Source organism: Streptomyces sp. NBC_01549, from assembly GCF_026339955.1.
Taxonomy (GTDB): domain Bacteria; phylum Actinomycetota; class Actinomycetes; order Streptomycetales; family Streptomycetaceae; genus Streptomyces.
In genome coordinates this window covers 1-57,319 of sequence record NZ_JAPEPW010000005.1, presented here as the reverse complement: position 1 = coordinate 57,319, position 57,319 = coordinate 1, and the positions used below count along the sequence as shown (strand labels likewise).

Annotated in this window: 53 protein-coding genes and 2 pseudogenes (1 of these 55 cut by a window edge); 12 read left to right on the top strand and 43 right to left on the bottom strand. The window is 70.5% G+C overall.

Annotated features, from left to right (window positions below):
• From OG819_RS55090 to OG819_RS55070, 5 genes are all read right to left on the bottom strand, one after another.
• Positions 1-1,224, bottom strand: the 5' portion of a protein-coding gene (locus tag OG819_RS55090; protein ID WP_323139491.1) for a bacterial transcriptional activator domain-containing protein. Its footprint begins 108 nt before the window's first position; 1,224 of the gene's 1,332 nt are visible here — the first part of the coding sequence; its start codon is at positions 1,222-1,224; its stop codon lies beyond the left edge, outside the window.
• Between the two features lie 26 nt (positions 1,225-1,250).
• Positions 1,251-2,099 carry a hypothetical protein gene (locus OG819_RS55085; protein ID WP_266657587.1) on the bottom strand — a complete coding sequence of 283 codons (849 nt, stop codon included), beginning with the start codon at positions 2,097-2,099 and terminating at the stop codon, positions 1,251-1,253.
• A gap of 170 nt (positions 2,100-2,269) precedes the next feature.
• Positions 2,270-4,915: a hypothetical protein gene (locus OG819_RS55080; protein WP_266657585.1), complete on the bottom strand. Its 2,646-nt coding sequence runs from the start codon at positions 4,913-4,915 to the stop codon at positions 2,270-2,272.
• 683 nt (positions 4,916-5,598) lie between these two features.
• Complete coding sequence (locus tag OG819_RS55075) at positions 5,599-7,830, bottom strand: hypothetical protein (RefSeq protein WP_266657583.1); 2,232 nt, start codon at positions 7,828-7,830, stop codon at positions 5,599-5,601.
• Between the two features lie 2 nt (positions 7,831-7,832).
• Positions 7,833-8,159 (bottom strand): hypothetical protein, encoded by a 327-nt coding sequence (locus OG819_RS55070; protein ID WP_266657581.1) that lies wholly within the window; start codon positions 8,157-8,159, stop codon positions 7,833-7,835.
• A 322-nt stretch (positions 8,160-8,481) separates the two neighbouring features.
• Between OG819_RS55070 and OG819_RS55065 the strand changes: the two genes are divergently transcribed.
• From OG819_RS55065 to OG819_RS55055, 3 genes are all read left to right on the top strand, one after another.
• Positions 8,482-9,324, top strand: a complete 843-nt coding sequence (locus OG819_RS55065; RefSeq protein ID WP_266657579.1) for an IS5 family transposase — start codon at positions 8,482-8,484, stop codon at positions 9,322-9,324.
• A gap of 116 nt (positions 9,325-9,440) precedes the next feature.
• Positions 9,441-11,264 carry a DUF2637 domain-containing protein gene (locus OG819_RS55060; protein WP_266657930.1) on the top strand — a complete coding sequence of 608 codons (1,824 nt, stop codon included), beginning with the start codon at positions 9,441-9,443 and terminating at the stop codon, positions 11,262-11,264.
• A gap of 177 nt (positions 11,265-11,441) precedes the next feature.
• Positions 11,442-11,882 (top strand): hypothetical protein, encoded by a 441-nt coding sequence (locus OG819_RS55055; protein WP_266657577.1) that lies wholly within the window; start codon positions 11,442-11,444, stop codon positions 11,880-11,882.
• Positions 11,883-11,902: 20 nt separating this feature from the next.
• Here the strand turns inward: OG819_RS55055 and OG819_RS55050 are convergent, their stop codons facing one another.
• The 25 genes from OG819_RS55050 to OG819_RS54930 form a co-directional block, all read right to left on the bottom strand.
• Positions 11,903-15,382: a LysM peptidoglycan-binding domain-containing protein gene (locus OG819_RS55050; protein WP_266657575.1), complete on the bottom strand. Its 3,480-nt coding sequence runs from the start codon at positions 15,380-15,382 to the stop codon at positions 11,903-11,905.
• Positions 15,382-15,834, bottom strand: a complete 453-nt coding sequence (locus OG819_RS55045) for a TadE/TadG family type IV pilus assembly protein (RefSeq protein WP_266657573.1) — start codon at positions 15,832-15,834, stop codon at positions 15,382-15,384. Before OG819_RS55045 ends, OG819_RS55050 begins: the two co-directional genes overlap by 1 nt.
• The gene (locus OG819_RS55040; protein WP_266657571.1) at positions 15,834-16,277 is read right to left on the bottom strand and encodes a TadE/TadG family type IV pilus assembly protein; all 444 of its coding nucleotides are present in this window, start codon (positions 16,275-16,277) and stop codon (positions 15,834-15,836) included. Before OG819_RS55040 ends, OG819_RS55045 begins: the two co-directional genes overlap by 1 nt.
• Before the next feature lie 14 nt (positions 16,278-16,291).
• Positions 16,292-16,717: a TadE/TadG family type IV pilus assembly protein gene (locus OG819_RS55035; RefSeq protein WP_266657569.1), complete on the bottom strand. Its 426-nt coding sequence runs from the start codon at positions 16,715-16,717 to the stop codon at positions 16,292-16,294.
• Complete coding sequence (locus OG819_RS58995; protein WP_323139490.1) at positions 16,717-17,037, bottom strand: hypothetical protein; 321 nt, start codon at positions 17,035-17,037, stop codon at positions 16,717-16,719. Before OG819_RS58995 ends, OG819_RS55035 begins: the two co-directional genes overlap by 1 nt.
• 39 nt (positions 17,038-17,076) lie before the next feature.
• The gene (locus tag OG819_RS55025; RefSeq protein ID WP_266657567.1) at positions 17,077-17,961 is read right to left on the bottom strand and encodes a type II secretion system F family protein; all 885 of its coding nucleotides are present in this window, start codon (positions 17,959-17,961) and stop codon (positions 17,077-17,079) included.
• Positions 17,958-18,911 (bottom strand): type II secretion system F family protein, encoded by a 954-nt coding sequence (locus tag OG819_RS55020; RefSeq protein ID WP_266657565.1) that lies wholly within the window; start codon positions 18,909-18,911, stop codon positions 17,958-17,960. The genes OG819_RS55025 and OG819_RS55020 overlap by 4 nt, the downstream gene beginning before the upstream one ends.
• Positions 18,908-20,395: a CpaF/VirB11 family protein gene (locus tag OG819_RS55015; protein WP_266657563.1), complete on the bottom strand. Its 1,488-nt coding sequence runs from the start codon at positions 20,393-20,395 to the stop codon at positions 18,908-18,910. Before OG819_RS55015 ends, OG819_RS55020 begins: the two co-directional genes overlap by 4 nt.
• Positions 20,385-21,194 (bottom strand): hypothetical protein, encoded by an 810-nt coding sequence (locus OG819_RS55010; RefSeq protein WP_266657561.1) that lies wholly within the window; start codon positions 21,192-21,194, stop codon positions 20,385-20,387. Before OG819_RS55010 ends, OG819_RS55015 begins: the two co-directional genes overlap by 11 nt.
• Positions 21,194-21,838 carry an SAF domain-containing protein gene (locus OG819_RS55005; protein ID WP_266657926.1) on the bottom strand — a complete coding sequence of 215 codons (645 nt, stop codon included), beginning with the start codon at positions 21,836-21,838 and terminating at the stop codon, positions 21,194-21,196. The genes OG819_RS55010 and OG819_RS55005 overlap by 1 nt, the downstream gene beginning before the upstream one ends.
• 81 nt (positions 21,839-21,919) lie before the next feature.
• A complete protein-coding gene (locus tag OG819_RS55000) occupies positions 21,920-22,807 on the bottom strand; it encodes an ATP/GTP-binding protein (protein WP_266657559.1) in 888 nt (295 codons plus the stop codon).
• The gene (locus OG819_RS54995; RefSeq protein WP_266657557.1) at positions 22,765-23,364 is read right to left on the bottom strand and encodes a hypothetical protein; all 600 of its coding nucleotides are present in this window, start codon (positions 23,362-23,364) and stop codon (positions 22,765-22,767) included. The genes OG819_RS55000 and OG819_RS54995 overlap by 43 nt, the downstream gene beginning before the upstream one ends.
• Positions 23,365-23,609: 245 nt before the next feature.
• On the bottom strand, positions 23,610-24,296 hold the full coding sequence (locus OG819_RS54990) for an OmpA family protein (protein ID WP_266657555.1): 687 nt from the start codon (positions 24,294-24,296) through the stop codon (positions 23,610-23,612).
• A gap of 13 nt (positions 24,297-24,309) precedes the next feature.
• Complete coding sequence (locus OG819_RS54985) at positions 24,310-24,879, bottom strand: hypothetical protein (protein WP_266657553.1); 570 nt, start codon at positions 24,877-24,879, stop codon at positions 24,310-24,312.
• 99 nt (positions 24,880-24,978) lie between these two features.
• Complete coding sequence (locus OG819_RS54980; protein WP_266657551.1) at positions 24,979-25,206, bottom strand: hypothetical protein; 228 nt, start codon at positions 25,204-25,206, stop codon at positions 24,979-24,981.
• A 150-nt stretch (positions 25,207-25,356) separates the two neighbouring features.
• Positions 25,357-26,271 carry a replication-relaxation family protein gene (locus OG819_RS54975; RefSeq protein ID WP_266657549.1) on the bottom strand — a complete coding sequence of 305 codons (915 nt, stop codon included), beginning with the start codon at positions 26,269-26,271 and terminating at the stop codon, positions 25,357-25,359.
• Positions 26,262-28,892 (bottom strand): ATP/GTP-binding protein, encoded by a 2,631-nt coding sequence (locus OG819_RS54970; protein ID WP_266657547.1) that lies wholly within the window; start codon positions 28,890-28,892, stop codon positions 26,262-26,264. Before OG819_RS54970 ends, OG819_RS54975 begins: the two co-directional genes overlap by 10 nt.
• On the bottom strand, positions 28,868-29,512 hold the full coding sequence (locus OG819_RS54965; protein ID WP_266657545.1) for a hypothetical protein: 645 nt from the start codon (positions 29,510-29,512) through the stop codon (positions 28,868-28,870). The genes OG819_RS54970 and OG819_RS54965 overlap by 25 nt, the downstream gene beginning before the upstream one ends.
• Positions 29,509-30,606 carry a bifunctional lytic transglycosylase/C40 family peptidase gene (locus tag OG819_RS54960; RefSeq protein WP_266657543.1) on the bottom strand — a complete coding sequence of 366 codons (1,098 nt, stop codon included), beginning with the start codon at positions 30,604-30,606 and terminating at the stop codon, positions 29,509-29,511. The genes OG819_RS54965 and OG819_RS54960 overlap by 4 nt, the downstream gene beginning before the upstream one ends.
• A gap of 50 nt (positions 30,607-30,656) precedes the next feature.
• The gene (locus OG819_RS54955) at positions 30,657-33,389 is read right to left on the bottom strand and encodes a hypothetical protein (RefSeq protein ID WP_266657541.1); all 2,733 of its coding nucleotides are present in this window, start codon (positions 33,387-33,389) and stop codon (positions 30,657-30,659) included.
• 1 nt (position 33,390) lies between these two features.
• Positions 33,391-33,744 (bottom strand): hypothetical protein, encoded by a 354-nt coding sequence (locus OG819_RS54950; RefSeq protein WP_266657539.1) that lies wholly within the window; start codon positions 33,742-33,744, stop codon positions 33,391-33,393.
• Positions 33,741-36,428 (bottom strand): ATP-binding protein, encoded by a 2,688-nt coding sequence (locus OG819_RS54945; protein WP_266657537.1) that lies wholly within the window; start codon positions 36,426-36,428, stop codon positions 33,741-33,743. Before OG819_RS54945 ends, OG819_RS54950 begins: the two co-directional genes overlap by 4 nt.
• Complete coding sequence (locus OG819_RS54940) at positions 36,425-37,003, bottom strand: hypothetical protein (protein WP_266657535.1); 579 nt, start codon at positions 37,001-37,003, stop codon at positions 36,425-36,427. The genes OG819_RS54945 and OG819_RS54940 overlap by 4 nt, the downstream gene beginning before the upstream one ends.
• On the bottom strand, positions 37,000-37,341 hold the full coding sequence (locus OG819_RS54935; RefSeq protein WP_266657533.1) for a hypothetical protein: 342 nt from the start codon (positions 37,339-37,341) through the stop codon (positions 37,000-37,002). Before OG819_RS54935 ends, OG819_RS54940 begins: the two co-directional genes overlap by 4 nt.
• A complete protein-coding gene (locus OG819_RS54930; protein WP_266657531.1) occupies positions 37,338-38,270 on the bottom strand; it encodes a conjugal transfer protein in 933 nt (310 codons plus the stop codon). Before OG819_RS54930 ends, OG819_RS54935 begins: the two co-directional genes overlap by 4 nt.
• Positions 38,271-38,975: 705 nt before the next feature.
• Here OG819_RS54930 and OG819_RS54925 point away from each other — a divergent pair.
• Both OG819_RS54925 and OG819_RS54920 read left to right on the top strand, forming a co-directional pair.
• A complete protein-coding gene (locus tag OG819_RS54925; protein ID WP_266657529.1) occupies positions 38,976-40,409 on the top strand; it encodes a hypothetical protein in 1,434 nt (477 codons plus the stop codon).
• Positions 40,406-41,866: a hypothetical protein gene (locus OG819_RS54920; protein ID WP_266657527.1), complete on the top strand. Its 1,461-nt coding sequence runs from the start codon at positions 40,406-40,408 to the stop codon at positions 41,864-41,866. The genes OG819_RS54925 and OG819_RS54920 overlap by 4 nt, the downstream gene beginning before the upstream one ends.
• A 200-nt stretch (positions 41,867-42,066) precedes the next feature.
• Here the strand turns inward: OG819_RS54920 and OG819_RS54915 are convergent, their stop codons facing one another.
• From OG819_RS54915 to OG819_RS54885, 7 genes are all read right to left on the bottom strand, one after another.
• On the bottom strand, positions 42,067-42,804 hold the full coding sequence (locus OG819_RS54915) for a hypothetical protein (RefSeq protein WP_266657525.1): 738 nt from the start codon (positions 42,802-42,804) through the stop codon (positions 42,067-42,069).
• Positions 42,805-42,928: 124 nt separating this feature from the next.
• Positions 42,929-44,257, bottom strand: a complete 1,329-nt coding sequence (locus OG819_RS54910) for a DNA cytosine methyltransferase (RefSeq protein ID WP_266657523.1) — start codon at positions 44,255-44,257, stop codon at positions 42,929-42,931.
• Between the two features lie 201 nt (positions 44,258-44,458).
• Entirely contained in the window at positions 44,459-44,719 is a 261-nt protein-coding gene (locus tag OG819_RS54905) for a hypothetical protein (RefSeq protein ID WP_266657521.1), read from the bottom strand.
• Positions 44,716-45,675, bottom strand: coding sequence for a hypothetical protein (locus OG819_RS54900; RefSeq protein ID WP_266657519.1), 960 nt, complete (start codon positions 45,673-45,675; stop codon positions 44,716-44,718). Before OG819_RS54900 ends, OG819_RS54905 begins: the two co-directional genes overlap by 4 nt.
• Positions 45,676-45,927: 252 nt before the next feature.
• Positions 45,928-46,446 (bottom strand): hypothetical protein, encoded by a 519-nt coding sequence (locus OG819_RS54895; RefSeq protein ID WP_266657517.1) that lies wholly within the window; start codon positions 46,444-46,446, stop codon positions 45,928-45,930.
• Positions 46,447-46,651: 205 nt separating this feature from the next.
• Positions 46,652-46,837 (bottom strand): hypothetical protein, encoded by a 186-nt coding sequence (locus tag OG819_RS54890; protein ID WP_266657515.1) that lies wholly within the window; start codon positions 46,835-46,837, stop codon positions 46,652-46,654.
• A gap of 596 nt (positions 46,838-47,433) precedes the next feature.
• Positions 47,434-48,114, bottom strand: a complete 681-nt coding sequence (locus OG819_RS54885; RefSeq protein WP_266650501.1) for a TetR/AcrR family transcriptional regulator — start codon at positions 48,112-48,114, stop codon at positions 47,434-47,436.
• 124 nt (positions 48,115-48,238) lie between these two features.
• Here OG819_RS54885 and OG819_RS54880 point away from each other — a divergent pair, with 124 nt between their 5' ends.
• From OG819_RS54880 to OG819_RS54855, 6 genes and pseudogenes are all read left to right on the top strand, one after another.
• A complete protein-coding gene (locus tag OG819_RS54880; RefSeq protein ID WP_266657513.1) occupies positions 48,239-48,892 on the top strand; it encodes an NAD(P)H-binding protein in 654 nt (217 codons plus the stop codon).
• A 120-nt stretch (positions 48,893-49,012) separates the two neighbouring features.
• Positions 49,013-49,696 (top strand): SDR family NAD(P)-dependent oxidoreductase, encoded by a 684-nt coding sequence (locus tag OG819_RS54875; RefSeq protein WP_266650507.1) that lies wholly within the window; start codon positions 49,013-49,015, stop codon positions 49,694-49,696.
• Positions 49,697-49,873: 177 nt separating this feature from the next.
• A pseudogene (locus OG819_RS54870) lies at positions 49,874-50,026 on the top strand (short-chain dehydrogenase); the annotation flags it as partial.
• Positions 50,027-50,235: 209 nt separating this feature from the next.
• Positions 50,236-51,150, top strand: coding sequence for an aldo/keto reductase (locus OG819_RS54865; protein ID WP_266650509.1), 915 nt, complete (start codon positions 50,236-50,238; stop codon positions 51,148-51,150).
• 36 nt (positions 51,151-51,186) lie between these two features.
• A pseudogene (locus OG819_RS54860) lies at positions 51,187-51,324 on the top strand (hypothetical protein); the annotation flags it as partial.
• A 271-nt stretch (positions 51,325-51,595) separates the two neighbouring features.
• Positions 51,596-51,730: a hypothetical protein gene (locus OG819_RS54855; protein WP_266650511.1), complete on the top strand. Its 135-nt coding sequence runs from the start codon at positions 51,596-51,598 to the stop codon at positions 51,728-51,730.
• A 47-nt stretch (positions 51,731-51,777) separates the two neighbouring features.
• Here OG819_RS54855 and OG819_RS54850 read toward each other — a convergent pair whose 3' ends face one another.
• The 6 genes from OG819_RS54850 to OG819_RS54825 form a co-directional block, all read right to left on the bottom strand.
• The gene (locus OG819_RS54850) at positions 51,778-52,242 is read right to left on the bottom strand and encodes a TetR/AcrR family transcriptional regulator (protein WP_266650513.1); all 465 of its coding nucleotides are present in this window, start codon (positions 52,240-52,242) and stop codon (positions 51,778-51,780) included.
• A gap of 96 nt (positions 52,243-52,338) precedes the next feature.
• Positions 52,339-53,049, bottom strand: a complete 711-nt coding sequence (locus OG819_RS54845; RefSeq protein ID WP_266650515.1) for an SDR family NAD(P)-dependent oxidoreductase — start codon at positions 53,047-53,049, stop codon at positions 52,339-52,341.
• A 128-nt stretch (positions 53,050-53,177) separates the two neighbouring features.
• Entirely contained in the window at positions 53,178-53,945 is a 768-nt protein-coding gene (locus OG819_RS54840; protein WP_266650517.1) for an SDR family NAD(P)-dependent oxidoreductase, read from the bottom strand.
• Positions 53,942-55,132, bottom strand: a complete 1,191-nt coding sequence (locus tag OG819_RS54835; RefSeq protein WP_266657505.1) for an FAD-dependent oxidoreductase — start codon at positions 55,130-55,132, stop codon at positions 53,942-53,944. Before OG819_RS54835 ends, OG819_RS54840 begins: the two co-directional genes overlap by 4 nt.
• Positions 55,129-55,326 carry a ferredoxin gene (locus OG819_RS54830; RefSeq protein ID WP_266650521.1) on the bottom strand — a complete coding sequence of 66 codons (198 nt, stop codon included), beginning with the start codon at positions 55,324-55,326 and terminating at the stop codon, positions 55,129-55,131. The genes OG819_RS54835 and OG819_RS54830 overlap by 4 nt, the downstream gene beginning before the upstream one ends.
• A gap of 44 nt (positions 55,327-55,370) precedes the next feature.
• Complete coding sequence (locus OG819_RS54825; RefSeq protein WP_266657502.1) at positions 55,371-56,579, bottom strand: cytochrome P450; 1,209 nt, start codon at positions 56,577-56,579, stop codon at positions 55,371-55,373.
• Between the two features lie 164 nt (positions 56,580-56,743).
• On the opposite strand from OG819_RS54825, the gene OG819_RS54820 reads away from it, so the two are divergent.
• Positions 56,744-57,319 (top strand): TetR/AcrR family transcriptional regulator (locus OG819_RS54820; protein WP_266657500.1); only part of this gene is annotated, 576 nt, incomplete at its 3' end.

Sequence of the window (57,319 nt, the reverse complement as noted above, 5' to 3'; positions counted from 1 at the left end):
GCGAGTGATGGCAGTGTGCAGCCCCTGCCGGTTGCCGGCCGCACTCTCGATCCGGAGCCAGTCCCGATACATCAGCTCTGCCGTGTCATCGACATCGAGCGCGGTCGCGACAGCCTGGCGGGCCGCGCTGAGGTCGTGGTGCGGGCCCGCGGGCGTGCGGTAGGTGGCCACGGTGTGCGCCACGTCGATGATCCGCGTGACCATCTCCTGCTGAAAGGGCTCAGCCCAGGGCAGCGGCTTGCCGCCGAACGGCCTTCCCCGCACCAGGGCGAGCGCCTTCTCCAGATCGGTCAGACCGGCCGGGCCCAGCGGCAGCGCACGCTCGACGAGTTGCAGGAAACGCGTCCAGTCGCAGCGCACGCCTGCAGCGAGCCGGTACGGGTCCTCGCCCGCCTTACGGCGCGGCACGTAGACGTTGCCGGCCGAGTCGCTGCCCAGGGAGCTGCGCAGGCCCTGCATCCGAGCGTTGAGGGTGCTCGTCGACCAGGGGCTGACGGGTTCCATGTCCGCACACAGGACATCCGCACTCCGCCCGGGCCGGAAATACAACAAAGCGGCAAGCTGCGCCATTCGCGGGCCGTGGCCCGTGCTGTCTACGCCCGTTACCTCGACCGGTCCCAGGACCCGGATCTCCGGGGCGTGCAGGTCGTGCGCCTCGCACTCTTCCGTCTCCGCCTCGGTGGACTCCTCGACTGCGGCTGCCGGGTCGTCCGCCGCGTCCGCGGCCTCTGCCGCGTCGGTGGAGTCCGCGGCATCTGGGGACGCCGGGGCCGACGGCGCCACTGGTTCGTTTGCCGGGCCGGTGTCGTCGCTGAGCCCGGTCAACGGCGTGGCGGGGGAGAGGAGACGGAGCCCCGACGGGTCGGTGCTGGCGGCGAGCAAGGCCGGGAAGACTTCACCGCTCACCTCGTTTGCGGCCGTCCGTGACGGGATCGGGGCGGCGGCGGGGGAGGGCACGATCGGCTCCTCAGGCGATGCCTGCTCGGGCTGCATGCTGTCGAGCTCGTCCGGGATGTCCTGCCAGGGCCCCTCGGCCGGGTGGGGCGGCTGCCCGGACACCTTCAGCGCGGTGGTGATCTGCAGGTAGGCGGCGTGCTCCAGGCGCTGCACCGTGATGTCTCCTGGTGCGAGTTCTGGCGCCGACTCCATCAGACGCGCGCCCAGGTCAGCCACTGTCGACGTCGCGGAGACCCCCTGCCGCCGCTGCACGCCTGGAAACACCATCAGCCGATCCCACCCATCACCGACCCTCAAGATCTCCGGCTGTAAAAGGGGGACGCTGATTGCGGATCAAAGCGGAGGAACTGGCCGTCGGTGTTGTCTTCGAAGGGCATGACCGCCAGTGATTCGAAGACTTCGGCTGTAGGTGCGTAGGTGCGTCGTCCTGTGACGTCAGCGACGGTTTGGGCGACGGTGCTGCCGGCTGCTCCCGTGAAGCAGGAGACCAGCACGATTGATGACCCCTGAGACAGCGCCGAAAGGCTTTTCCTGCGTTTCAGATAGTGGGCGAATTCGCTTGCGCCCACCGATACCTGACCCAGGTCCGTCATCAGGACGGTCGACTCTTTGGCGCCGTGACCGCTGTAGAAGTAGGCGTTCTTCCCAAACCATTCAAACGTCTTTTCGTCGAAGTCGTTAAACCAGGTCCGCTCCTCGAAGTGAGCTTGATCTTTTTCCCGTGCAGCCTGATCTGGTGGGGTATGAACGGAATGGCCCACCGACCGATGGTCGGAACCGGGGATCGGAAATGCCCAAATGTCCCTATCGGGTATCAGATGTCCGTCTATGCTCATAACGAAGTTGTCCGTGTCCGCTGGCGTTACATCCGGTGTACTGCGGATCCAGGCACCCTTCGGCTGGCTCTGGTCAGCGACTGTGGTGATGAATCCGTTTCCTGATACGTCACTCTCGATGGCAAGTGGTCCCGAGAACGACCAGGTCTCCCGGTTGGTGCGGGACGCGATCATTCGTGGCAGGTTCAGGCCGCCGAGCCCACCATAAGGGATGAGCAGGACAAGCGGCCGGTCCGGCGACACCTCGGCAGCGTCGAGCTCCCGCTTAAGCGCGTCGGCGAATCGAGCCGGGTCGAGGCGCTGCACGGTTTGCTCGGCGCCGACGGGAACGTGAACCCCTCGGAACCCTCCCACGGCCGAGATGAACAGGGGGTCGTCTGCGAAGGAACCATTCCTGGCGACCCATGGAGCCAGATTCCTTGACATCTCTGTCCGCCCGTCCCGCCGCCGCGTCACCACCTGGTGTCGATCGGTGATCAGGCCCGACAACACCGCTTCAGGACGAGCGTCAGCGGGACGGAAGTCCAAGCCCAAGTCGGAACCTCCTCCCACCAGTTGCCGAACAGCCAACCGCTCACCCGGATCTGGTTGAGAGGTGAGGGCTGCGCGGGGACGCAACGGGGGGTGGCCGGGTTGCGCGAGGACCTCGGTCGGCGCGGCGTTCCGCCCGGCGCCCGGCTGTGCCGTCGAGGCCCCCCCGCACCCTCACCCGCACCGGAGGCCGCCTTGCGCCGCTTGCCGCCACCCCGGGACTCCGAGAGCTTCGGGAATCCCCGCTCCTTCGCAACCTCAAGCGCCCTGTCCGTACCCTCGGTGCGGAGGACGTCAGCGACCCCACTCTCGGGGAGGAGGGCGTCAGCGACCTCGACCAGCGCGGCACGGTACGCGCGGCGCAGTTCCTCCTGTGCGGGCTCACGCCCGGCCACCAAGGGCGCCCCCATCAGACCGCCGGCCTCTGCCAGCAGCGCGTTCCGGTGCGCGTCGCTCAGCCGCCCGATCCGTTCCACCGCCCGCGCCACCCGCGGATCGTCGGTGGGCACCCCCTCATGCCAAAGCGGTGCGGGGTGGTCGTCCCCATACTGGTGCGTGGCTGTCCGCAAGGTCCCGTTCTCGTCGGAGCTGAGCCCGCCGTGCGATGCCTCCGGACCGGACCAGCTCGGCCCGGCCACCGGGCCCGCTCCCAGAACGAAACGCCCCCGCCCCGCGGTGGCGTCCCCGCTGTCCACTGAGGTGTGGGGCCGGTCATGGACGTGTCCGGCGGGCTGCACGGCGAATACCGCGGGCCGCGACATCCCTTCCCGTGGCTGTCCGGTGGGCATGGCGGTGTGCCATTGGGGCGGGTTGCCTTGCGGAGTTGGCCAGTGCTGGATCGTCGCGGTGCCGTAGCTATCCTTTCGTGTGACGTTGGTGCCGCCATCGGAGTAATGGACGGGTATGCCGAAACGGTTCGCGATCCCGGTGGCCGCGCGGCGGGTGGCTGCCAAGTCGTACCGCCTGTATTCGGAGGCCTTGACGACGGGCAGGAGCAATATGTCGGGCACCCCTTCGGGGACACGCAGAGCGTGCATGCGCGGGGGAGTCAGTGAGCCCTGGTAGGTGATGACGAAGGCGCCGCCGTCCACGGTGACGGGCAGCGGCTCGCTCTTCTCAGCGGGCGCCCCGAGGTGTCCGGGGCGCCGCGGATCGGCGGGCCACTGCTCGGCATCCGTCACCTTGCGCAGGGCCAGGTGTGGATCGACGAGCCGTTGCCAGTCGCCTTGAGGGAAGAACGCGGCCCCGAAGACCTGGCCGCCCTCGTTCGGTGGGTAGTCCAAGGTCCACGGGTGGTCTCCCATAGTCACGGAGGGAGAGATGTCCCCCTGCGGAAGCCCGCCCCGCAAGAGGACTCCGGAGCCCAGGTCGGCTGCCTCCTGCCTGCGCGGCTGGAACGAAAGCGGCTGGGAAGGCCCGGGAGCAGCGAATACCGCGGGCCGCGACATCCCTTCCGGTGGCTGTCCGGTGGGCATGGCGGTGTGCCATTGGGGCGGGTTGCCTTGCGGAGTTGGCCAGTGCTGGATCGTCGCGGTGCCGTAGCTATCCTTTCGTGTGACGTTGGTGCCGCCATCGGAGTAATGGACGGGTATGCCGAAACGGTTCGCGATCCCGGTGGCCGCGCGGCGGGTGGCTGCCAAGTCGTACCGCCTGTATTCGGAGGCCTTGACGACGGGCAGGAGCAATATGTCGGGCACCCCTTTGGGGACACGCAGAGCGTGCATGCGCGGGGGAGTCAGTGAGCCCTGGTAGGTGATGACGAAGGCGCCGCCGTCCACGGTGACGGGCAGCGGCTCGCTCTTCTCAGCGGGCGCCCCGAGGTGTCCGGGGCGCCGCGGATCGGCGGGCCACTGCTCGGCATCCGTCACCTTGCGCAGGGCCAGGTGTGGATCGGCGAGCCGTTGCCAGTCGCCTTGAGGGAAGAACGCGGCCCCGAAGACCTGGCCGCCCTCGTTCGGTGGGTAGTCCAAGGTCCACGGGTGGTCTCCCATAGTCACGGAGGGAGAGATGTCCCCCTGCGGAAGCCCGCCCCGCCAGAGGACTTGGGGGCCCCGGTCGGCTACCTCCTGCCTGCGCGGCTGGAACGAAAGCGGCTGGGAAGGCCCGGGAGCAGCGAATGCCCGGGAGGCGGGAAAGCCCTCGCGCGCGGTTGGCCCCCGGAAGTCAGGGTGTGGGGCGGCCTGGGGCCCGGCCGGGTCGGTCGGCGCGGCGTTCCGCCCGACGGCCTGCTGTGCCGTCGAGGCCCCCCCCGCACCCTCACCCGCACCGGAGGCCGCCTCGCGCCGCTTGCCGCCACCCCGGGACTCCGAGAGCTTCGGGAATCCCCGCTCCTTCGCAACCTCAAGCGCCCTGTCCGTACCCTCGGTGCGGAGGACGTCAGCGACCCCACTCTCGGGGAGGAGGGCGTCAGCGACCTCGACCAGCGTGGCACGGTACGCGCGGCGCAGTTCCTCCTGTGCGGGCTCACGCCCGGCCACCAAGGGCGCCCCCATCAGACCGCCGGCCTCTGCCAGCAGCGCGTTCCGGTGCGCGTCGCTCAGCCGCCCGATCCGTTCCACCGCCCGCGCCACCCGCGGATCGTCGGTGGGCACCCCCTCATGCCAAAGCGGTGCGGGGCGGTCGTCCCCATGCTGGGGCGTGGCTGTCCCCCCAGCCGCACCCCATGACCGGCGATCCTCCGGAACAGCACCACCACCGGACCCGTCACCGACCCGCCCAGCACCGTCTACGGACCCTTCCCCAGACCGCCCGGCACCACTACCGGAGCCGTCCCCGGCCCGCCCGGCACCACCACCGGACCCGTCCCCGGCCCGCCCAGCACCGTCTACGGACCCTTCCCCAGACCGCCCGGCACCGTCTACGGACCCTTCCCCAGACCGCCCGGCACCACTACCGGAGCCGTCCCCGGCCCGCCCGGCACCACCACCGGACCCGTCCCCGGCCCGCCCAGCACCGTCTACGGACCCTTCCCCAGACCGCCCGGCACCGTCTACGGACCCGTCCCCGGCCCGCCCGGCACCACCACCGGAGCCGTCCCCGGCCGGGGTCCGCCCGACGGACACCTCCGGACTCCGGGCCGGGCCAGGACTCGCGTCGGCCCCCCGCTCCGGCCCCACGACGGCCTGCCCGCCCACATCGGCACCCTCACCCGGCCCGCTGCGAACCGTGCCACCGGACGAGGACACCCCGCCGGCCCGGTCCGACCCGCCGACCCGGTCCGACCCGCCGGCCGGTGCAGACGCGGCAGCACCCTCCCGCCCGGGAACACCACCCGTCACCGACGGCCCGTCCGAGCCACGCCCGGCAGCAAGGACACCAGAAGAAACAGAGGCACCAGAGGCACCGGAGGAAACAGGGGCACCGGCAGCCGACGGCTGTGGCCGGCCCTCCACGGTCCCGCCCGCCCCGGCCGCCACGGTGGACACCCCGCCGGCACTCTTCGGATCAGCGCCGGAAACACCCCCGACGCCGGCCCCCGCGACGCCGGCCCCCGCGGCACGGACCCCGCCGGACACCGCCGCCCCGCCCGCACCCCGCCCTCGGTCCCAATGACCGCACCAGAGGACCCCACACCCGCCGCGGTCCGCACCGCAGCCGGAACAACACCAGCAGCACCGGCGCCCGAGACACCGGCAGGGGTACCGGCACCGGCAGAGACACCGGCAGGGGTACTACCGGCACCAGGCGCGGTACCAGGAGCGACAGCGGCGGGCTCCGTCCCGGGATGTTCGCTGCGCAGCACGGTGTGGAAACCGGGCAGTCCACCGGGCACGGCCGCGCCACCCGCCGCGACCGGCCCGGTCGCGGACGTCCCGGCTCGCGGCAGTCCCGATTCAGCCCGAACCTGCCCGGACGCCGTGACATCCCCGGCCCCAGCCCCGGCCCCAGCCCCGGCCCCAGCCCCGGCCCCAGCCCCGGTCCCGGGAGCGGCGACCGGACCCGTCCCGCCCGCCGCCACCGGCCCCGCCTGCGCCTGCGGCGGCCCGGCCTGGCCGGCCAGGCCGGAGGGGACATCGGCATTCACGGGTACACCGGACAACGCGAACCGCGACGTGCCAGCCGACCCCGCCGCTCCCGCTCCCGTCGACCCCGCTCCCGTCGACCCCGGTGCCGCCGACCCCGTTCCAGCCTGGCCCGCTCCCGTCGACCCCGTTCCAGCCTGGCCCGTTCCCGTCGACCCCGCCGCTCCCGTTCCAGCCGACCCCGTCGTTCCCGTTCCCGTCGACCCCGTCGTTCCCGTTCCGGTCGACCCCGCCCCCGTTCCCGGGACCGTCGACCCGGCTCCCGGCGCCTGCGGTTTCTCCTTCGTGCCGCCGGTCTTGAGGTCCTGGTCCGTAAACCCGCCACCGCCCTCACCATGGGGGATGTCGATGTGAGGAACGTGGATGTGGGGCCGTTCCGCCATGACACCGACGGCACCGGAGACGAACCCGAGTCCCAGACCACCGCCATAACCCGAGGCCGCGTTACCGATGACCGTGGCGCCCAGCCCCGCCGCCCCGCCGACCGCGGCCCTGGCCGGCAGCGACCTCAGCCCCGCGGCACTCTTCCACTCCGTGAAGTTCTCCGTCTTCCACGCCGGCCGCGTCACCGCCGGCGGCGTCACCCAGCTCGTCATCTCCGCCCGGACCTCGGCCACACGAATGACCCGCTCCGGGCCCTTGAGGCCCTCCGCGTCAGCCCTGCGCGCCCCGAACTTCTCCCCCAGCCTGCCCACCGCGGACTGCACCCCATGAATCAGACCCGCGCCCAGCACGCCACCGGCCACACCCGTCAACGCGCCGAACGCCGTGGCCTGCGTGTTCCACGACTGCCGCACCCCCGCCGCCATCTGACCCGCCTGGATCCCCACGTCCAGACCCACGTTGAAAGCCGTACCCGCCAGCGCGCCGTTGACCATCCTGCCGCCCAGCTCACCCGCCGACCGCGCCACACCCTTGTCCACACCCAGCCGCTCCAGCAACTGCGCGATCCGGCTCGCCGAAGCCGCACCCGCCGCCTGCAACGCACGCGAGAACGACGCACGCGCGGCCACCGAACGCAAAATCCGGCCCAGCAGCGTCCTGGCCACCACCGCCGCCGCGGCCTCCACCGCCTCGATCAACGCCGCAACACCCGGCACCCACGACCACGGCAGCAACGCCGCCAGCTCGACCGCCAGCCAGATCATCACCCCGATGATCATCAACTTGCCGTACTGGATCTCCGCCGCGGTCGACTTCGCCGAATCCCCCAGCGCGTTCGCCGTCTCCACCAGATCCGGTATCACGGCCGACAACCGGTCCAGCAGATCCGTCATCGCGTCACCGGCCGGACCGGTCGCACTGGCAGCCGCACCGGGAATCACACGCCGCAACGCCTCAAGGATCTCACCCAGCAGCCGGGCCGCCTCCTGGTCCAGCTGCCCCAGCTCCCACAGGAGCCCCTCCTTGACCTTCGGCCACTCACTACCCACCACGATCTTCGCCAGCCCGGCCAACGCCCCCGGCACCTCGATGGTGTCCACGCTCAGCCGTCACTGAGATCGGCGGCGATCTTCCCGGTCGTCTCATCCACCCGCTGGAACACACCCGCCGTACCGTGCGCCGCGTCCGCCGAACCCGCACCCAGCGGCCCCAGACCCTGTACCGCCTCCACCAGCCCCTGCCGAGCCGGCAGGAAACCCTCCCTCAACTGCCGGCCCTCCTCACCATCACCGAAAACATCCCCGTCGCCCAACTCCCGCGTCCGCGCCCCGAGCCGGTCCGCGACCTCCCCCCACCGCACACCCAGCTCACCCAGAGCCGCCCCCACCCGGGCCACCCCCTCAGCGTCATTCCCGACCGTCTCACCCATCACCGACCGCCCTTCCCGTCAACACCCCGGCCACCACCACGAGCGACGGCGAGGCGGACCCGCGACGACCCAGCGTTCGCCCCCGCCCCGGAGCACCTCCCCCAGCCAACCGCACCGCCCGCCGCCAGCCCACCATCCCCCGCGCAGCGTGCCCTTCCGACTCCGGGGGAAGCACCCCAACAGGCCCACGGTCAGGCGACCTCCGCGAGAATTTCCAATAAGAGGCCGCGCGGATAGGCGCGGTTGGGGGTCCCGGCAGCAAAACGGGCACAGGTCCCAGTGATCATGGAGTTACGACGCTCTGTGATCACGAGGGAGACCTGTGCCCGCGCTGCCATCATGGCTCACCGAACCGCTCTGGGAACAATTCACAGCCCTGCTTCCCGAACGACCGGAGTTCTCCCCGGACCATCCACTCGGCTGCCACCGCCGCCGCATCAGTGACCGGGTCATCTTCGACAAGCTCCTGCAACTGCTGCGCTTCGGCTGCTCTTACGAGGCGATCGCCGACACGACCTGCTCGGCCACCACGATCCGCAGCCGTCGCGACGAGTGGATACGACTCGGCGTGTTCGCCCAGCTCAAGCAGATCGCGCTGGACTCCTACGACCGGATCGTCGGCCTCCTCCTCGACCAGATCGCCGTCGACGGCTCCATCACCAAGGCCCCCGGAGGCGGCGAGGTCGCCGGTCGCTCGCCGGTCGACCGCGGCAAACAGGGCCTGAAACGCTCGGGAATGACGGACGGATACGGGATTCCACTGGGTCGTGTCCTGGCCGGCGCCAACCGCCACGACTCCCCGTTGCTCGCGCCGACCCTGGACCGTCTGGACGGCCTGGGGCCGTTGCCCGACGACATCACCGTGCACCTGGACGCCGGCTACGACTCGGACAAGACCCGCACGCTGCTCAGCGAACGCGGCCTGCACGGACGCATCGCGCACAAGGGCGAGAAGGCGCCCATCCAGGCCAGTCGCCGTCGGCATGTCGAGCGCACCCACGCCTGGCAGAACGCCTTCTACCGGCTCGCCCGCTGCTACGAGCGGCGCACCACCGTGATCGACGCTTTCTTCGACCTCGCTGACACAATCATCACCCTGCGTAGCCTGATCCGACGAGCATGGACCACCCACCGCTGGGACGAACGCCCGAACCGCCGACCATGACCACACACCTATCCGCGCGGCCTCTTAGTTGTGAGGCGTGGATAGGGGAGTGGGACGTGGCTGCGGGGAACGGTGTGATACCCCAGCTGACTCGAGCGCATCGGGTCCTCATCGGTGTGGTGGTGACAGGCGCTGTGATCATCGCCGGGATCGGCTTCGCCGGTTCGTACGCGGCGGTCCGTGAGCTGGCTTTCAAGAAGGGCTTCGGGAACTTCTCGTACGTGTTCCCGATCGGTGTCGACGCCGGTATCTGTGTCCTCCTAGCACTGGACCTCCTGCTCACCTGGATCCGCATCCCGTTTCCCTTGCTCCGCCAGACGGCATGGTTGCTGACCATCGCGACGATCGCCTTCAACGGCGCGGCGGCCTGGCCGGATCCGCTGGGTGTGGGCATGCACGCGGTGATCCCGATCCTGTTCGTGGTGTCGGTGGAGGCGGCCCGGCATGCGATCGGTCGTATCGCGGACATCACGGCGGACAAGCACATGGAGGGTGTCCGTCTGACCCGCTGGATGCTCTCGCCGATCCCGACGTTCCTCCTGTGGCGCCGGATGAAGCTGTGGGAGCTCCGCTCCTACGACCAGGTCATCAAGCTTGAACAGGAGCGCCTGGTCTATCAGGCCAGCCTTCACTCCCGCTTCGGCCGCGCATGGCGCCGAAAGGCCCCCGTCGAGGCGTTGATGCCGCTGCGACTGGCCCGGTACGGCGTCCCGCTCGCCGAGACCGCACCTGCCGGCCTCGCCGCCGCCGGCATCGAGCATCCTCCGATCGTCTTCACCGTCGAGCGGGAGCCTGCCTCAGTCCAGCCGGACGCCCCCACGCGCGACGCCACCGCAGAGCCCGATCCGACAGCGGCCGAGCTGGACAGCGCGGAGCCGCAACCAGTCCAGGACCCGGTCTCCACCGCCGTGCGTGAGCAGCCACACGATCCGCAGGAATCGACCGAGGAAACCGCTGAGCGGTTCGCCGAGGCCTACCGGTCGTTCATCGCCGAGTTCCAGATCGAGCCGACCCCCGCGCAGTGGGCCCTTTGGCTTCGCGACACCTACGGCATCTCCACGGGATCCGGCGGCCCGCTCTCCGAGGACCAGGCGCAGCCCCTGCTCCAGGTCCTCCAGGAGCGCTATGCGCTCCACCGCGAGGAGCCCGCAGACTCCGACGCGGCAGAGCCGGCCGACCAGTCCTGGTACGACTACTTTCACAGTGCCTGGCGCACCTACGCGCAGGAGCACGGCACATACCCGGATGCCGCGGCCCTCGCCGCGTACGTGTACGAGCGGGACTCCATCACCGGGGATGGCGGCCAGCCCATCACGGGCTACGACCTGGCAGCGTTCGTCGCGGCCTTCCAGGAGCGCGAGTTCGGCCACGGCGATCTGTCCGCCGACGAATCAGCCCCCGATCCGGGCGAGCAGGCCGGGGATGAGGCCCTTCCGCCGGAGACCGAACCCGAAGAGGAGACCGTCGGCGCGGGGGCGCAGGCCGCGAAGGGGAAGCGCACCCCTCGGGTGAACGCCGCCATCGACGACCCACCGCCAGGGCCGGAGGAGCCGGCGGGGGAGCGGGCGGTCCTCACCACGGTAGATCGCTACTACCTGGCGTGGATGGAGTACCAGACCGAGCACGGCGAGGAGCCGACGGCTGAGCAACTGTCCGCCTATCTCGCGCAGAAGGGTATGCACGGCCGGGGCGGCAAGCCGGTCAGCCCCGCCAACCTGCGCAGGTACTTCCTGCCGTCCCGCGTCTACAACGTCTGGGCCGAACACCGGATGCGCAACGAGCAGCCAGCGGCGGACGCCGTTGCGCAGGACTGCGCAGCCCGAGGTATCACCGCCCAGTACAACAAGCCCGTCACCACCGACTACATCACCGAGAACGCCGCCGACTTCGAGCGCCGCCGGCAGGCCCTCATACGCCACCACGCCGACGCGCAGCAGTAGGGCCGCCACTGCGCACCCGGTGCGCAGCCGGAACCCCGCGACGCCCACCAGGCTGCGCAATCGGAAGAAACCCCTGATCAGCCATGCATTGCGCAGACATCGTGATCACTGCGCAGACCTGCGCACCACGCCTTTGCGCAGTGCGCAGCTCCGCAGCCGCCCTGACGAGGAGGACCCATGCACGCACTGCGCATCGCCACGGACGCTCCGGTCACGGACCTCAACCTGCCTCTGACCGATGCGCACTCGGCGATCCTGGAGCACGTCGGATCGCCTGACGCCGTCGACCAAGGGGTCTACCACCGGCGGGCCGTTCTGCACATTCACGGCAACGGCCGGACGCTCGGTCTTCCCCAGAACCTGGCGGCGTGGGCCCTGGCGAGTGCCTGGCGCGGCATGACCCTGTACCCGCTGGCCGGTCCCGTCGTCGTCACGGGACGAACCGCGGCCGGGGACGTGACGGCGCTCGACGACGATCTGGTGCAGCACGTCCAGGCCGTTGCGCAGACCGTCCGCGACACACTGTCCGAGTGGCGTGCGCGGCCTCCCGCCTCCAACGAGGCCGCCATCGGTGAACTGCTCGCCTACGCAGCCCGCGACATCGCCTCCGGCCGATAGGGCGCTCGCGCCCCGATCGGCTACAGCGCCTTGCGCACCGTGCCCGAGCCGTTGAGGAGTTCGTTGATGATCTGCGTGGTCTCCATCTCGAGCGAGCAGTCCAACGCCCGGTTGACCTGCTGCACGCGAGTGATCGCGGTGTGGAGCCCGGAGCGGTTCCCGCGTGCAGCCTCTAGACGCATCCAATCCCGATAGAGAAGCTCGGCCGTGTCGTCGACATCGAGACCGGTCGCGACGGCCCGGCGCGCGGCGTTCAGGTCGTGGTGGGGGCCTGCGGGGATGCGGTAGGTGGCCACGGTGTGCGCGACGTCGATGATCCGCGTGATCATTTCCTGCTGGTAGGGCTCGGCCCAGGGCAGTGGCCGGCCGCCGAACGGCTTGCCCCTCACCAGAGTCAGCGCCTTCTCCAGGTCGGTCAGGCCGGACGGGCCCAGCGGTAGCGCGCGTTCGACGAGTTGGAGGAAGCGGGTCCAGTCGCAGCGCACGCCTGCAGCGAGCCGGTACGGGTCCTCGCCCGCCTTACGGCGCGGCACGTAGACGTTGCCGGCCGAGTCGCTGCCCAGGGAGCTGCGCAGGCCCTGCATCCGTGCGTTGAGGGTGCTCGTCGACCAGGGGCTGACGGGATCCATGTCCGCACACAGGACATCCGCACTCCGCCCGGGCCGGAAATACAACAAAGCGGCAAGCTGCGCCATTCGCGGGCCGTGGCCCGTGCTGTCCACGCCCGTTACCTCGACCGGCCCCAGGACCCGGATCTCCGGGGCGTGCAGGTCGTGCGCCTCGCACTCTTCCGCCTCCGCCTCGGTGGACTCCTCGACTGCGGCCGCCGGGTCGTCCGCCGCATCCGCGGCCTCTGCCGCGTCGGTGGAGTCCGCGGCACCCGGGGACGCCGGGGCCGACGGCGCCACTGGTTCGTTTGCCGGGCCGGTGTCGTCGCTGAGCCCGGTCAACGGCGTGGCGGGGGAGAGGAGACGGAGCCCCGACGGATCGGTGCTGGCGGCGAGCAAGGCCGGGAAGACTTCACCGCTCACCTCCGTTGCGGCCGTCCGCGACGGGATCGGGGCGGCGGCGGGGGAGGGCACGATCGGCTCCTCAGGCGATGCCTGCTCGGACTGCATGCTGTCGAGCTCGTCCGGGATGTCCTGCCAGGGCCCCTCGGCCGGGTGGGAGGGCTGCCCGGACACCTTCAGCGCGGTGGTGATCTGCAGGTAGGCGGCGTGCTCCAGGCGCTGCACCGTGATGTCGGTGCCGGCGTAGTCGAGGGTCTGCGGCTCGCTGAGGGAGGCGTTGAGGATCTCCGCCTCGGGGAAGCGAGCGGCCGCCGTACTCGCCGGGGCGATCAGGGTGACGGGCACCATCCCCGCCCGGTCGATGACGTCGGCGAACTGCCAGGCCGTGTCCTCGTCCAGGGAGGCCGCGCACAGCACCAGATACGGCTGATGCGGGTCGTCGGGCATCTGGTGCGCTTCCAGCAGGCGTTCGCTCAGATCGCGCAGCGCGTGCGTGGCCTGGCGCATGTGGGCGATCCGTGCGGTGGGCAGCAGTTGGGGCAGGTCCTCGCCGAACCCGACGGTGACGACCTCGACTTCGGCCGCCCACGGACTCATCCCGAGTTCCAGGGCGAGCGAGGTGCACACCTCGGTGATGTGCACCGGGTTGCCGTCCAACAGCAGCGCGGGCAGCCCGGCGAGGTTGAGCAGCAGCAGGTCGCCCGCCTCGGTGCTGCCGATCGTGACCAACGCCGGGTACGGCGCCGGTACGTCCCGGGCGGCCTCGTCGTCCAGGAGCGCGGCATCGGCGGGCAGGACCCACCAGCCGCCCTGCCCGGAGGTGAAGGGGGCCACCGGTTCCTGGGCGAGGTCCTCGGGCAGCACCTCCACCACGCGGGTCCCGATGCGGGCGGCCCGCAGCGGCGGCAGGACCGCGTCCTCCCCCTGCTGGGCCACGTGGTGGGCCAGGGTACGCAGCGGTACATCCAGACGGGCAGCACCGCCGGGCTCGGCCGCCGCCGCCAACTGGGCCTCGGCTGCGGACGTCTCCGACGCGATGGCGATCTTCTCGCCCGGCTTGCGGCGCCGGCGCTGCAACGTCCTGCGCAGGGCGAGCGCACCGGTGATGGCGGCAGCGAGCAGCGCACCGGCGCCGAGCACGATGCGCAGGTTCAGCGGGCTGCTGGCCGGCGACGTCGCCGGAGTCTCGGGCACTTGCGTGCTGGGGGAGGAGGCAGCGGAACCGGACGGCTCCGCCGAAGCCGACGGGGACTCTGCCGAAGCCGAAGCGCTGGCGCTGGGCTCGGGCGTCGCGGACGCCGCTGCGGACGGAGAGGCCTGCTCCTGCCCGGGCTGCTCGGCCGCTCGGCTGGACGGCGCGCTGGGCGCCGACGACTGCGGCGCAGGCGTCGCGCTCTGGCTGGGCACGGGTGCCTGGGCATCCCCCGTGCCGTCGCCCGGCTTCTGCGTGCTGTCGGGGTTCTGGGTGGCCGGGGGAGTGGTCTCCTGGCTGCCCGACTCCTCACCCTGGCCTCGGTCTTGGGGCGGCTGGCCGGTCTCGGCACCGGGCACGGTGACTTGCTGTCCCGCGTAGACGACATCGGGGTCGGTGATCTCGGGCAGGCCGTGCGGCTGCGGCTTGCCCCGGCTGGCCTCGAACAGCTGCGGCCACTCATTGCCGTCGCCGAGCTCTTCCTCCGCGATCTTCGACAGGTAGTCGCCGGAGTGGACCGTGACGACGTGCCCGTCCTTCTCGCCGGCAGCCGGGGCGCTGTCACCCAGCTGCGTACGGACGCCTCCCGCGGCCGCGGCGGTCTCGGGCATCTGAAGCTGCCAGCCGGGCTGCAGAAAGCTGTTCGCGCGGAAGACCGTGCCGTCGACCATGGTCCGGCCCTCGTTCAGATCAGCGATCTCCCGCCACCGCTCGCCGTCCCCCAACTCCTTCTCGGCGATGCCCCACAGGCTCTCCGCGGGCCGCATCTCGCGCACCGTGTACGTCGTGCGGGACGCCGGTGTGCTCGCCGCGGACGCTTGGGCCCGCTCGGTCTCGGTGGCCTGCGGCGCAGCGGCCTGCCCGGGGACGCGGGCCGCCGAGGTGGCCGGGGCGGCCTGCGCGTCGGAGGCCAGCGCCGAACTGGTGGGCAGCAGCACCAGGATGCTGCCGATCAGGAGAGCCGCCGCGCGCTGCGAGGAGCCCAGACCGCGCGGGGCGTGCCAGGTACGGCCCCGCAGCTGTGCGATCAGCTCGCGTACGGCGCAGAAGCTGAACTGCGCCCACCCGATCCAGCCCACCGCGACGAGCAGCAGCAGGAACACGCTGCCGGTGTCCTGCCGGTCCAGCAGATGCGTGAGGTCGTCGTGGGTGGCAGCCCAGATGACCGGGGTGGCCCAGGCCAGCAACAGCGGCAGCCCGGCGACCGCGACCGCCAGGACCAGCAGGCTCAGCACGGCTTTGAGAACCCGTGCCAGGGTGCGGCCGGCGGTTGCGGCGGGGGAGGGGGTGGTGCGCATCAATTTCCTTCGGGAGCCGTGACGCCATGCAGGAGGGTGGCCTTGCCGTGTCCGGACACCGACAGAGAGCCGATCCCCACCACCGACAAGAACTTCGTGTCGTACGAGCCGGTGACCGTGACGGTGAGGGTCTTGTCGTCGCCGGACACGCTGACCGTGCCGGTGGCACCGGCGGAGCGCAAGTAGGCCTGCGCTGCGGCGGCCGCGGCCTGCGGATCCACGACGACCCCCCTCCCGCTGATCGCGTCGGCAGGATCGATGGCCTGCCCGCCTGCCCGCGCGGCTTCGCCGGCGATGTAGTCCGCGCGTTCCGTGGCCCGCATCTTGCTGCCGCCGTCGACGGCGACGCCGATGATCCCGATCAGCGCGATGACGCACACGGCGACGAACACGGTGACGCCTCCCCGGTCGTCCAGCCGTGTCCGCCGCAGGCACATCCGACGGAAGATCATCAGTCACCCCGCTGCCTGTACTGGTCCACTACCGAGGTCGCCGTCGACGTGAGGGTCTTGGCCCCTGGCACGCCCGGAAGCAGGAGGTCTGCCAGATTGACCGTGCAGGTCACGGTCACGGTGACCGTGCCGACCTGCCCGACCGGCACACTGAGACCGCCGGTGTTGATACTGACGGACGTCGAGGCGCACTTGATGCCCTGATCGTCCAGGGACTCCGCGGCCGCCGACTGCGCGGCGCCCTGTGCGGCAGCGGCCGTACGGTGGATGGACGCCTCCCTCGCCGCATCCTCCGCCGCAGAGTCGATCTTCGCGCCGGAAGTGACGATCCGGCCGCCGGCGATCGCCATGCACAGGAACATGATCAACGCTGGCAGGACGATCGCCGCCTCGATCGCGGCGCTCCCCTCATCACTGCGGAGTCTGCGAGCCCAACGGGCCATGGATCGCACGCGCTTCACTCCCCCGGTACGGTCCAGCGCTCCAGGGGACCGGACGCCGACTGCGTGATCTGCAGGCCTGACACACCCGGGATCATCGACAGGGCCGTGCCGGACACCTGGACCCGCACCCGCTGCCCGTCACTGCTGGCGGAGACGCTGTAGCCGCGCAGGCTGTCCCCCGCGCTGCGCCCCAGCACGTCCTGTGCCTGGGCGGCACCCGCGGCCGGGCTCGACTGGTACGCGCGGGCGGCGGTGAGGCCCTCGCGGGCAGCGGTCAGGGCGATCTGCCGGGCGTAGTACCACATGGAGGCCTGGATGACGGCGACCGTGGCGAGCAGCACGAACGGGAAGATGATCGCCATCTGGATGCTGGTGTCCCCGCGGTCGTCGCGCCATCGTCGCCCCTGCCACCAGTCCGTCAGCCGCTCGGGAGGCTTCATCACAGCCCGTTGAGCTTGCCGTTGTACTTGGCGATCACGACGGCGATGGTCCCGGCGATGAGGACGGCACCGGTGACGGCGGCCACCCAGATGATGACGGTCGTGGTGGAGATGTCGCCACGGTCCGGCCGACGGGCGGCCTCCTGGAGGCCTTCCTGCACGCGCGCGGTCAGCCGGATGACCGCACGGTTCGCGCGTGCCCAGGCACGCGTCCCCCGGCGGGCACGCCCCGGTCCCCGGGACGCGGTGTCCGGGCCGCTGCGCGAGTGCGTGGTCGCGCGGAGCACAGCACGACGGGTGCGGGCTGCGGTGTGCTTCATGTTCCGTACCTCTCTGGAGCGTTGAACGAGTTGGTGATCTCAGACGGTCAGCATGCGGATCACCGCGGGGAAAGCCATCAGCAGCATGACCAAAACGGCCAACAGGGCCCCCGGCGCGGTCATCTTCTCGCTGGCCGTGTTCGCCTCGGCGGCCTGATCCGCGAGCAGTTCGGCGTTGAGCGCCCCGGTCCGGGCCCGCAGCGCCTTGTAGACGGCGGCGCCGTCGGTGGCGCTGCCGCGCATGATGTCGGCGACGTCGTCCAGGACGGGCAGTTCGTACTGGGCGGACAACTCCGTGAGCGCCTGATACGGCGGGATTTTCTCCAGCCGGGCCCGGCGCAGCGCCCCCTGCAGAAACAGGAAGGGCCAGCCCTCGCCGACCTCGGCGGCCTTCTCCAGCGCCTCGGCGGGACCGGCGTCGGCGGCCCGCTTGAGCGCGACCAGGTCGAGGTAGGCGGACAGGGCGTGCGCGAATTCCTCCCGTGCCCGCTTGGCCTGGTCCCGCACCGCGAGATCGGGCGTGATGAACAGCAGGGCCGCGACGAGGAGTCCGACGACGGCGGGCACATAAAACGGCAGGCCCACACCCGCGATGATCCACGGAACCGTCGCGATCACCGGGCAGAGCAGACCCAGCGCGGCGAGCGCGACCTTCTTGAGCATGAACTGGCCCGGCCCCTGACCGAGCAGGGCCAGGTTCGTGGTGGGGACCCGCACGCCCGGAAGCCGCTCCAGGCGGGCCAGCAGCCACCGGCCCCAGACCTCCTCGCGGTCCAGCTCCGGCTCAGGCATCGTCAGGGTCGCCGGGGCACTGCGCTTCAGAGCCGGCCCCAACGCGGGCTGGGGCTGCAGGAGTTCCCGGATCAGCAGAGCGACGCCGGCGCCGACCGTGCCGCCGGTCAGAACAACGGGGATCAGGTTCACGTGGTGACTCCTTCCGGCTCGCGGGCAGCGATGGGCAGGTCCGGCTCCAGCGCGGCCGCAGGCAGACGGACGGTGCTGCTCGGGTCGGTGACCAGGAAGCGCGGGATGCGCCGGAAGTTGCCCAGCTGCCGCATCAGGGCGAGCACGCCGACGAATCCGGCCGTCAGGAAGGCGAGCACGAGCTGTCCCAGGAGCGTGGAGTACGGCTTCGTGTAGGACGGCACGAAGAACCCGGCCACCACGACACCCACGGTGATGATGGTCATCCACCGCACAGTGGTGCGCGGCTTCGCCCGGTCCGCCTCGATGGCGCGCTTCTTGGCGACCTCTTCGCGGACGGTGCCCGCCAAGTCCTCCAGGGCCTGAGCCAGACCCGGACCGCGGTCGTTGACCGACAGGATGAGCGCGGCGACCACCTTGTCCGAGGTGACATCGTCCAGCTCTTCGGCGAACGCGCGGAGCGCTCCATCCGGCCGCCAGCCCAGCCGCAGCCGGTCGGACAGGTTGACGATCTGCGGGGCGAGTTCGTCCGGCGCCCCCTGACGGCTGGTGACCATCGCCTGTTCCAGGCCCATGCCCAGCCTCAGCAGGCCGGCGAGCCGCTGCGTCCACTCGCTCAGCGCCTCCAGTTGACCGATGCGGTCCTGTGCCATCTGCGCCGGGGTGATCAGCCAGGGCACGCCGATGACGCCGGCGCCCAGCAGCGCAGCGCCGACGAAGTTCCCCGAGACCAGCCACACGGTCACAAAGACCACGACGGCCGCGACCATGAGCGTCCGCCGTCGCATCCGGGTGTCCTCGCTCTGGTTCCGCCCACCGCGCAGGGCCGCCTGCCAGCGCCGGTGCAGCGGGGCCCGGCGCGGCGCCGTGGTGCCCACGAGACCCGCCACGACACCGACCAGCCCGCCGACCACGGCCATGCCGCACAGCAGCCCGAACAGCAGCGTCATCGGCCCGCCCCCACCTTCAGCGGCAGCGGCGCCGGCCAGGCCCCGTAGGGCTGTTGCAGCAGTCCCGAGTCGAAGCCGACGCGGCGCAGGTCGTCGATACAGCCCGGGTCCATCCGGGGCACTGCCCGCAGGTCTCCCCACTCGCTGCCGGGGGAGAAGACCGAGTTGGTGGCGGGCCGCCCGTTCTCGCCGATCCCGGTCAGTTCCAGGATGTGGGAGACATAGCGGTGGCGGCGGCCACCGATCTGCGTCTCATCCGTCATGTCGACGTACACGATGAAGTCCAGGCCGTTGGCGGTCTGCCGGTAGGCGAGCTGCTCGGACAGGTTCTCCTGGGCGAGCGCGTACAACTCGGCGATCCGGTCGAAGATGATGTCCGGGCGACGCGCGTGGATCGTGCACAGGTTGCCGCCCGACCCGTTCGTCAACGCCTGCATCATGGCGACGACTTCGGGACCGCGGACCTCACCGACCACGATCCGCTCCAGCGACATCCGCAGCGCCGGGTGCATCAGGTCCAGCAGCGTGACCTCACCAGCGCCGCGTCCGGTGACGTCCTTCTCCCCGTTGGACTCGCGGCCCACCAGGGAGACGACCTGCCGGTGGTAGCCGTTGGCGTGGGCGAACAGCTCGTCCTCGGTCTGGATGGTCGCAAACCGCGTCTCGGGGTCGAACTCCTTGAGCATCGCCCGCAGGAGGGTGGTCTTCCCGGCCTTCTGCTTCCCCGCGATCATGATGTTCTTCTCCGCGCGGACACACGCACCGAGGAACTCCCGCAGGATCGGGTCGATGGTGCCCAGCCGTACGAGGTCGTCGAGATTCGCGTGGGAGACCCGGTGCCGGCGGATGACCGCATAGGTCATCGGCCCGAGCCCCGTGATGGCCTGGAGACGTGAGCCGTCCTGCAGAGACAGGGCGAGGGTGGGGTTCGCGGTGGAGATGGTGCGCTCGCTGTGCCCGGAGCCGCGGGCCAACTCCCGCAGCAGCTCCAGCAGTTCCTCTTCGGAGTCCGCGATCGGGCCGACCCGGCGGCGCTCGCCGTCGCCGTAGTCGAGCCACACCTCGTGCGGGCCCTGGATGATGATGTCCTCGACCCGGTCATCGTCCAGATACGGCTGGAGCCGCCCGGCCCGGAACAGCAGGTCGTACACGGCGCGGCGCAGCGCCTCGTCCTGCTGCGGCGTCATCGCCTGGGCATCCGACCACAGCGCGACGGCCTCGGCGATCCAGTTCAGGCAGCGCTGCTCCTCGCTCTCCCGGTCCATGTCGGGCTTGGTCTTGAGGAGTTCCTCGCGCTGCTTGGCGACCTGGGACGCGATGTCCCGGGCCTGCCGGTAGTCGACGGTGATCTGCGGAGCCGCGGTGCCGAGCACCTGCGTACTCGAGGCGGCACCGGCAGGTGACGGTGTGCCGTTGGTCTGCTGCGTCCACTCCTGTGCCAGCGGTGCCACCGAGGGGTCGGGGTGCAGAGGCCTAGCCTGCATAAGTCACCTCCCCGCCTGCTGCGCGCAGGCCGCGTGGATCGAGGCGGGCCCGGCGCATGGCGGCCCGCTGGAGAATCAGCGTGCTGCTCGTGCGGGCGGCTTTCATCAGGGGCGACTTGGTGAAGCGACGGGGCTGCTCGGCACCGTCGGACAGCACACGGGCGTCGTCCGGCGCGTACGGCAGAGTGGCGATCACCGGCACCTGCAGAACGCGCTGCACCTCGCCTGCGGGATACGGGCCCTCGTTGATCATCAGCACGCTGACGTCACCGACGCGCTCTTCCAGCGCGCGCACCCGGCCCTCCGCTGCCTGCAGGCAGCGCAGGGTGTTGCGGACCACCACGAACACGGCGTCGGCCTGCTCGGCCAGGACCCCGGATGGCCCGTACGCCCCTCGGCGGCCGAGGTCGATCAGAACGTCGTGGCCGCTCTCGGCCTCGATGCCGCGGAACATCTGCGCCAGGATCTTCCAGACCGAGCCGAGGCTCGCCGACTGCGCGGGGTCCGTGATGCCGGGCAGCAGCAGCCGGTGGCCCTCCTCGACGTTCAGTTCGATCAGCTGCCGCCAGAAGGCATCGCTGAACTCGCCCTTGCGGGCGGCGACCGAGAGGTTGCGCAGCCCGTACCGGTCGCCGAGGGAGCCCTGCAGCAGACCGTGCAGCACGGCCGAACCATCCGGGTCGCATTCGGCCAGGATCATCCGCCGGTCCGGGTCCAGCGGCCATGACAGCAGCAGGGCGAGGGCGCTCGTGGTCACGCCGGGCGCCCCGCTGCACCCTGCGAGCGCGATGACAGCCATCAGTTACCGTCCGGAGCAGCGAGGACCAGGCGCAGAGTCCCGGCGGCTTCCCATGCGGCGGCCGTGGGGCCGTCGGTCGCTGCGGTGGCGACGTCGACGACCACGACTCCCGTGCCGGGGGCGGCGCCGGACGCCTTCACGACCCGGCCGTCGATGGTCTGCGGCGCGGCGTCGGACGTCTTGCCAGTGTCCGTGGTGCCCTGGGCCGGGACGTGCACCAGCTTGACCTTCTGGCCCGGCACCAGAGCGGTAGCCGGGATCTGCTTGGGATCCAGGCCGATCGGAACCAACTGCTCGCCGGCCTTCACCAGGTTGTCCTTCGTCACCTGCGAGGGGGCGAGCAGGGATCCGGGCTTGAGCTCCACGGCGGCCCGCTTGCCAACCACCGACTTCAGGTCGTCGGCGCGCACCGCCTTGACGGCCGGGTCCAGGGCGAGTGACGCCTGGCCCAGGTCGTCCTCGGTGAGGACCTGGCCGACCTGGACGTCGCGGACCACGGTCACCACGTCCGTACGGTTGCCGACTTGGAGCAGCAGGACGGCAACTCCGGCGCCTCCGGCGGCGATCAGCGCCAGCGACAGGGCGATGACACCTGGTCGTCGCCTGCGCGCCGACACCCGGGGTGGGGTTACCGGTCCGGCCACGCGTCCCTGCTGGGGGAGGCCGTTCGGGGATGTGTCTACACGTTCTTGGGTCTTGCTCACCGTTCTGTCCTTCCGGCGGCGTTACCTGACGACCTGGACTTCGCCGATAGCCACCTGCACGTTGGTCTGCCGGACCTCGGTGAGCTGGCCGGCTTGTCCGCCGCCCTGCCAGTTGATCGTCCACGTCGAGGTCGCGGTCACCGGGAACTTGGCGTTCTGGGCACCGGCCGAGGTCTTGGAGTACACGTGTCCGCAGGTCGGGGACTGGGCCATGCCCTCGGACGACGTATAGGGCGTGCCGGGGCCGTTGCACGTCACGGAGCCACCGTCGCCCATCGCCCACACGATCTTCGACACCTTCGCGGTCGCGGTGACGGTGATCCCGCCCGCCGTGGCCGACGCGGTGTTAGGACCGTAGGTCGTGGCGCTCTGGTTGACCCACATCCACATCGGTACACCCACGGTGTACTTCCCGGCCGCGCGCGGGCTGGCGATGTCCGGGCCGAGCAGCGTCATGGAGTCGACCGCGCGCTGGGCCAGCACCCGCGGGTCGACCTGCGGCACCGGAGGCTGCCCCAGCGGCACGACCACAAAGCCGTCCGGGTTGTTCTGGCCGCCGTCCGTGCACCCGTAGAAGTACACGTCGTTCTTCTTGGGGTCGGCGCCCTTCCACCCCGGCCAGGCGGCCGGAGGCTTCGGATCGACCTTGGTGTACTTGCACTCCACCTTGCTGTCGCCGCTGTCTCCGCCGCCTTGTGAGCCACCCGCCTGCCCGCCGCTGCCGCCGGTCTCGTCACCAACACCGACGTCGACGCAGAACTTGATGACCTGGCACTTTCCGCCACCGACATCGGGACCATCGCCGGCGTGCGCGACGCCCGCCGAGGCCAGGGCGAGGGCGCCGGTGAGTGCGGCGAGGCGCCGGGCTAGCAGGCTTGCTCTTGAGCGGTCAACTTCGTGACCATCCACGACTTCCCCCACTTTTCAAGCGTTGCGGTGCTGACGTATTTGATGAGCCGCGTCGTGGGCAGCGGGACCGGCTTCTTCGAGGCCTTGTCTGTCAGGATCCAGTCCGTCGTGTCGACGCAGTCCGTTAGCGTGGCCTTGGGGATCTTGCCGTCGGTCACCTTGACGACCTTCGGATTGATCACCGGCTTTCCGGTGGTCACCTGCCCGGCCTTCCGCATGACCTCGAGGTCATGCTCGATATCGAACAGGGCCCTCAAGGTGGTGTTCTTCTTCAGGTCGGTGCCCGCAGAGGAGGCCTTGCTGTAGGCCTTGGTCTGCGCGTCCCAGGAACTGGTGTACGCCGCGATGACGGCGGCGTCCTCGGCGTCGACGGTGGAACTGGGAGACGGCGAGACAGCCGTCGGGGTGGAAGTGGGCTTGGACGACGTGTCCGTGTCGCTGTCGCTACAACCAGCCAGCGCCAGCAGACTGCCGGCGAGGAGCAGGGCGGTTGCGTGCTTCCGGGTGCGAACAGCGGCGATATGGTGCGCTGACGAGCGTCGTTGTGTAGCTGTCACGTTGTCTCCCCGTACGACGCGGTGCGGATGACCGCCGCCCCGGCCCTCTGACATGCGGTGGGCCAGAACCGCGGCCTGGTCCAGCTGCGGTAATGCGTTTGCGTGATCGCAAGGTTACGCATATGCCAGTCAACTTCCCAGCTTGATATTTGAGTTCACTCGTACAACTCGGGACGTACCCGGTCACTTTCGGAACCGGATGTCGATTTGTAGTTCTGTGTCTTCGCTCGTCACTCCCGCACACCTCAGGGCGCGTTCGCAGCTCCGGACGAACTTTGTGAACCCGCTGTGCGAGAGAACGAGATCTCGACCCGCCGGTTCTTCTCGCGGCCGGCCTCGGTGGCGTTGGAGGCCGCCGGGCGCCTCTCGCCGAACCCGCGCGTCTCGAAGGTGACCGCTGTGCCGCTCAGTTCCTCGGCCAGCACGCCCTGGACGGCGACGGCGCGCTGCCTGGAGAGAATGTCGCCGTGGGAGGAGGACCCGAGGTCGTCGGTGAAGCCGTACACGCGGACCTGTGTTCCCGGCCGTGGCCGTATCTCCCGGGCGACGGAGGCGATGCGGGACGTTGCCGAGCTGCTCAGCCGCGCGCTGTCCTTCGCGAAGAGCACCTCCGCCTGCAAGTCGAACGTCACCTCCGTTCCTGTGTCCTCACGGCGTTCGGCTCCCTCCTGGTCCTCGACTACCTCGCTGATGCCGTGGGCTTCCGAGCTGAGGTCGAGAATCCTGGACGGGGCGAGGTCCGCACCGTTGCGCAGTGCGAGACCGGGGCTGCGCGGGTCGATTCCGGTCGGTGTGTCCGAGGCGGAAGCCAGGGCGCTCGACGCCGGGGCGGCGGCTGCCGGGCGGGCTGGCCCGCCCGCCGCGACCAGGACGCCGGCCACGGCGGCGAGGGCGAGGAGCGGAACGGTGATCCGGGTTCGAGCTGTGCGCATACGGAAGCTCACCTCACCCAGCGATCTTGATGTTCGCGGTGTCGAACAGCGGCAGTTGGAATCCGACCGTGTCCGAGGCGGGGGAGGGGAACTGCATGAATACGGACGCGCTTTCGCCGCCCTTGAGCGTGGACAGGCCGGTCGTGGTGAGGGGACGGCCGTCCGTGTCCCGCAGCACGTAGTAGCGCTTCTTGTGGGCGAAGTCGACGAGGGTCGCGCCGCCCAGCGACGGTCCGGTCCTGAGCACCTGGAGCTCGTCACCCCGCAGTTCGGCGGGGACCACGGCCACGGTGGCCCCGTCGTTCTTGAGGTTCCCGCGGACGGTGAGGTATCCGGCCGGGTCTCGCTCTGCGGACGTGATCGTGAGGGACAGGCCGCCCTGGCCCTGGAGTTCGGCCAGCGGCGCTCCTGTCTGCAACTGCTCACGCATCGCCGAGCCGCTGCCTGCTTCCGGTGCGGACGCCGATGCACGGCCCTGTTCCGGGCTGCCGTCCGAGCAGGCCCCCACCCCCAGGGCCAGTCCGATGGTGATCGCGAGCGCAGCGAGGCGTCTGCCGAACGCCGTGGTGTCCCAACTGGTCATGAGGCGGCTTCCTTTCGGTGACGGATCCAGTGGTGACGATCGCCTGACCGCTTTCGGTCCCGGCGACGGTGAACTGGGCGGGGGAGGGCTGGGCACGTCTCACTCCTGCTGCCGGGCCTGCGGCCACACCGTGATCACGTCGCCGTCGAGGGTGACGTGCCGGCCGGGGAATCGGTGGCGCACCGTGTTCAGGTCGGCGACGTCGAAGTCACCGATCCCCTGGACGACGCAGGCGCCCCCGATGTGCGAGACGTCGCGTGCCCGGGCGGGCCACCCGCCGTCAATGGCCGTTTCATCAGTGCGAACTTCACCAGGAGCTTGCAGCATGGAGCATCTCCTAACGTCCGTGCACAGCAAGGCCTGTCGAGCTTGGGTCTCGTTGTGCAGAAGTAAACTATGCGTTCGCTTGAGCAAATCTCAAGGGGTTTTGGGTGTAGTTGCAAGGCTGCGACATTCGGTCACGGAGGTGTCGGTGCGTCACAGCTCGGTCCACGGGCGGGGCTCGCCGTCAGCCAGCCGAACCCACACGTCAGAGGTGGCGCCGTGCTCCGCCAGGTCCTCCAGGACGACCGCCCCCAGCGGCACCTCGCGGGCCAACTCAGCCACGAGCGGATGATGGGCGACCATGGCCTTGAGGTCGCTGATCCGGTTGTCCATCGCCTGGCGTCCAGCGCCGGTCAGCACGAACAGGACCCGGGGGAATACCGGGTACCAGCGCAGCCACCCGGGCCCGGTCTGCTGTCGGCGCCGGCCGACAGGCTGCGGTTCGTACGTCCACAACCTCGCGTACTCGATCAGCTTGGCCGCGAGGCGTTCGCTGCTCATGGTGGCCCGGTCGACCTCGACGAAGGCCCGCAGCTTCCGCCGCTGTTGGCCGTCGATGAGGGTGTAGTGCATGACCGCGTCGGCCACGACCTTCTCGCCGTCGCCGATCGCGTGGAACACCTCAGGCGTCCAGTCGAGGTGACCGTGCTCGTCACCGCGGCGGCGGGCATCGGCGACGAACTCCAGGTGGGTGCGCAGGACGGTCAGGGTGTGCGGGGTCTTCAGGGAGGCGGCCGTGGCCGAGGTGATCGGATACGGCGGGCGGCCGCGCAGCGCGGGCCAGTCCCTCGTCAGGCGTGCGCCCTTCGGCGTGAGGTACCAGACCCGGCTGCGGTTCGACTGGGGCAGCACGACGAAGTCGACCAGGCGCTCGCCGAGCAGCTGGTTCAGCCGCTCCGAGACCGACTGGCGGGAACGGTCGGGCCGCAGGAGAACATGCAGCTGATGGGTGGAGGCCATGCGGTGCTGGGCGAGCGTGGCCAGGAGCTGATGCACGAGAGGCTCCACGGGGCTGGGCGTGAAGCCCGCCGGCGTACGGTCCTTGGGCTGGGCGGTGGTCAGTTCCATTCGTTTTCCTTCGACAGGTGGACAGCGGCGGCGCCGGCAGGAGCGTGCGCGCCGAGGAAGGCGGCGACACGACCGAGCTGCCTGGAGGCGCGCTCGGTGAGCTGGTCCAGCGGGAGCGCCTGGGCATTCGCGAGCGCGGCCCGCTCCAGTGCAGGGACGTCCTTCGGGCGGGCCTGGGCGGCGAAGACGTCGTCGAGATGGGGTCCACGCAACTGGATGGGCCCGATGCGGCGTCCGTGCACGTTCATGGAGACGAAGTGCTCGAAGCGCTCCATGGTGGCGACCCGGTCCGGGCTCGGGTTGTCGCCCCACTCGGCGGTGATCGGCGCGATCGCGGATTTCGATCCGGCGGTGGTGGCCAGCGTGGACGCGTTCTGTACCAGGGACAGCCGAACCGGGGTGGGCAGGCGGGACAGCAACTGGGTCATGCCGTGGACGTGGCACCGGTACTTGCGGAGATCCTCGAACATCGAGGCGATGGTCTCCGGGGCCGCGCCGGTCAGGGTGATCAGCTCGTCGAAGTACGGGCGGAACGGCACCCGCCTGTCCTCGGGCGTGTCACGCCTAGAGCGCGCGGCCCGCAGCAAGTCGCGGGCGAGCAGCGCGGTCAGCAGACGGTCGGTGGGCCCGTTCCCGCCCGGGCACACCCACACGATCATCTTGGAGTCCATCGCGGTGCGGATGTTGTAGGCGCCGACCGGCTGGCCAAGGAATCCGCGGGTGACGGGGTTGGCGGCGAGACGGGCGATCGGGTTGAGGACCACGGCGAACGCGTCGGGCGGCAAGGTCGGGAACACTGCCTTCCACCACGCGCGGGTTTCCTCATCGAGCCGGCCCGCCACCGCGGCGAGCGCCGCCTTCCGGAACGGCGCGTCGGTCAGCAGGGCCCGGACGTGGAAGATCGTGGCCTGGTCCTCGGGCTGCCCGGCCTGGCAGGCCGCCTCGTTGACGGTGACCAGGACGGCGAGCGCGGCGGTGAGGATGGTGAGCGCGCGCGGAGCGGTCGCGTCGTCCCAGGCCAGTGCGGAGGCGTAGGCGTCGGTGATCGCCTCGACGACCTCGTGCGCCGCCTGCCCGTGGTGCATGCCGAGCGGATTCCACGAGCTCACCCGCGGGTTGGGGCCGAGACCGTTGAGGTCGACCAGCGCGATCCGCGGCATCAGAGGGTCGTGGGCGAGGAACGGCAGAGCCCGCGGCCAGGAGTCGCGGTGCGGGTCGACGAAGACCAGCCCGCCGCCCGCGTGCGCCCAGCCGATCGCCTGCGCCAGGGCCCGCTCGGTCTTGCCGCCGCCCGCCTTGCCCGTCCCGACCTCGAACAGGGTCTCCTCGGCGTACGTGGCGACCAGCCGTTCCCGGCCGTCCGGCCCCCGGTAGATGCCCTGCAGCAGCAACTCGCTCTCGCCGAAGGCGAAAGTCGGCAGGTCCCCGGCGAGCACCGGCAGACGGCAGTTGACGGTCGGGGGCTTGAGCAGTCCAGTGAGCTCCTCCAGCCTCACCCAGTTCGCGCGCGGCGGCTGGCAGTGCCCCAGATTCCAGCGGCGCTCGAAGCCGTGCCGGGTGGGCCAGTGGTCGGCGCCGATCCGCCACGGACCCAGCCGCCAGCCGCGCATCGCCCACCGGGAGCGGCCGCCGAACACATCGAACGCAGCCTGGAGTTGGGCGAGGCGGGCCTGCGCGCGGCCCTCGGTGTTCGAGGCGCACAGCACGAGCAGCTGCACGCGCACCAGGTGGTCGTCCTCGGCGAGCTTGCCCAGCGCTTCGGCCGGCTCGACCCGGCGGGGCACCGGTGGCATCACCAGCCGCCGCCCACCACCTGAGCCGGGTTTGTCACTGAGGAGCTGCTGCAGCTGCCCGCCCCAGGAGTCCTCGATGCCGCTGGCGTCCTGCCGCAGCCAGCGCGCGGCCCGCTGGGCCTCCCGGCGCTCCGACCGGCGCGCATTGCTCATCAGCTGCAGGCGGCGCGCCCGCAGGGCCCACTTCGGGGCGCGCTGAATGTCGAGCCGTATCTCGGCGAGGTCGCCGAGCTCGGCCCGCAGGTCGGACACGGCATCGACGAGAGGCTGGAGCGGGTCGGGGTTGAGCGGCACCTCGCGCAGCGGAGAGATGAGCTTGCCGCGCAGGATGAACTCGGCGCGCACGGTGTGCGTCCGCGGTTCGTCGACGATCGGCCGGGCCCGGTTGACGGTGATGTCCGGCCCGAACGGAGTGATGGACAGCAGCCGTTCACCGCCCGCCGGGCCCTCGATGCGGTAGCGCAACGGCGTACTGCCGTCCGCGCGCAGCCGGATCTGCACGGCCTTCGCCCGACGGGGCGCCCACCAGGGCATCGCCGTGGACGCACGGGCGAGCTGGACACCGCGCCTAAAGATCTCCTCCAGACTCGGGTCGAAGTGCCGGTTGGAGACAAGCTCCAGGGCCATCCGCTCGGCCGAGGCCCGCGCCGCGAGCCGACGTACCACCCACTCGCCCACGCCCCAGCACACGGCGATGGCCCCGGCGAGCAGATACCAGTGGTCGTAGAGCCAGTCGACGGCGTCGATCAGGCCGGTGAACAGGCCGAGTACCTGCCCAGCGGCCGTGTCATCGGCCCGGTCCGTCAGGTACGGGGCTGCGGAGTCCACGTCGCTGTTCCCTTCTTGATGGTGCGGGTGAAGAACCAGTCGGTGATGCGGAGGTCGGTGAAGGTGCCGCCGCGGTCGGTGCCGGCCCACACCAGATGGACCACCGCCTTGTTGGGGCCGCCGTCGCGGCGGGCGATCGCGGCCTGGACGCGGAAGCGGTCGGTGGCGAACGCCGGGGCCACCGCCCCGCCAGAGTCGGGAAAGATCGTGGGCCACTTCGCGCGGCCGACTCCGGTGGCGTCCGCGCGCAGCAGTGCGCGTCCGGCGGTGAGCAACTGCCCCTCGTCGTCGGCGGGAAGGTCGGCAGGCCAGGCTGCTTCCAGGTTCTGTTGGACGGCCCGGTCGCCGGCGACGCCCTCGCCGTGCGGCGGCAGAGCGGACTCGTGGACCGAGGGTGTCGATGTGGCGGGCGTCGTGGAGGGAGCCGTGTCGGCGGTCGGCTTGCCTACACGAGGCACAGCGGCCGCTGATGACAGATCCGTGGCCGCGCGCGAGTCCGTCGCTGTCACCGCTGCCGGGGACTCCTGGCCGTGCGGCACGCCCAGCAAGGCGATGCCGGCGACGGCGAGCATGACGGTGCTCAGCAACAGCAGACGCGGTGAGCGTGGGGCGGTGGTCACAGCAGCCGTGCTCCCCCCGCATAGCCGGACATCGTGTTGACGGCGTCCAGGCGCACCACGGTGCCCGGGCGGGCGGCGTTGACCATCTGTCCACTGCCCAGGTAGATCCCGACGTGATAGATCGTGGAATCGTGGCCGGGGGCGGTGGCGAAGAAGACAAGGTCACCGGCCTTGAGCGCGAGCGGGCCGAGACTGGCCGGGATCCGCTGACCGACACCGGCCTGGGAGGCCGCGACGCGCGGCAGGCTGATACCGGCCCTCGCGTACGCGTACTGGGTCAGCCCGGAGCAGTCGAAGCCCTTGATCTTCGCGCCGCTCTTGCCACTCGGCGAGCAACAGACCCCGTAGGACTTGCCGCTCGCGTTGCCGCCGCCCCAGGAGTACGGGACACCCCGCTGGGAGAGCGCGGCCTCGATGACGGTGCGGACCTTGCCCGTGACGTTCTTCAGGTCCGGGTCCTTGGCGGCCGCCGTGTACTGGTCGATCCACCCCAGGACGTTGGTCACGTATTCGTCGGAGTGGTTGTACTGCAGGATCGCGGCCTTGAGCTGCGAACGCTGGGTGAGATCACGGCCGTTGCCGCACAGGTAGACGGCGGCGCCGAGGGCAGCGTCGTCGGCGTTGTGCGGATCTGCCGTCTTGTCGCCGTTGCCGTCCTTCCCGGTCGACTCCCAGGTGGAGGGCATGAACTGGAAGGGACCGACGGCGCGCTCCCCGTTCGCGGTGCCGTCCCACTTGCCGTTGTCGGTGTCCGGGAAGACTGTGGTGTTGCCGCCGGCTCCGGAGCCGTTGAGGAGCACTCCGTAGATCTTCGGGGTGATGTCACCGTTGTTGGCGACGTTGTGGCCGATGGCGTGGTTGGACTCGACCTTGGCGATCCCGGCCAGGATCGGCCAGCGCATGCCCTGGCACTTGGGCACGTACTTCCCGACCTGCTGGACGGCCTTCTTGTAGGCGGTCAGCATCCGGGGAGGGATGTCCGCGGCGCTGCCACCCTCGGCGATCCCGCCGTCGTCCTGGGCACCCGTCTTCAGCGCGACGTACGCGCTGATCGCGTTCCCGACCGGCGCGGCACAGCACACGGCAGCAAACATCAGCAGCACCACCACACATCCCCACCGCCGGACGCGGCGTCCAGGCCGGCTCACTCCTCTTCACCGTCCTCGTTCCGCCGCCGGGCCCGCTCCTGGCGCAGGCGTTCGGCCTCGGGCGCGGTCCGCCGCATCAGTTCCTGCATCCGGTCCCGTGCCTCCTCGCGCGCCCGGTTGCGTGCTCTGCCCACCCCCGGAAGAACCGGCCTGCCGAGATCGGACCGAGGCTGCGGCGCAGGGCCGTTACGGCGCGGGAGCGGTGCCGGGGGCGGAGGTGTCGTGGGACCGCCCGCAGACGGAGTGGGCCGTGCGGGGGCAGGGGCCGGACGGCCCGACGGCGCAGGCCGAGGACGGGGTGCCGGCCGGGGAGTGGCGGCCGGTGTGGCTGCGGTCGGCAGCCGACGGCTGGCGAACGGGCCTGGTCCGCTGGCGTCGCTGTTCTCCCGGACGACCCGGGACACATGACGCCTCGTGTCTCCCCAGGCCCGGCCGTCCTCGCGGACGGTGTTGCCCCACACCCGCACCTGCTGGCGGGCGTCCTGGGAATAGCGCGAGCCACCCGACCGCGCCCGGCGGACGTTGGCCGGCAGGCCGACCGTCGCCCCGTACGCGGCCCGGCCCCCACGGTTCAGGATGCGGTACCCGCGGAAGCGCACCAGCCGGTTGTGGGCCCGGGTCGACAGCAGAGTGCGGTCGCTGCTCTGGTCGTGCAGCACCTGGCCGGTGTTGCGGTCGACGACCTGCCCCTGCTCGTTGCGATACCGGTCGGGCGGCCCTCCGGGCCGACGCGGCCCAGTGCCGCCTGGACCACCGTCCCCGCCGTCCGACGGCCCGCCTCCCCCCGCTCCCGGGTCGCCGTCGGCGGTGGGCTTGCGCCACTTGGCCAACTGCTCCCGATCCGGCCGGCGGCCGATCAGCAGCCAGTGCGCGCCCTTGGCGCCGAGCCGTGCGCCCAGCCCGCCCACGGCCGCGGCCGCGGTCAGCGGGGCCAGCCCGCGACCGGCTTCGGCCGTGGCATCGGCGAGGATCCCGCCGGTGTCCACCGGCATGCCCGCACCGTCGAACAACGAGGTGAGCGCGCCCATCAGCCGCTGGCGGGTGCCGAGCAGCCCGAACCTGCCGCCCCCGCCGCCGGTGAAGGCGCGCAGACCGCCGCCGTATCCGCCCATCGCGGCGGGGGAGTTCATGGCGAGCGCGGCGCCGAGCTCGGAGGTGTCGCCGGGCATGTGGGTGCCGCCGACCTTGGCGTAGCGCATGCGCATGGCCATGCGTCGGCCAAAGGAGGTGATGCCGGTCAAGAGCCTGCGGTGTCCGGCCGCACCGGCGATCGCGAGGACGTCGATGAGCAGGATCCGTTCCACCATCAGGTCGGGCCCGTTGGTGATGGTGGCGTCGATGGCGATGCCGAAGAACGGGATGAACGCGCAGATCCCGACCACGGCCAGGACCGCGATGCCCCAAATGGACAGCCACTTCCACACGCTCTGGCGTGCGGGTCCGGGCAGCATGCCCGCGACGAAGGTGACGCCGCCGACGGCCGCCGCGGCAGCGCAGATGCCCTGGGTGCCGAGCAGCACGATGGCGCTCGACAGGAGCATGCCGCAGATGAACAGTGCAGCGATCAGCAGCAGGAAGGCTCCGCCGACCCGCCACCAGGTGGGCTTCTCCGCGTAGGCGGCGCACGACTTCCCGACCGGGCCGGCCTTCTTCATGTCGGCGAGGAACGCGGCGAACGCCTGGTCCTCGTCGGTAACGATTGCGTTGGACGCGTCGAGGAGTTCGCCTCCGGGGGTGAGCGTCGGGAGATCGTCGCTGCTGGGCGGTTTGTCGTCGACGCCGCGCTCGCAGTACTTCTTGCCCGGCCCGTGGATCAGTCTGCAGGCGTCCTTCGCCTTGTCCGAGGTGGCCGAGCTGGGCATGTACCCGCCGGTGATCCACTTCAGATGGACGGCGTAGGCCTTGCGGTCGGAGTCCTTGGCCGGATCGAGGATGCGCCCGTACTGCAGCAGCATGTACGGCTTGACGATCAGCGCGTTGGTGATGCTGTCCTGGATGGGACGGGCCACTTCAGTTGAGGAGACCGGTCCTTCGCCTTCACGTTCCTCGCACTTGATCTCGGCGTTGCCGGCCATCCCGGCGCATGGGTCGTAGCTGGCGAGCTTGCCGCCCCAGTCGTAGGAGTTGACGCTCTGCTGGGCGACCTCGGCGGCCACCTGCTGGGACTGCCCCAGCGGTCCGTCCTGGGAGAGCAGCGTGTCGGGACGGATGAGAGCCGAAGCGGCGAACGCCGCGATGAGCAGGGTGAGAAAGATTTCGCCCAGGCCGCGCCCGACCCGCCCGCGTACGATCATGAATCCTGCGAAGACAAACGCCCAGGCGAGCAAGAGACCTTTCAGCCCGAGGGTGTCGACGACCACGTTGTCGTAGGTGTCGGCGACCTTCTGCGCGGGGCGGGTGAGGATCTTCAGCAGCGGGAACCTGAAGGCGACCTCGATCGCCCACCCTGCCAGGCCGACCAGCAGCCGGATCAGGGTGAACACGCCGGACAGGGCGAAGGAGAGGGCCTGCGTCTTGAAGGCGACGATGGATCCGCCCTCGGCGTTCAGGTCGTATCCGTCGATCGGTACACCCTCGGACGAGTAGATGTTCAGCGGGGCGAGCAGGTCTCCGGTCTCGCTGTTACTGCTGGCCGCGTACACGACCTGGCTGTTCACCAGGAGGAACACGCCGGTGAGCAGGACGACGAAGCCAGCCGAACGCAGGGTCGCGCGGTCTGGACGGAACACGTCAGCGCCGCCTTTGCCCAGCGGCGCGCAGTCGCCACACCACCAGGGCAGCCACACCCGCACCGGCGGGCACCAGCCTCCATACGGCACCGCCCTCGTCCTGCCGGCCACCGGCGGCGGTGGTCGCGGTGCCGCGCTCGCAGTACGCCTTGGCCGGGCCGACGATCAACGCACAGGGATCGTGGTGCGCCGGGCGGGCGTCGGCGGCGAAGGCCTGCCCGGTGTGCGGCCACCACGCGTCCGGCAGGCCCACCCCGAGGGCGAGGATGACCGCGCCGGCGACGACCGCGATCACGGTGAGGACGCTCGCGGCCGCGGCGATGCGCCGGGAGCGGTCCCAGGAAGAGGTCGTCATCGGACGTGCTCCTTCGGACGGGCATCCACGGCCTCACCGGCAACCAGTGCAGACGGCGGGGCAGCGCTCATGCGCCGTCCTGGCGTGGTGGTGATGGAGGTGGTGATGCGCTCGATGCGGGGGATGGAGACCTTGATGCGGCCGGTGTTCTGCCGCGGGCAGGTCAGCAGGAACTCGCCCTCCCGGCCCTTCTGGCCGACGGGGGACAGGCCGGTGGTCACCAGCCGCAGCAGCTCCGGGTCGTTCGGGTCGAGCCCGACGAACTCCAGCCCGCGGCGGGCACGTTCGCGGTCAGCGGTGCGGGCAAGCGCGCGGTAGGCCATCAGGCCGCGGTCGGGGCCGAGTTCCTCAGCGTCGTGCGAGGCGCCGAGCAGGCCGGCACCGTGCTTGCGTCCGTCGTGGAGGATCTCGTGTACCAGAGCGGTGCCCTCGGCCGACGAGGTGAGCCAGTACAGCTCGTCCAGGACCACGGCGGTGAACCGCTCGGGATCCTCGAACGCGGTCTGCCGGGCGATCGCCGCGATCAGGTAGAGGACCGCGCGGCCGATCAGGGCTTCGAGCGGCTGCTGGTGCAGGACCTCCGGCTTGTCGAACGCCGCCTTCGGGGGCAGCTTCAGACCGGTCGTGGTGATCACGATCATGTCGGTACTGCTGGAGGCGTCCAGCCGTACGGGCGGCAGCGTGGGGTCGAAGACCATGCGGGCCAGGGAGTTGGTGGCGACGACGCGGATGAGGCCGGCGAGGGTGGCGGCCGCGTCCTGTCGCTTGCCCGCCTCGCTCGTGGCCATCTCCTCGAGGACTTCAAGGACGCGGTGCATGGACGGCTTCGGGCCGGTGGCGGCCTGCTCGACGGCGTGGTGGAGGACCTCGCCGTTGGTGCTCATCGGGCCGATGCCGAGCTGCAGGGTGAGGTAGGACAGGGCGTAGTGGCGGCCCTCGGGGCCGTGGAACATGCGCAGCGGGTCGATGGACACCTCGGCCTGGGCGGCGTCGATGATCTGCACGCGGCCCTTGGCGGCGGTCCGGGCGAAGGTGGCCCATTCGCGCACGGGGGTGCGGTCGATGCAGATCGCGCAGCCGCCGCGCGCCCACACGGCCTCGGCGATCAGCTTCTGCAGCACGCTCTTGCCCGCGCCGAGATCCCCGACGATGCCCATTGACGCGGAGGCGTCCACCTTGGGCGCGTCCGCGACGTTGATCATCACGGGGCGGGTGGTGCCGCTGTCCAGGTCGATGCCGAGGAACATCCCGTTCGGGTCGCCGACTTCCGCGGCGGTGAAGGCTCCGCCCAGCGCCCAGTCCTCGGAGATCTGGTGCTGGGTGAACTCGCGCACCACACCGGGCCGCACCGTGCCGGGCAGCCCGAGCGTGAACAGCGCCTCCTGCAGGCCGGCCGGGCGCACGGCCCGGTAGTCGGCACCGCCCAGCAGGGCGGCCAGGGCACGGGCACGGGCGTCGCAGACGGCGGCGGTCGGCCCCCATACGGTCAGTACCGTGACGGACTGCACCTCGACCTCCACGCTGGTGCGGGAGAGGCGGGCATCGAGCTCACCGAGGTCGCGGGCGGCCTCGGTGAGCGAGGCGGGCATGCCGGTGGGACGGGCGTCGTACTGGTCGGCCTGGTCGATCAACTCGTTCTTCTTGCGGCGCACTTGGTCGCGGGCCTTCTCCGCCGGCACGAGCGTGAGGTCCACGGTGTAGTCGACGGGAAAGTCGAGCATCTCCAGCTGGGCGAACAGATCAGCGGCGTCCTGGCTGACCGCGGGCGGGCACTCGGCCAGCGCCAACTGCGCCTGGTAGCCCACCCCGGCGTCCGTTTCGACCTGCAGCCAGCGCCGCCCGAGCGGCGAGCCGGTGTTCAGCCGCCACCAGGCCTTGCGGCCCGACCGCGTGAGTTGGCCCGCGCTCTTGAGCTCGTCGACGTCGTCGAGCTCGGGGTCGATGCCGCCTTCCTGCAGGCGGACCTGGCCGAGGTCGGCGTAGCTGGGGGAGCGCAGTACGCCGCCTTGGATGTGTCCCCCGTACAGGTCGCTGCTCTCGGCCTCGGCCAGCAGCGGCTCCGCCAGGCCGCGGTGGAGGGCGTGCTGGATCAGCCACACGATCTCCGCCGGGCGGGCGGGGCGGAAGGCTATGCCGCCGGCGAGGGCGGCCTCCACGCGGGAGGCCTGCTCGCGGTACGCGGTCACCTCGCGCCGTGCCACCGGTGCCGGCCGCATGCCCAGCATCGGGGACAGCTCCGCCCATGCTGCACCGAGCGAGGCGGACATCTGCATGCCGGCGCTCTCGGTCTGCAGCGGCACGGCCAGCCACAGGGTGCGGCGGTGCATCTCCTGGTCGTCCAGCAGGTCCAGCGTGGCCTCGACGTTCTCCACCCACGGGTGGCGGCCCGCACCGGGTGCCTGCTCGGCCGGCTCGATGCCCTCGATCATGCGCAGGGCGATCTCGCCCGGGTCGACCTGCGCGCAGATCCCGAACAACCGCGGTGCCCCGGACAACGACCGCACCAGATGTGTGATCTTGGCGAGCTGCTCGTCACGGACCGGGGCCGGCACGTAGGTGCCCTGGACGGTCTCCTCGCGTCGTCCCTGCGCGTCCGGGCCGGGGTGAAGGCGGTAGAGGGCCCACACGCTGCCCTGTGTCGACCACACCAGATGCCCGGCGATGTGACGGATCGGAACCCTCACCGCACACCCCCGCCCTGCCCGGCCAGCGCGAGCAGTTGCTGCACACCCGACACCGGACCCACCGGCGCCGCGGCAGCAGCCGGCTGAGTGCGTTCGCGCGAGGACGAGCGAGCGGCGGCCGGGCTCGGGTGCGGTGCCCGAGTGGCCTGCTGCACAGCCGCGCGAGACGGTGCGGCTGCCGCAGCGAGCGCGGGCGTGTCCTCGATCGTGAATCCGCCGAGCAGGGGACGAGATCCGCGGTCGCGGGCGGCCCGTCCGCCGATCCGCCCTCCGCGGGGCTGCCAGCCGAGGAGCACCCAGCCCAGGGCCGCCTGCATCGGGGCACGCCCCCGGATCTTGGGCCGGCGGACCGCCCAGATCGTCAGCAGCCAGGCCACGAGCGGGACCGGCCCCATCCACGACCACCATGCAATGGTCTTGATGAGGAGGAAGCCGCCGACGACGGCGACGGCGATCTGCGCGGGTGTGTACGGGCCGAGCGGGATCTTCCAGTCGGCGACCTTGCCCAGCACCCAGGGGTGGCGGCGGGCGGCGGTGTAGAAGCGGCCCACCCGGCTGGCGGTGGCCGCGGTCACAGCCAGCCCCCGTCGCCGGGCGAGTGGTCACGGGAGGCGGGGAGTTCGGACTGGACGATGCCGGGGACGGCGGGTGCGCCCTTGGACGGGTTCTTGACCTCGTCGGTGAACATGTTCGCGAGGCTGTCGCGGGAGTTGTAGAGACCCAGCGCGATCACCATCAGCAGCAGGGCTCCGATCCCCGCTTTGAGGCTGAACTTCTGGATCATGATGACGACGACGAGGACGAGCAGACCGGCTTGAAGGCCTTTGGTCGCCCAGTTCTTGAACATGTTGATCCAGCTGTTGCCGAGGTCATCCAGCTGCCCGGCGAGCATCAGGCTGTGCACCGTGTTCACCGCGCACCGCCGTCCTGAGCAGTCCCGGACTCCAGCGCCGCGACTTCCCACCGGCCTGAGCGGGCCTTGAGCGCGAGCTCGTACGCCAACGGCCACCGCCCACCTGTGTCCCGGGCCTCGACCTGGACGAGGACACGCACCTTCGTGCCGTCGGGCGGCACCTGCTCGGCGGCCGCGGCCTCCTCGACGGCGGAGATCTGCTGGACAGCGACCGACGGGTACGGGGCGGGGGAGACGGCCGACAGCGTCACGCCGGGAGCGAGGTAGCGGTCGACCTCCCCGGCACCGGTCAGGTAGGCGGCGAGGAACTCCCCGACGGCGGACGACAGATCACCTTCCGGAACGGTCACGCCGTACGACGACTTCGGCGCCTCGGCTCGGGCCGGACCGGCCACCAGGCCGGGCGCACCGGTCACCGTGAACGAGGCGCCCGCGCGGTCGGCGGACACCGGCACGGCGTAGTAGCGCACCGAGCCGTCGGCGTACTGCGCAGCCACCGTCACCGACCACGCGTCGCCGGTGCGCTGCGCACTGCGCACCGCCGTCACGGACTGAGGCTTCGACTGCGCACCCGTGGCTGGGTCGGGCAGTTCGACGTCCGGCGCGAGTGACTGCGCAAGCCGCGCCTGCGCAGTCGTCGCGTCGTTCGCGCTGCTGCGCAGCCACGCGCTGACGAACAGCTGCGCATAGCCGCCCGGGTCGGCGGCGGCCGCCGCAGTGCGCACGGCGGTGGGCTTGGCCGGGGTGGCCGCCGCGACCGTGGTTGGGGTGGAGGCGACGGCGACGCACAGGGCGACGGGGCCGGCCGCGATGACGGTCCAGACCGCCAGGCGCGAGAGGCGGACGCGGCGGCGCATCGACTCCAGCCGGGCGCCGGCCGCCATCGGAGCGGCAGCCTCGCTCTGTGAGGCCTGCTTGCCAGGGGACATGGTCAAACTCCCAGGTCAGAACGGATGTTGCTGACCTTGAGAAAACCCGCCGACCCCGACCCGACCACCGACCATGAAGGCCCGACCATGGTCACGATGGGGACACGAAGCCCATGGTCGGGGTCATGGTCGGCCCGACCACAGGCCCGACCACGGGTCTGCCCAAGTAGGCGACAGGTCCTCGGGTCGGGCACACGTGCAGCAGCCGAGGACTGCTGCGCGACCACCAGTTGTGCCGTCCCTGGAGCCCGTGAACCGATGCGCAGGCGGACGCCGCCGGGGCCGCGGCGGGCACCTGCGCAGTGCGGCATCTGGACCTGCGCACCAGAAAGATCACAGGTCCCTGGGCGGACTGCGCAGTCGCACCGCGCATGGCGACTGCGCACGATCCTCGACCGGTTGCGCAGCCCGATTGCGCAACGCTCGTCCGGGCTGCGCAATCGGGCTCCCGGGTGGACTGCGCACCGTGCCGGGGAGGCATGGTCGGCCCGACCATGAGCCCGACCACGGCAGCTAGACGGCTGCGTTGCCGGATCGTGACCGATGGTCGGGGTTCGTGGCCGTCAGCCTGGTCGGGGTCGGCGGGTGAGCTGACGGCATGGAACACACGCACGACCGCGCACCCAGGCCCGGAGCCCGCCCCACCCCGGCGGGCTTGGAGCGCTGCCTTGGACACTGCACGCGGCCCGCCTCGGAGACAGCGCGGTGAGCCGCTTCGGGGCAGGGGTCCGCCGGGGTGTGATGGCGGCCGACAGTTTCACGCAGATCGCCAACGGCCTGTTCCGGGACAGTCGGCTGTCCTACAAGGCGAAGGGGATCTTCGGGTACGTCAGCACGCACCGGGACGGCTGGCAGGTCACCCTCGCCCACCTTGTCTCCGTGGGCCCCGACGGACGCGAGGCGGTCCGCGCCGGCCTGAAAGAGCTGGAGCGGTACGGCTACCTCATCCGCGAACGTCTTCGCCGCCCGAACGGAACACTCGGCGAGGTCGTCTACTCGATCACCGACCGCCCCGCTACCCTCGACGTCGCCCTGTTGGAGGCCACGTCCGGCCTCGCGATCGAAGACGGACACGACACCGGCTTCGGGGCGGGGATCCGCCGGGGTGTGATGGCGGCCGACAGCTTCACGCAGATCGCCAACGGCTTGTTCCGGGACAGCCGGTTGTCGTTCAAGGCGAAGGGGATCTTCGGGTATGTCAGCACGCACCGGGACGGCTGGCAGGTCACCGTCGCCGAGCTGGTGCGCCGCGGCCGCGAAGGCGTCGACGCCGTCACCACGGGGCTCCACCAGCTGGAACGGCACGGATTCCTCTACCGCACGCGCGAGCGGAACCCCGACGGCACCCTCGGCCAGGCGCTGTACGTCATCACCGACCTGCCCGCCCTGCAAAACCCCAGCTCACAACCAGAGTCGGGTTTTCCAGGATTGGCTGAGCCTACGTTGGCTGATCCCGGCACTAAGAACACCATCAGTAAGAAGACCAACAAGCAGAACACCAGATCCCTCCGTCCGTGCCGCGGCGAAGCGCCGCGAGCACCGGGACGGACAGACCAGCGGCACACGCCGACGTCCCCACCGGCCGCGCCCGCGGCGGATGAGATGCACCCAGGGATCCAACTGCTGCTCGAACTCGGGGCGGCTCGCCCCGAGCTGCTGCTGACCGGGAAGGCGCTGACCGATCAAGGCCGCGTCGCGACCGTGATGCTGGAAGCCGGCTGGAGCCGCGAGCAACTGCAGCACGTCATCGCCGCCCGGCCCCTGCCCCACCCGGTGCGCACCACAGTCGGCGCGATCATCGCCGCCCGTCTGAGAGCCGCCCAGGCCTACCCCCCGCCCGCCATCGCGGCCGGCCATCACGACGAGCCCGCCTGGGATGACCCCCCGCCGCGGCCGACCAGCTCCGCCGCCGCGCGCTCGGTGAGTGAGGCAATCACCTACCGGGCCCTTGTCGAATGTGCCGGCTGCGGCGTGCCCGGAACCGCTCCCGGCGAGGACCTCTGCCCGGCCTGCCTCGGCTGGCCGCTGTGCCGCACCTGCCCGGGCCCCACCCCCCGGCGCGCCCATCCCGACGGCGACGGCCGCTGCACGACGTGTGCCTCCGCTGTGACCGACCGACTGGAAGGAAGCACCTCATGACGGACCCGCTCCGCACGCCGCACCCGACCACGGCACGGCTGCGGCCCTTCGCCGACAACTCGGCCCGCTGGGACGCGGAACGGTCCCGTGCCCTGCAGATGGGGCGGATCGCGTACGACACCGGATCCTCCACCGCGGTCGACGAGCCCTACCTGGTGCATGAACGCACCGGCTGGGGCTGGCTGTCCTGGACGGTTCCCGCCGACGGAAGCATGCCCGAACGGCCCCACCAGATCGGTGTTCTCCCGCCCTCCGCGACATGGGCGGACCGCCTGGCGGCCCGCTGGCTTGCCCGGCGCCCGGCGGGCCGCATGGCCCTGCACGCCACGAGCCCTGGGTCGCTGCGGCACTTCGCCGTTGTGGTGGCCGTCATCGGATGCTTCGCCGCTTTCGACGCGATCGCCCGCGGAGTACCCCTCGGCATCGCCGTGCCCGTGGCGCTGCTGGCCCCGCTGCTCGCCGACCATCTGCCCGACCGGCTCGACATGCGCGCCCGGCGGCGTGTCCGGGTCGCACACGGCGCAGCCGCCACCGGGTACCTGCAGCGCCTCACCGTCCTGCACACCGGTCTCCTCCAGGCCGCCGCCGGCAGCGAACGCTACGAGCTGCGCCGCTCGGCCGAGATCGGCCAGCAGCTGCTGTGGGACGCCGCCGGCCTGCTCCAGACCCAGGACACCCGCTCGGCCTCACCCCAGCTGATCGCCGGTGAACGGCTGATGCTCCAACTCGCCGACCAGGTCGCCCAGATCATCGAGCGCGCGGCCACCCCGGACGGCACAGCCGACGCGGACCAAGCCCATGCCCCCGGGCGACCCCTTGGTCCGTATCCCCCTGGGGTCCGGCCGACGACGCCTCCGACACCTCAGTACGCGCACAGCACGTCACCCCTGAAGGGACCCCTCCTCATGGCGCAGACCGAACCCAGCCCGGCCGCCCACACGCCGGACGTCTACATGCTCTTCGCGCACGAGCCGTACTACCCCGGCCCCGGAACGCAGGAGATCAACACCACCGTCGTTGCCGCCGACTCGCTTCTCCACCCGCAGGTGCGCCAGCCCGACGGCGCCCGCATCCACGACCTCCTCACCCACGGACGGCAACCGGGCGAGATCATCCCGCTGTCCACCCTCACCCACGAACTGAACGGCGGCGCTGACTGGCCGACCGTCGGCGACTGGGAGAGCGTCACCACCGACCTGCTGCAGCTCGTCCGTGACGGGGACTGCGATGCCCTCAGCCTCGGCCTGCCCGAGATCGCGCGAGCCCTCGTCTGCACGGGCCCCCACAGCCACGTCCGCGCCTATGACGCCGCGGCCGACGACTTCGTTGTCTACGGTGCTTCGGAGCGCGCCGCGGTCCTGGACGAAGTCGGCATGTTCCTCACCGGCATTGCGACCGAGCAGCCCTTCTGGCCGGGGGACAGCCTCCTGCCCCCGCTGGTGGGCCGGCGCGCCTGAGGGCGATGAGCCCGGCCGCGGCGATGGGAGCAGGCCATGTTCGGATACGAAGCGCGAGCCGTCTGGGCAGACCTGCGGCGCATGCTGCATCGGCTCGTCCACCGGCGTGAGGGCGGCCCGACTGACCCGTGAACGCCGATGCCCCAGGCCATCAGCCTGGGGCATCGCGCTGAGCACCGCCTATCGCTCGCGCAGCAGCCTCAGCGGGAGGGCCCGGCACTCGCCGCCTCGGCGATCACGGAGGATGCTGACGTCGCCGAGCAGCTGCCGCAGTTCCTCCTCCCGCTCCTGGGCGTACGCGTACCGCTCGGGCAGGACCTCCAGCAAGTGCTTCCACTGGCGCTGGCCCGCGCGAACGCACGGCCTCCACAGTTGTTGTGGCCGAAGCCGAGCCCGTACAGGCGGGGAGGTGCGACGCCCAGGGCCCGGGCCTCGTCCAGGAGTTGCTCCTTGGTCCGGGCCGGCTCCCACTTCCCGCACAGCGGGAAGCGTGTGACCCAGGGCTTCCAGTTTCGGGCGATCGCCGGGATCCGGGCCCGATCGCGCCGATTGTTCTCGATCCCTACGTACACCAGCGTGTCGGCGGGGTCGGCGTGCTGCTCCATCCATTCCCGGCAGGGCACCTGCTTGAGCAGGCGCGTGCAGGGAGCCAGCCGGTCGTTGCCGAGGAACCGGACGTCGCGGAAAACCTCCCACGGGGTGCGACCATCGGCGACCTTCGTCAGCGGCACACCGAGAAGCTGGCTGGTGTCTTCGGCGAACCTCCACAGGTCGTCGTCCTCGATGCCCGTGTCGGCGATCAGGAGGGTGAGGTTGCGGGTGCCGTACTTCCGGGCGACCCATACCGCGACGGCGAAGGATCCGATGCCGCCACTGAATTGGACGACGTGACGCCGGACAGTGAAGGCTCGGCGGCCGCGGCCCGTCTGCTTAGACATGAACGGAGCTCCCTGGTGAGGCGAGTCGGTGGAATCCGTCAGCCAGGCGTTGCCGCACCGGGCCGACAGGGGGTGCGGCGGTCAGGGACCGGGAGGGTCCCGGACCGCCGCGGGTGAGGGGCGGTCAGGCGGCCAGGGCCAGGCTGGGGAGCAGCCGCTCGCCCAGCCAGCGCGCGGCGTTGACGCTGACCGCGTTGCCGATCTGCAGGATCGCCTCGGTCTGGTTGCCCTGGATGATGAACTCTTCGTGGAAGCGCTGGACCAGCTTGAGCTCCTCCACCTCCAGCATCCGCAGCGTGCAGTCGTCCACCGTCGGGGCCGGGATGACCAGCGAGTGGTGCGGCTTGCACGCCACCGTGGTCAGCGGCTCGGCGGTGGTGCGCGGGGCGCCCTTGCGGCCGATCGGGACGATAAGCGCGTGGTGGCGGCCCTGCGCGGCCAGCGCGGGCACCGGGCCGCTGATCGGCAGGGCGGTGCCGTGGTTTCGGAGCATCACGATGTACGGGTCAGTGCCGAACCGCTCCAGGCCTACCGCGATCCGGGCCCGGGTCGCGGCCGCGTAGGGCTTGAACTTTTTGAAGTTGGGCCGGCCGTCGCCCACGCGTTGGCCGGGCAGACCCCAGTTGATGATGTCGCCGACCGGGCGGGTCAGCGGCGTCAGCTCCAGGTGGCCGCACGCCCGGTTGGGGCAGCGGAAGGTGTACTCGACGCCCCACTTGCCGATGCGGCGTGCTTTCGGGTTCTTCCACACCTGGTTGGCCAGCACCGGCCCGCATTCCGGGCACATGGCCTCCGGCCGTACCCGCACGTCCGGCAGGGGCAGGCCCTTGCGGGTGAAGACGATGTAGATGCGGTCGCGCAGCTGGGGCGGCAGCAGGTTGTCCCCACCACCCAGGTGGGCCGACGACGCGTTGACGATCTGCACGTTGTAGCCGAGCAGTTCCATGCCGCGCAGCCACCAGTCGAACAGTTCCCAGTCGGTGGCGAACTCGGTGACGTTTTCGATCAGGACGGCATCGGGCCGGTGGAGGTCGGTGACGGCGAGGACGTCCAGCGCAGAGGCCCGGGTCTGCACGAAGGTGGCTTCCTTGGCGCCTTCATCCTTGCCGGTGAGGCTGAGGCGGGTCTGGCCACGGGTGCGCTTCTTCCCGCCGGCGGGACTGGCCTCGGTGCAAAGGATGGAGGCCCAGACCACGCGGGTGCGCGGCAGGTTGCGCTTGTCGTACCTGTGGATGTCCTCGCACTTGTGCTCGGCGTGCGGGTGGTTGGTGCGGTGCGTCCATACGGACACGGGGTCGTGGTTGATCGCCAGTTCAAGCACGTAGCCGGCCTCTTCCAAGCCGCAACTGCTGCCTCCACAGCCGCAGAAGAGGTCGATGAACGGGATGGGCCCCAGGGAGGCTTTGAGGCGGGCCAGTTCGAGGGACGAAAGTACCGGAGCGAACCGCAGCACGAGTGACTCCTTCGCGAGTGGAGTTGGTGAGGCCGCCAGCCGGGCGTTGCCGCGCCCGGATGCCGCCTGAAACTTAAAATCAATTATACGCTCTTCCTTGGGTCTTGGCAACCCTACTCACAGCTGTGGCCCCCGGTAGGCCGGGGGCCACAGCTGCACTCCAAGCGCGGTAGTCGGTGGTACGTGTTTCGCGCGCGGCGATCACACGGCGGGCAGCAGGTCGGGCACGTCGTCCACGCCGAGGAGCAGGATGTGGTGGCCGACAGTCTCGGTGACGCCGTCGGTGACCCGCTCGACGTCCAGGCGCAGCCGGATGCGGCCGGCGCCTTCGCCGTTGGCCGCAAGGGCGTGTTCCAGTTCGTCGTCGAGGCGGTCCGCCGCGGCCTCGGTCGCGGCGTAGTCGGCCAGGTCGCGGGCGAGGAGCTGGCGGGTGGTGGTGTCGCGGAGCTGGTAGCTGGTCATCGGGACTCGTCCTTCGGTGTGGGGTGATCAGTGGTCGAGCCGGCGATCCCGCGGGCCGCGTTCACCGCGCGTGACCAGACGTCGGGGCTGCCTCCGTGCTCGCGGGCGAGGGAGGCGGCGAGTCCCCGGATGTCGCCGCGTTCGCGCAGGGCGGCCAGGGCGACGGCCGCCCGCCGGTCGGCTTCCGAGCGGGCTGGCGCGGCCGCGGGGCGGTGCTCAAGGGCGGTGCGTACGACGTACTCCCAGGACCTCTGCGGCCCGCCGTGCTGCACGCTGAGCTCCGCGGCCAGCCCCGGGTGGTAGCCGTCGCGGTCGATCGCCTCGGTGGCGTACTGCTCGGCGAGCTGCGTGGCGGTGAGCGGCTCGCCGCCGGTGTGGGCGCTCAGCTCGGCCGCGAGGGCATCCTCGAGGGCGGAGGGCCGGCCGACGGCCGCGTCGGCCTGGGGCCCGGGACGGCGGCCGGCCTTGCCGAGCTTGTCTCCGGTGCGCTTGCGGTCGAAGTCCTGCAGGTCGCCGACACGGAAGCCGGGGATCATGCGGCCGGTCGGGCCCTCGACCGGCTCGGCGAGGGGCTTCGGGAAGTAGTCGGGGTTGTCCTTGAGGTACTTGCGGATTGCCGACGCTCCGTTGAAGCCCAGCCACTTGGCGGCCGTGTTGATGGAGACGACGTCCTCCGGGTCGGCCTGGTATAGCTCGGGGTCGGCCTTGAGGACCTTGCTCGCCTTCTCCTGCTGGAACCACGTGTAGAAGTCGCGGAACTGCTCCTCGTCGTAGAAGTCGGTCCCGTCGATGCGCTCCTTCTCCGGATGGCGGTGCTCCTTGGGCTGCTCGAGGCGCACCTTGTACCAGCGGGCCGCAGTGCCGACGCTGGCGCCGGTGAACTCGCGGATCCAGTCGCGGTTGACCACCGCGCGGCCGCCGACGACGCGGCGCTGCGGGTTCAGGGCCTTGGACATTGCACTCTCCGGTTCGGATCGCGGCCCTATACTGAGGGCCTGCTCCTCTTTGTTCCTCCGGCGCTCACGCGCCGGCGGGCGAGTCGAGTTGGTGAAGGTGGTCGGCGGGACGTTCGGTCGGGGTTGCCGCCCTGGGCCGACACCCTCGCGAGAGGGTGCCTTCCGCCGCCCACCATTTTTACCGCTAGTTTCGCGTAATCAATATGGCGCTCTTGGTGGGTGGCTGTCAATCTCACTAACCCCCAGAGCGCGTCACGGCCGGCTGCGGCGGTGCGCGGCCCACTCCCGTTCGAAATGCGGCACCTTCTTGTCCCGGACCTGGAACGGGGCGGTGACCATCAATTCCTCCACGGTCGGCAGCGCCGGCCCACGCCGCTCGACCCACGCCCGCACCCGCCCGTAGCGCTCATCGACCTCGACCGGGACGCCGTGCCGCTCCGAGACGCTCCGCAGCCTCCGGCCGAGAGCGGACGCCCGGCCCACGTCGACCCGCTCCACCGAGCGCATCGCCCGCCCGCGCCGAGTCGGGTCCGCCTTCGCCACGGGCAGGATCCGCCGCACGTGGTACAGCGCCCACGGGCAGGCGAGCTCCTCCTCGAACGCGGCGAGGACGGGCCGGTCCGCGGCCCGGCCAGGGTCGAACTGCTCCAGCAGACTGCGCCGGCCGAACAGCCTCGCCTTCGGGTTGAGGCTGACCGACGTGTACTCCAGGCGCAGCACCCGTCCGGCGATGTCGGGGTGCCGGCGCATCCGTTCCAGGTGCGCGTCCATGGCGCCCATCGACACCGGAAAACGTCCGTTTCTGTCCGCAGTCGCCGTGTCTAGATAGGTCGGTGTCCTGTTCGGACGGTATAGCGTCGAGTGACGTCTGGTCCGTATTGGACAGCCATTTGTCTCATTTCTGGCCCGGCTTGTGTGTTAGGGATCATAGTTGGCCGGATGCCTGCCAGTGGCTTTCTGAGGGCGTGCCGTCCAGTCAGCCGATCAGGGCGGCGGCCATGCAGGCGGCGACGTAGCCGATCGCGACGGCTGGTGAGGCTGCGAGGGTGTAGGTGTTGGGCAGGCTGGCGAGTGCGCTGGCGATGGTGTTGCCGCCGGGGCTTGGACGGCGGCCAGGAACTGGAACGCGGAGCCGCTGAGATGGTCGAGGCGAACGCGGCAACTGCGGTGTGTCCGCGGTTTCCGGCGCAGCCGATGCTGATCCCGCTGCGATCGTCGTGCCCGTGAAGATCGAACCGTGCGGTCGATCACCTGCGCCGCCGCGCCCAGATCGAGGTCACACCCGCCTTGAGGTGGTTGCTCGGAGATACTGACGCCCTTGATCCTGGGTGAGCACGGGGAAGTCACGACGGTGCACGCCTTCGGCACCTACCCGAGCCTTGGTAGGGCATCAACCGGACCTGGATGATCTACGGATGGGAGTCCGGTGTTCTAGCTGAGGTCCGCCGATCTACCGGCCAACCCTGAGATGTGGGAGCTGGAGGCGGATGTCTGTGAGCGGGTCGACCGGCAGTTGCTCTCGGTCGTGGATGCGCTGGCGTGGCGGGTGTTCAACTACGACCGGAGACCACCGATGTCGCGATCCCGTCGTCGCTCCCCACGGTCGCTCGCATGATGTTATGGCTGAGCAGGGGCCCTACCGAGGCGCGGTGGATCGCAGCATGGCCGGGTAAAGGCTGCGCGTTGGTGGTGGCCAGAAGGTCGGATCGGGAACGCACTCGTCCTGCATGACGGTGACCAGCTCGGAGGTCCGGGTAATCAGTCGGCGCCGCCGAGGCGGAGCATGGCGCGGTAGAGCTGTTGGGGGGTCAGGGGCGGTTCGGGGAGTGGGTGGGCGTGCTCGGCGCGGAAGCCGTCGAGCATCAGGTGCAGGTGGCGGCGCCAGGCGTGCGGGGCGATCCCGTCGGTCGCCTCGATGATCCGGCTGTGGGACCAGATGATGAAGGCGAGGTCCTCGGGCGCCAGGTCGGGTCGTAGGCTGCCCTGCTCTCGCGCCCGTTCGACGATGCGCACGCCGAGGTCATGGATCCTGGTCTGCTGGCCGGCCAGGCAGGCGTTCTCCGGCAGCCGGATCGAGGCGAAGTCGTTGAAGCCCCGGTCGCGGGTCTGGAGTTCGCACATGGTTTCCAGGAAGAGGCACAGCCCTTCCCACGCGTCGTCCATGGTCAGGGCCTGCTCGGCCGCGGCGACCCAGATCGCGAGCTTGCCGGCGAAGACCTCCTGCACCAGGTCGAGCCGGGTGGGGAAGTGTTTGTAGAGGGTGCCGATGGCCACCCCGGCGCGCTTGGCGACTTGCTCCAGCGACGCCTGCATCCCGTGCTCGGCGAACATGGCCCGGGCTGCGGCCAGCAGCGAGTCGCGGTTGCGCTGGGCATCCCGACGCAGCGGCCGGGCGGGCGCGGAGGCCGTGGTCGCGGCTGGTGCGCGTTCAGGGGGCATGCTCCACAGCCTATCAACGTGAGGGGTACCTCGACTTCTGTGTTACGCTGACGTCGAAAGTGAGGCACCCCTCGTGTTGTGCGGCTGTGCCGCGATTCGGCTCGGACCAGGCTCGGGAGACTTGATGAAACTGACCATCTCCGGCGCCAGCGGGCGCACCGGCACGCACCTGGCCGAGCAGGCACTCGCCGCCGGACACGACGTGGTGGCGTTGATCCGAAATCCGGCGAAGCTCACGCTGCGCCACGAACGGTTGCGGATCGCGCAGGGCGAACTGACCGACGAGGTGGCCGTTGAGGACGCCGTCCGCGGCGCCGACGCCGTCCTCGCCGCCCTGAGCCCCACGATCCTCGGCGGGCCCCGGGACCTGCCCCTCGCGTCGGGAACGGGCACCATCCTGGCCGCGATGCGCACACACGGCGTCCGCAGGCTCGTCTACAGCTGGGGGCCGAGCATCTTGATTCCCCGCAACCCCCTGCTGCGCGCGTTGCGCAGCGCGAGCTTCGCTCTGCTCAGACTGCTGCCCGCCACCCGCCCCATGGTCAACGAGACAGCCGCGGTGGGCGAGGCCATTCGCGGCTCGGATCGCGACTGGACCATCGTGGCCGTCACCGCACCCAACGACACGCCCCGATCGGGAAGTGTCAAGGTGCGCACCGCGACCGGATCCGGGGACCGGGTCGGCTCGCGCATCTCCCGGGCCGACCTCGCGGAGTTCATGCTCACTCAGGCCGATGACCCGCGATACGCGCAGCAGGAGCTGCGGATCAGCAACTGACACCGGCCCTGCACGCCGCCGCCGCGCAGTTGTCCGCGGCGGCCCCTCTTCCGCCTCACCAACTCAAGCGGCACGCGGAATCCCGCTGTCGACAACGCTGTTCTCATCGAAGGAGAAGTCATGCCTACCATCGCCATCATGGGTGCCGGTCCCGGAATGGGGCTCGCCATCGCCCAGACCTTCGGCAAGGAAGGCCACCAGGTCGCGCTGTTGTCGCGTACTCCGGCCAAGCTGGACCCGGTCGTGGCCGAACTGACCGACCAGGGCATCGAAGCGGCGGCCTTCGCCGCTGACGTACTCGATCGGCCATCGATCGTCTCCGGCCTCGCGGCGGTCAAGCAGCGGTTCGGGCAGATCGACGTCTTCGAGTACTCGCCGGCCAACCCGGCGCTGCCGTCGGCTTCCTCCACCGAGCTGACTCATGACAACGTGCAGATTCAGCTCGACTTTTACGTGCACGGTGCGGTGGCGGCGGTCAATCAGGTGCTTCCGGAGATGCTCGCCCGAGGCTCGGGCACGATCCTGTTCACCACCGGTGCCTCGTCCGTGCGCCCGGAGCTCGGTCACGACATGTTCGGCAACGTCGCCCCTGCCGCGGCGTGGCTGCGCAACTGGGCCCACGGTCTGCACGCCGCCGCCGCTCCCCGAGGAGTACAGGTCGGCCACATAGCGATCGGTGCGTGGATCGGCCGCCAGCCGGGCGCCACCGCACCGGAAGAGATCGCGCCGCTGTACTGGGAGCTGCACACCCAACACGACCAGGTCGAGAAGGTCTTCTTCCCCAGTGACCAACCCGTGTCCTGAGCACACGTGGTTGAGCCTTACGCCCTTGGCGGGGCGCAGCGCGCCAGCCTCATCATGCGGCCGGCGGTGACCACTTCCGCCCTTGACGCGGAGTTCTCGCCGCCCGACGCACCGGACTGGATCCCGACGCCGATCTGCGCCTTGCCCTTGCCGCCGGCGTCGCCCCTCACCGCGTTCCAGTCCAAGCTGGCGAACCTGCTGTTCACCTACGAACTACAGCGCCGGCTCATGCGACACGGCTCGACGATCGCCGTGGCCGCGCACCCAGGTGTGGCCGACACCGAGCTGGCGCGCAACTCGCCGCCCGCCCTGCGGGTGCTTCTCCCCGTGGGCGGGTCAGACTCGGGCGTGGACTGAGGAGTGGTTCAACGGGCATGGCCTGCATCGGCTTCGCGGCACTGTCCGCTACCCGAGGACGGCGTAACCATGTCAAGAAGATCATCGGTAAGCCGTGTGCGGGAAACCGCACGCACGGATTGAAAAGGGGACAGGGAAACGGGTCCTTGCGGACACCGCGCCCCTAACTACCAATGGCGATCATGACACGTGCCCTCGGGCACACCGACACGGACGTGGCCATCCTCGGCTACGGCGCTATGGAACTGGGCGGGCTGCGCAGGGGGCCAGAGCTGACCGACGAGGACGCCGGCCGGCTGCTCAACGCGGTCCTCGACGGCGGCATCAACCTGATCGACACCTCGCCCGACTACGGCCGCAGCGAAGAGCTCATCGGCACGCACCTCGCCCACCGCAGGGACGAGTTCTTTCTCGCCTCCAAGTGCGGCTGCCCGATCGAGCCGCCCGCCGACACGCCGCCGCCCTACCCGCACGACTACAGCCAGGCGAACGTCCGCGCCGACGTCGAGCAGTCGCTGCGCCGGCTCCGGACCGATCGCCTCGACCTGGTCCAGGTGCACATGTCACCGAGCAGGGCCACGCTCGAAGAGAACCGCACCGTCGAGATGCTCAAGGAACTACAGGCCGAGGGCAAGGTCCGCTTCATCGGCATGTCGGGCGTCCTGCCCAACCTGCCCGACCACCTCGCGATGAACGTCTTCGACGCTTTCCAGATCCCTTACTCGGCCGTGCAACGCGATCACGAGAACCTCATTACCGAGGCGGCGGACAAGGGCATCGGCACGCTCATCCGCGGCGGGGCCGCCCGCGGCGCGGCGTCGCAGGAGAAGAACTGGACCGTCGGTCCGCTCGCCCAGCAGCCGGGTGTCGGCCAGCGCAACTGGGAGACGTCGGGCATCGAGGACCTCATCGACCAGGCAGGCATCGACAAGCAGGAGTTCATCCTCCGCTTCACGCTCAGCCACCCCGGCCTGTCCAGCACGATCGTCGGCACCGCGAACCCGGCCCACCTGGCGGGCAACATCGCCACCGCGGAAAAGGGCCCGCTACCGTCCGACCTCTACGAGGAAGCCAAGAAGCGCCTCCCGATGGGGTAAGACTTGCCGGTGTGAGCGAGTGGGTGCTGCGTGGACATGGACCAGTTCCTCGCCGCCGTCGAGCAACTGCGTCACCCGGAGCTACGCGGGAAGCCAGTCGTGGTCGGTGGGGACCGCCCGACCAAGCGCGGCGTGGTGTCGCCCGCGTCTTACGAGGCACGAGATTTCGGCGTGAGTGACTCCCTGGGCGGCCCCTTCGCGTTCGGTCCCCAGGGAGCGTTGTCCGCTCAGTTTTTCCGCGCCTGGGAGAGACTGTCGGTCGACAGGTAATGCGGTCAGAGGCCCTCTCTCTCAGGCACGTTGATCGTTTCTTACCTGATTGCTCCCGGTTCGCAATGGTGCACCTGGCGTACGCGTCTTGGCCTCGTGGTCCGCCGCTGTCGGTGCGCGGGCGTCGTGGCGCGGAGCCCGGGGTCACGAACGGCGTGTGTGCCATCGTCGCCACATGCCGGAAGAGGTGCCGCACCCGCGCATCGTCGAACTCTCACGTGCGCTGGAGCGCGATGTGGAGGTCGTCGCCCGCTCGGCGGCCCGTCGGCGGGCCCGGTACGCCTTCTGTCGGCAGGCGAGGCGGTCGTAGAGGGCGTTCCGGCGGTGGCCGCGACGGTGGCGTACCCCCGCGGTCGGTCAGCGGGCGGTGAGCCCGGTGAGCAGGAGGGCGAGCCATCGGGCGCGGGCGGTGGGTGGCTGGTCGGTGGGGAGGGTGGAGAGCATCAGGTACAGGTCGTCGAGGGTGAAGTCGGCGCGCAGACCGCCCTGGGCTTGTGCGGTGCGGATGAGCCGGCCGAGGGCCTGGGTGACGCGGGTATCCACCTCCTGCATGGCGGGGTGGGCTGCGTGGTCGGCGCCGAGCGCGTACGCGGCTGCTTTGACGGCGCGGTTGTGGGCGACGGTGTCCATCACGCGGCTGAGGAAGCCGGTGAGCTCCGCCATGGCGGGTGAACCCTGGCTCTCGCGTTGCAGGCACTCTTCGGCGTCGTCGGCGAGTGTTTCGAACGAGGTGGCGACCACGGCTGTGACCAGGTCCGGACCAGGCCGCATCGCCGGCCGGGGGCCGTGCGCCAGGGTCCCCGCCGAGCAGATGGACTCCATCCGGCGTGACCGAACCGGCCGGCGTGCATCAGCTGGATGAACAGGTGGCTGGAGAACTCCTGTGCCGTCGTTGTTTTCTCGTGGTCGTAAGGAAGTTCAAGTGCGCACCAAGCCGCCGTCGACGTAGAGCGTCTGAGCGGTGACGAAGCCGGCGTCCGATGAAGCGAGGAACGCGACAGCACCCACCACGTCCTCGGGTTCGCCGACGCGCTTGATCGTCTGCTGGTTCGCGGCCGCCTGCATGAGGTCGTCGGGCGCGAAGCTCATCCCGGGAGTCCGGGTGAGCGACGGTGCGATCGCGTTGGCCGTGATCCCGTAGGGAGCGAGTTCGGTGGCCAGGCCGCGGGTCAAGCCGATCACGGCCATCTTGGAACTCGTGTAATGCGCCGCGTCGGGGACCTGCAGTGCAATCGAGTTCGAGGTGACGTTGACGATGCGACCCCAGCCGCGCTGCTTCATGCCCGGCAGGAATGCTTGCGACGTAAGCAGAACCGACTCGAGGTTGATGGCGAACACGCGCCGCCAGTCCTCGATCGTGGTCTCTTCCAGCTTCAGGAACGGGTAGATCCCCGCGTTGTTCACCAGGATGTCCGGCGCGCCGAGCGTTTCGGTGATCGGTGCCACGAGCGCCTTGACCGATCCGGGATCGGATACGTCGGCGGTGTACCCGGAGACGGTCGCGCCGGTGGCCCGCAACGCTTCCACCGCCTCGTCCGGCTCCTTCAGATCCACGAGAGCGACGGCGGCACCCTCCTGGGCAAGGCGGGTCGCGACCGCGAGCCCGATGCCCCGTCCGGAGCCGGTCACCACCGCGGTGTGCCCTTCGAGCCGCCGCGGTGTCGCGTGGGATGGGGATTGACTGGTCGTCATGATGACTCCCGTAAATGGGGTGAGTGACTGAAATGTTTGGTGATTCCTCAAAAAGGGTGGCTGGGTCAGACGGCCGACCAGCCGTCGTCGACGGGGAGCACGGCGCCACTGATGTTGCTCGCCGCGGCGGAGGCGAGGAACACGATGGCCGCGGCGACTTCGTCCGCCGCGGCTGTTCGGCCCAGGTTCTCCTGGTAGCGGCCTACGATCGAGGCGCCGTAGCCATCGAACGTCACGGTGTCGGTGATGTGGGTCTGGGTGCCGCCGGGGGCGATGGCGTTGACGCGGATGCCACGGTCCCGGTACATGACCGCGGTCGACTTCGTCAGGCCGATGATCCCGTGCTTGGAGACGGTGTACGCGGTGCCGGCGGCGCTGCCGCGTAGACCCGCCTCCGAGGCCGTGTTGACGATGGCGCCGTTGCCACGGGCCAGCATGTGGGGCAGGGCGGCGCGGGTGAGTAGGAACGGGGCGGTCAGGTTGATGCGGATGACCCGATCCCATTCCGCGTCGCTCACGTCGGCGGTGGCGGTCATGCGGTCCATGATCCCGGCGTTGTTGACGAGCACGCCGAGGTTGCCGAAGGACTCGACCGCGGTGGTGACGACCTCGTCGACCGTGGCCTGGTCGCTGAGGTCGCCGACGACCGTGCGGGCGGTGCCGCCGTTCGCCTCTATCTCCTTGGCGACGGCATGGGCGCCGACCGGATTGATGTCCGCGACGAGAACTTTGGCTCCCAGGCTCGCAAACCGCAGCGCGGCGGCACGTCCGATGCCGGACCCGGCGCCGGTGACGACGACGCCCCGCCCTTCGAAGTCGGTGGTGTCACTCATGCTGCCGTTCCTTCCAGGAGGGATGTCGCCTGGTGCCAGGGGCTGCGGGCGGCGATAGCCTGCTGCCAGGGGCGGATGCTCCTGGGCGGTACGCCGACGGCCAGGACGCCGGTGAGCCGGTCGCCGGTGCGGTAGACGGCGGTGAACTTGCGTTCTTCCAAGCTGCCTTCGGCGATCCGCAGCTCGTCGTGGCCGCGCAGGTAGCCGTAGGCGCGGATCTTCATGTCGTACTGGTCGGACCAGAAGTAGGGAACGGGCGCGAACGGCCGCTGGGCGCCCAGGAGGTTGCGGGCGGCGGCCATGCCCTGCTCGGCGGCGTTGGTGCGGTGCTCGATGCGCATCGAGGTGTCGAAGATCGGGTTGTGCCAACGGGCCACGTCACCCGCGCCGTACACGCCGGGTGCGGCGGCGCAGAACTCGTCGCAGACCAGCCCGTCTTCGAGGGTGAGGCCGCTGCCGGTCAGCCATTCGGTGTTGGGCCGGGAGCCGACGGCCACCAACACCGTGTCGGCCTCGACCACGCTGCCGTCGTCGAGGCGGACGCCGCCGGGGACGACCTCGCTGACCCCGGTCCCGGTGCGCAGGTCCACGCCGTGGTCGAGGTGGACCTGCGCGAGCATGCGGCCGACGTCCTCACCGACCGCGTGGGCCAGCGGGACGGGCGCGGGTTCCAGGAGGGTCACCTGGGTGCCCAGGCCGGCCGCCACCGACGCGGCCTCGGCGCCGAGGAATCCGGCGCCGACCACGGCCAGTGTGCGGCCGGGGCCGAGGCGGTCCTTCAGGGCGAGGGCGTCGTCCAGGGTGCGCAGGACGTGGGCTGGTGTGCCGGGCAGGCGTCGGGGGCGGACTCCGGTGGCCACGATCAGTCCGTCGTACGGTACCTCCGTACCGTCGGCCAGCAGCACGGTGCCCGCTGCGACATTCACGCCGATGGCCTCGCGGCCGTAGCGGGCGTCCAGGCCGAGGGCGTCGAGGGTGGCCTCGGTGCGCAGAGGCAGTCGGTCCGCGGGCCAGGCGCCGGAGAGGATCTCCTTCGACAGGGGTGGGCGGTCGTAGGGGGCGGCGGGTTCGTCGCCGATGAGGGTGAGGGGGCCGGTGTGGCCCTCTCGGCGGAGGGTTTCGGCGGCGGCGAGGCCGGCCGCGGAGGCGCCGACGATGACCACGCGGCCGGCCGAGGCCGGGCTCACGGCTCCACCAGGCGGATGGCGGCCGCGGGGCAGACGGTGGCGGATTCGCGGACGGCGTCGTGGAGTTCGGCCGGTGGGGTGTCGTCAAGGAGGACGACTATGCCGTCCTCGTCGCGCTGGTCGAAGACGTCGGGGGCGAGCAGTACGCACTGGCCCGACGCGACGCACTTGGGAACGTCGACCTCTACATGCATGACGTATCTTCCTTGCTCTCGGTGGGGGGATCGGGTGGTTGCGGTCACCAGGTGACGGGTAGTTCGCGGACGCCGTAGACGGCGGTGGCCTGCTTGAAGGCGATCTCCTCCATCGGTACGGCGATCTTCAGGCTGGGAAGCCGGCGGAAGACTTCGGGCAGGACGATCTGAAGTTCGGCGCGGGCCAGCGGCTGGCCGAGGCACTGGTGGATGCCGTAGCCGAAGGCCAGGTGCCGGCGGACGTTGGCGCGTTCCAGGTCCAGGTCGTCGGGGTTGGTGAAGAACTCCGGGTCGCGGTTGGCGACGTGGACGGGAATGATCACGCCCTCGCCCGCGTGGATGGTCACGCCGCCGATGGTGACGTCGTCGATGGCGGTGCGGCGCAGTCCGCCGTGCACGATGGACAGGTAGCGCAGCAGTTCCTCCACCGCGCTTGCGACCTGGTCCGGTCCGCCGAGGATGTGCGGGATCCGGTCGGGGTGGTTGAGGAGGGTGATGGTGCTCAGCGCGATCATGTTCGCGGTGGTCTCGTGCCCGGCGAACAGCAGGAAGGCGCTCAGGTCGGCGGCGTCCTGGTCGGTGATGACGCCCTCGTCCACCTGTGCGGCGAGCCGGGTGACCACGTCGTCGCCGGGGGTGGCGCGCTTGGTCTGCACGAGGCGCAGCAGATACTCGCCGAGGTTGGCGAACGCCCGGGCGGACTCCTCTCCCGTGGCGTTCAGGTCTACGAGGGTCTTCGACTGCTCCTGGAAGAACGGGTGTTCCTCGTAGGGGACGCCGAGCAGTTCGCAGATGACCAGGGAGGGCAGCGGCAGCGCGAAGTGCTCCACGAAGTCGGCGGGGCCGCTCAGCACGGTCAGGTCGGTGAGGAGTTCGTCGGTCAGGCGGGCGATGGCCGGGCGCAGCGCGTCGACGCGCTTGACCATGAACTCGCGGGTCAGGGTGCGCCGCATCGCCGCGTGGATGGGGTCGTCGTAGTTCTGGAAGAAGCCCCGCGGACCCGGCTGGTGGGTGCCTTCCTTGAAGTTGGGTGCGCCGGGATGCGTCTGGTCGGTGCTGAACGCCGGGCTGCCCAATACCGCCCGGGCGTCCTCCCAACGGGTCACCAGCCACGGCGTGAGGCGCCCTTCCCACAGGGAGACACGCGTGACGGGCTGTTCCCCACGCAGTTGCGCATACAGCGGCGGAGGGTCCAGGGGCGCGGCCTGCGGGCGGGTGAGTGTGAACGTGGGAACGGTCGGAGACGAGGTCATGCGGTAGCCTTTCTAGCGTCGGTTAACACTGTTAGTCGAACTATAGACTAACAGTGTTAACTGATCAATCGGAAGTCCCGAAGTCGAACCTGACGAAGCGCCGGCCGTTGGCCGCAGGGCCCACCGAGGACCGGTAGGCTGCTGCGGGCAGCGAGGAGGAGGCGATGAAGTCGCAGGTCAAGCGGGTGCCCAACGTGCGGGGCGAAGGCGAGCGGCTGCGGCAGGAGATCCTCGACGCGGCGACCCGCATCCTGGAGGAGACGGGACGCGAGGACGCGCTCTCCCTGCGCGGGGTCGCCCGCGAGGTCGGCATCTCCGCGCCCAGCGTCTACCGGCACTTCAAGGACAAGGCCGACCTGGTCTCCACCGTCCTCGAAGCCACCTACCGCGCACTGGCCGTCGTGATGAGCGAGGCCGGCGAGTCGGCCGCCACGGCGGACGCGGACCCGTGGGCGCGCGTGCGGGCCACCGTCACGGCCTACCGCAGGTTCGCCATCGACAAGCCCCGCCGCTACCGGCTGATGTTCAGCCTGGAATACGAGTCCGAGCGCCGTCCTGCCGCCGACCATCCCATCGAAACCGTGCTCCAGGCGTGGACCGAGACGGCTGACGCCTACCTCGCCGAAGCGGCCCCCGACCGTCGAGCGGAGGCGCGGGACCTGGGTATCCACCTGTGGACCGCCCTGCACGGCCAGCTCGTCCTGTGGCGCACCCTGCCGACCCCCGTCGCCGGCAGCGAA

What these genes read in the sequence shown, in the direction of transcription:
- OG819_RS55015 (WP_266657563.1), bottom strand. Translation starts at nt 20,395, where the DNA reads ATGCAGGCTAGGCCTCTGCACCCCGACCCCTCGGTGGCACCGCTGGCA.
- OG819_RS55035 (WP_266657569.1), bottom strand. Translation starts at nt 16,717, where the DNA reads ATGAAGCCTCCCGAGCGGCTGACGGACTGGTGGCAGGGGCGACGATGG.
- OG819_RS54990 (WP_266657555.1), bottom strand. Translation starts at nt 24,296, where the DNA reads ATGCGCACAGCTCGAACCCGGATCACCGTTCCGCTCCTCGCCCTCGCC.
- OG819_RS58995 (WP_323139490.1), bottom strand. Translation starts at nt 17,037, where the DNA reads ATGAAGCACACCGCAGCCCGCACCCGTCGTGCTGTGCTCCGCGCGACC.
- OG819_RS55050 (WP_266657575.1), bottom strand. Translation starts at nt 15,382, where the DNA reads ATGCGCACCACCCCCTCCCCCGCCGCAACCGCCGGCCGCACCCTGGCA.
- OG819_RS54905 (WP_266657521.1), bottom strand. Translation starts at nt 44,719, where the DNA reads ATGACCAGCTACCAGCTCCGCGACACCACCACCCGCCAGCTCCTCGCC.
- OG819_RS55040 (WP_266657571.1), bottom strand. Translation starts at nt 16,277, where the DNA reads ATGGCCCGTTGGGCTCGCAGACTCCGCAGTGATGAGGGGAGCGCCGCG.
- OG819_RS55070 (WP_266657581.1), bottom strand. Translation starts at nt 8,159, where the DNA reads ATGGGTGAGACGGTCGGGAATGACGCTGAGGGGGTGGCCCGGGTGGGG.
- OG819_RS54975 (WP_266657549.1), bottom strand. Translation starts at nt 26,271, where the DNA reads ATGGAACTGACCACCGCCCAGCCCAAGGACCGTACGCCGGCGGGCTTC.
- OG819_RS54850 (WP_266650513.1), bottom strand. Translation starts at nt 52,242, where the DNA reads ATGGAGTCCATCTGCTCGGCGGGGACCCTGGCGCACGGCCCCCGGCCG.
- OG819_RS54980 (WP_266657551.1), bottom strand. Translation starts at nt 25,206, where the DNA reads ATGCTGCAAGCTCCTGGTGAAGTTCGCACTGATGAAACGGCCATTGAC.
- OG819_RS54855 (WP_266650511.1), top strand. Translation starts at nt 51,596, where the DNA reads ATGCCGGAAGAGGTGCCGCACCCGCGCATCGTCGAACTCTCACGTGCG.
- OG819_RS54880 (WP_266657513.1), top strand. Translation starts at nt 48,239, where the DNA reads ATGAAACTGACCATCTCCGGCGCCAGCGGGCGCACCGGCACGCACCTG.
- OG819_RS54865 (WP_266650509.1), top strand. Translation starts at nt 50,236, where the DNA reads ATGACACGTGCCCTCGGGCACACCGACACGGACGTGGCCATCCTCGGC.
- OG819_RS54915 (WP_266657525.1), bottom strand. Translation starts at nt 42,804, where the DNA reads ATGTCTAAGCAGACGGGCCGCGGCCGCCGAGCCTTCACTGTCCGGCGT.
- OG819_RS54885 (WP_266650501.1), bottom strand. Translation starts at nt 48,114, where the DNA reads ATGCCCCCTGAACGCGCACCAGCCGCGACCACGGCCTCCGCGCCCGCC.
- OG819_RS54985 (WP_266657553.1), bottom strand. Translation starts at nt 24,879, where the DNA reads ATGACCAGTTGGGACACCACGGCGTTCGGCAGACGCCTCGCTGCGCTC.
- OG819_RS54950 (WP_266657539.1), bottom strand. Translation starts at nt 33,744, where the DNA reads ATGACGACCTCTTCCTGGGACCGCTCCCGGCGCATCGCCGCGGCCGCG.
- OG819_RS54840 (WP_266650517.1), bottom strand. Translation starts at nt 53,945, where the DNA reads ATGAGTGACACCACCGACTTCGAAGGGCGGGGCGTCGTCGTCACCGGC.
- OG819_RS54900 (WP_266657519.1), bottom strand. Translation starts at nt 45,675, where the DNA reads ATGTCCAAGGCCCTGAACCCGCAGCGCCGCGTCGTCGGCGGCCGCGCG.
- OG819_RS55020 (WP_266657565.1), bottom strand. Translation starts at nt 18,911, where the DNA reads ATGACGCTGCTGTTCGGGCTGCTGTGCGGCATGGCCGTGGTCGGCGGG.
- OG819_RS55055 (WP_266657577.1), top strand. Translation starts at nt 11,442, where the DNA reads ATGCACGCACTGCGCATCGCCACGGACGCTCCGGTCACGGACCTCAAC.
- OG819_RS54895 (WP_266657517.1), bottom strand. Translation starts at nt 46,446, where the DNA reads ATGGACGCGCACCTGGAACGGATGCGCCGGCACCCCGACATCGCCGGA.
- OG819_RS54930 (WP_266657531.1), bottom strand. Translation starts at nt 38,270, where the DNA reads ATGTCCCCTGGCAAGCAGGCCTCACAGAGCGAGGCTGCCGCTCCGATG.
- OG819_RS54825 (WP_266657502.1), bottom strand. Translation starts at nt 56,579, where the DNA reads ATGACCTCGTCTCCGACCGTTCCCACGTTCACACTCACCCGCCCGCAG.
- OG819_RS55010 (WP_266657561.1), bottom strand. Translation starts at nt 21,194, where the DNA reads ATGGCTGTCATCGCGCTCGCAGGGTGCAGCGGGGCGCCCGGCGTGACC.
- OG819_RS54960 (WP_266657543.1), bottom strand. Translation starts at nt 30,606, where the DNA reads ATGTTTGCTGCCGTGTGCTGTGCCGCGCCGGTCGGGAACGCGATCAGC.
- OG819_RS54830 (WP_266650521.1), bottom strand. Translation starts at nt 55,326, where the DNA reads ATGCATGTAGAGGTCGACGTTCCCAAGTGCGTCGCGTCGGGCCAGTGC.
- OG819_RS54920 (WP_266657527.1), top strand. Translation starts at nt 40,406, where the DNA reads ATGACGGACCCGCTCCGCACGCCGCACCCGACCACGGCACGGCTGCGG.
- OG819_RS55045 (WP_266657573.1), bottom strand. Translation starts at nt 15,834, where the DNA reads ATGATCTTCCGTCGGATGTGCCTGCGGCGGACACGGCTGGACGACCGG.
- OG819_RS54875 (WP_266650507.1), top strand. Translation starts at nt 49,013, where the DNA reads ATGCCTACCATCGCCATCATGGGTGCCGGTCCCGGAATGGGGCTCGCC.